This is a genomic window from Paenibacillus plantiphilus (assembly GCF_927798095.1).
Lineage (GTDB): Bacteria > Bacillota > Bacilli > Paenibacillales > Paenibacillaceae > Paenibacillus_Z > Paenibacillus_Z plantiphilus.
Genome location: NZ_CAKMMF010000034.1, coordinates 7,365 through 54,520, shown reverse-complemented (window position 1 = coordinate 54,520; position 47,156 = coordinate 7,365). Strand labels below are relative to the sequence as shown.

38 protein-coding genes are annotated in these 47,156 nt (G+C 51.8%); 34 read left to right on the top strand and 4 right to left on the bottom strand.

Annotated elements, in window-relative coordinates; all coding sequences use genetic code 11:
* The 5 genes from L6H65_RS22930 to L6H65_RS22910 form a co-directional block, all read left to right on the top strand.
* The coding region (locus L6H65_RS22930) for a ComEA family DNA-binding protein (RefSeq protein WP_236345238.1) at positions 1–384 on the top strand (384 nt) is incomplete at its 5' end.
* Between the two features lie 69 nt (positions 385–453).
* A complete protein-coding gene (locus L6H65_RS22925; RefSeq protein ID WP_236345237.1) occupies positions 454–1,746 on the top strand; it encodes a homocysteine synthase in 1,293 nt (430 codons plus the stop codon).
* A 33-nt stretch (positions 1,747–1,779) separates the two neighbouring features.
* The gene (locus tag L6H65_RS22920; protein ID WP_236345235.1) at positions 1,780–2,310 is read left to right on the top strand and encodes a deoxycytidylate deaminase; all 531 of its coding nucleotides are present in this window, start codon (positions 1,780–1,782) and stop codon (positions 2,308–2,310) included.
* A 224-nt stretch (positions 2,311–2,534) separates the two neighbouring features.
* Complete coding sequence (locus L6H65_RS22915) at positions 2,535–5,234, top strand: ComEC/Rec2 family competence protein (protein ID WP_236345233.1); 2,700 nt, start codon at positions 2,535–2,537, stop codon at positions 5,232–5,234.
* Between the two features lie 916 nt (positions 5,235–6,150).
* Entirely contained in the window at positions 6,151–6,363 is a 213-nt protein-coding gene (locus L6H65_RS22910; RefSeq protein WP_236345230.1) for a hypothetical protein, read from the top strand.
* Positions 6,364–6,725: 362 nt separating this feature from the next.
* Here L6H65_RS22910 and L6H65_RS22905 read toward each other — a convergent pair whose 3' ends face one another.
* Positions 6,726–7,061, bottom strand: a complete 336-nt coding sequence (locus L6H65_RS22905; protein ID WP_236345228.1) for a hypothetical protein — start codon at positions 7,059–7,061, stop codon at positions 6,726–6,728.
* A 289-nt stretch (positions 7,062–7,350) separates the two neighbouring features.
* Between L6H65_RS22905 and L6H65_RS22900 the strand changes: the two genes are divergently transcribed.
* From L6H65_RS22900 to holA, 4 genes are all read left to right on the top strand, one after another.
* Positions 7,351–8,304 carry a D-2-hydroxyacid dehydrogenase gene (locus tag L6H65_RS22900; RefSeq protein ID WP_236345227.1) on the top strand — a complete coding sequence of 318 codons (954 nt, stop codon included), beginning with the start codon at positions 7,351–7,353 and terminating at the stop codon, positions 8,302–8,304.
* A gap of 308 nt (positions 8,305–8,612) precedes the next feature.
* Positions 8,613–9,161 carry an RNA polymerase sigma factor gene (locus tag L6H65_RS22895; RefSeq protein ID WP_236345226.1) on the top strand — a complete coding sequence of 183 codons (549 nt, stop codon included), beginning with the start codon at positions 8,613–8,615 and terminating at the stop codon, positions 9,159–9,161.
* Positions 9,158–10,321 (top strand): anti-sigma factor family protein, encoded by a 1,164-nt coding sequence (locus tag L6H65_RS22890; protein ID WP_236345222.1) that lies wholly within the window; start codon positions 9,158–9,160, stop codon positions 10,319–10,321. Before L6H65_RS22895 ends, L6H65_RS22890 begins: the two co-directional genes overlap by 4 nt.
* 258 nt (positions 10,322–10,579) lie before the next feature.
* Positions 10,580–11,605 (top strand): DNA polymerase III subunit delta, encoded by a 1,026-nt coding sequence (gene holA, locus L6H65_RS22885; protein WP_236345220.1) that lies wholly within the window; start codon positions 10,580–10,582, stop codon positions 11,603–11,605.
* A 97-nt stretch (positions 11,606–11,702) separates the two neighbouring features.
* Here holA and rpsT read toward each other — a convergent pair whose 3' ends face one another.
* Positions 11,703–11,975 (bottom strand): 30S ribosomal protein S20, encoded by a 273-nt coding sequence (gene rpsT, locus L6H65_RS22880; protein ID WP_236345243.1) that lies wholly within the window; start codon positions 11,973–11,975, stop codon positions 11,703–11,705.
* Between the two features lie 200 nt (positions 11,976–12,175).
* Between rpsT and gpr the strand changes: the two genes are divergently transcribed.
* The 5 genes from gpr (at position 12,176) to hemW (ending at position 18,301) form a co-directional block, all read left to right on the top strand.
* The gene (gene gpr, locus L6H65_RS22875) at positions 12,176–13,180 is read left to right on the top strand and encodes a GPR endopeptidase (RefSeq protein ID WP_236345217.1); all 1,005 of its coding nucleotides are present in this window, start codon (positions 12,176–12,178) and stop codon (positions 13,178–13,180) included.
* A 204-nt stretch (positions 13,181–13,384) separates the two neighbouring features.
* The gene (spoIIP, locus tag L6H65_RS22870; RefSeq protein WP_236345215.1) at positions 13,385–14,701 is read left to right on the top strand and encodes a stage II sporulation protein P; all 1,317 of its coding nucleotides are present in this window, start codon (positions 13,385–13,387) and stop codon (positions 14,699–14,701) included.
* A 21-nt stretch (positions 14,702–14,722) separates the two neighbouring features.
* A complete protein-coding gene (locus tag L6H65_RS22865; RefSeq protein WP_236345213.1) occupies positions 14,723–15,130 on the top strand; it encodes a hypothetical protein in 408 nt (135 codons plus the stop codon).
* A 75-nt stretch (positions 15,131–15,205) separates the two neighbouring features.
* Entirely contained in the window at positions 15,206–17,023 is a 1,818-nt protein-coding gene (lepA, locus tag L6H65_RS22860) for a translation elongation factor 4 (protein WP_236345212.1), read from the top strand.
* Positions 17,024–17,137: 114 nt separating this feature from the next.
* Positions 17,138–18,301, top strand: coding sequence for a radical SAM family heme chaperone HemW (gene hemW / locus L6H65_RS22855; RefSeq protein WP_236345208.1), 1,164 nt, complete (start codon positions 17,138–17,140; stop codon positions 18,299–18,301).
* 165 nt (positions 18,302–18,466) lie between these two features.
* Here the strand turns inward: hemW and L6H65_RS22850 are convergent, their stop codons facing one another.
* A complete protein-coding gene (locus L6H65_RS22850; protein WP_236345207.1) occupies positions 18,467–19,036 on the bottom strand; it encodes a DUF1572 family protein in 570 nt (189 codons plus the stop codon).
* 240 nt (positions 19,037–19,276) lie between these two features.
* On the opposite strand from L6H65_RS22850, the gene L6H65_RS22845 reads away from it, so the two are divergent.
* The 13 genes from L6H65_RS22845 to deoC all read left to right on the top strand — a co-directional run bounded on the left by L6H65_RS22845 (position 19,277) and on the right by deoC (position 30,850).
* On the top strand, positions 19,277–19,738 hold the full coding sequence (locus tag L6H65_RS22845) for an N-acetyltransferase (RefSeq protein ID WP_236345206.1): 462 nt from the start codon (positions 19,277–19,279) through the stop codon (positions 19,736–19,738).
* Positions 19,739–19,867: 129 nt separating this feature from the next.
* Positions 19,868–20,890 carry a heat-inducible transcriptional repressor HrcA gene (hrcA, locus tag L6H65_RS22840; RefSeq protein ID WP_236345205.1) on the top strand — a complete coding sequence of 341 codons (1,023 nt, stop codon included), beginning with the start codon at positions 19,868–19,870 and terminating at the stop codon, positions 20,888–20,890.
* Between the two features lie 36 nt (positions 20,891–20,926).
* Complete coding sequence (grpE, locus tag L6H65_RS22835; protein ID WP_236345241.1) at positions 20,927–21,508, top strand: nucleotide exchange factor GrpE; 582 nt, start codon at positions 20,927–20,929, stop codon at positions 21,506–21,508.
* A gap of 54 nt (positions 21,509–21,562) precedes the next feature.
* On the top strand, positions 21,563–23,401 hold the full coding sequence (gene dnaK / locus L6H65_RS22830; RefSeq protein ID WP_236345201.1) for a molecular chaperone DnaK: 1,839 nt from the start codon (positions 21,563–21,565) through the stop codon (positions 23,399–23,401).
* Positions 23,402–23,502: 101 nt separating this feature from the next.
* Positions 23,503–24,630 carry a molecular chaperone DnaJ gene (gene dnaJ, locus L6H65_RS22825; protein WP_236345240.1) on the top strand — a complete coding sequence of 376 codons (1,128 nt, stop codon included), beginning with the start codon at positions 23,503–23,505 and terminating at the stop codon, positions 24,628–24,630.
* 285 nt (positions 24,631–24,915) lie between these two features.
* Positions 24,916–25,080 (top strand): YfhD family protein, encoded by a 165-nt coding sequence (locus L6H65_RS22820; protein WP_236345199.1) that lies wholly within the window; start codon positions 24,916–24,918, stop codon positions 25,078–25,080.
* A gap of 15 nt (positions 25,081–25,095) precedes the next feature.
* Positions 25,096–25,290: a hypothetical protein gene (locus L6H65_RS22815; RefSeq protein WP_236345195.1), complete on the top strand. Its 195-nt coding sequence runs from the start codon at positions 25,096–25,098 to the stop codon at positions 25,288–25,290.
* Between the two features lie 199 nt (positions 25,291–25,489).
* Complete coding sequence (gene prmA, locus L6H65_RS22810; protein WP_236345194.1) at positions 25,490–26,473, top strand: 50S ribosomal protein L11 methyltransferase; 984 nt, start codon at positions 25,490–25,492, stop codon at positions 26,471–26,473.
* A 108-nt stretch (positions 26,474–26,581) separates the two neighbouring features.
* The gene (locus tag L6H65_RS22805; RefSeq protein WP_236345193.1) at positions 26,582–27,280 is read left to right on the top strand and encodes a site-2 protease family protein; all 699 of its coding nucleotides are present in this window, start codon (positions 26,582–26,584) and stop codon (positions 27,278–27,280) included.
* Positions 27,281–27,427: 147 nt separating this feature from the next.
* Entirely contained in the window at positions 27,428–28,204 is a 777-nt protein-coding gene (locus tag L6H65_RS22800; RefSeq protein ID WP_236345192.1) for an RsmE family RNA methyltransferase, read from the top strand.
* A gap of 5 nt (positions 28,205–28,209) precedes the next feature.
* The gene (gene mtaB, locus L6H65_RS22795; protein WP_236345189.1) at positions 28,210–29,580 is read left to right on the top strand and encodes a tRNA (N(6)-L-threonylcarbamoyladenosine(37)-C(2))-methylthiotransferase MtaB; all 1,371 of its coding nucleotides are present in this window, start codon (positions 28,210–28,212) and stop codon (positions 29,578–29,580) included.
* A 108-nt stretch (positions 29,581–29,688) separates the two neighbouring features.
* Positions 29,689–30,126, top strand: coding sequence for an NUDIX hydrolase (locus tag L6H65_RS22790; RefSeq protein WP_236345184.1), 438 nt, complete (start codon positions 29,689–29,691; stop codon positions 30,124–30,126).
* Complete coding sequence (gene deoC, locus L6H65_RS22785; RefSeq protein ID WP_236345183.1) at positions 30,119–30,850, top strand: deoxyribose-phosphate aldolase; 732 nt, start codon at positions 30,119–30,121, stop codon at positions 30,848–30,850. The genes L6H65_RS22790 and deoC overlap by 8 nt, the downstream gene beginning before the upstream one ends.
* On the opposite strand, the gene L6H65_RS22780 is transcribed toward deoC, so the two are convergent.
* Entirely contained in the window at positions 30,777–31,775 is a 999-nt protein-coding gene (locus tag L6H65_RS22780; protein WP_236345182.1) for a Na/Pi cotransporter family protein, read from the bottom strand. The genes deoC and L6H65_RS22780 overlap by 74 nt on opposite strands.
* 221 nt (positions 31,776–31,996) lie before the next feature.
* Here L6H65_RS22780 and asnA point away from each other — a divergent pair, with 221 nt between their 5' ends.
* From asnA to L6H65_RS22745, 7 genes are all read left to right on the top strand, one after another.
* Entirely contained in the window at positions 31,997–32,998 is a 1,002-nt protein-coding gene (gene asnA, locus L6H65_RS22775) for an aspartate--ammonia ligase (protein WP_236345177.1), read from the top strand.
* A 207-nt stretch (positions 32,999–33,205) separates the two neighbouring features.
* The gene (locus L6H65_RS22770) at positions 33,206–34,657 is read left to right on the top strand and encodes a class I SAM-dependent rRNA methyltransferase (protein ID WP_236345173.1); all 1,452 of its coding nucleotides are present in this window, start codon (positions 33,206–33,208) and stop codon (positions 34,655–34,657) included.
* 195 nt (positions 34,658–34,852) lie between these two features.
* Complete coding sequence (locus L6H65_RS22765) at positions 34,853–36,982, top strand: RCC1 domain-containing protein (RefSeq protein WP_236345171.1); 2,130 nt, start codon at positions 34,853–34,855, stop codon at positions 36,980–36,982.
* A gap of 180 nt (positions 36,983–37,162) precedes the next feature.
* A complete protein-coding gene (gene addB, locus L6H65_RS22760) occupies positions 37,163–40,744 on the top strand; it encodes a helicase-exonuclease AddAB subunit AddB (RefSeq protein WP_236345169.1) in 3,582 nt (1,193 codons plus the stop codon).
* Positions 40,731–44,933, top strand: coding sequence for a helicase-exonuclease AddAB subunit AddA (addA, locus tag L6H65_RS22755; RefSeq protein WP_236345167.1), 4,203 nt, complete (start codon positions 40,731–40,733; stop codon positions 44,931–44,933). Before addB ends, addA begins: the two co-directional genes overlap by 14 nt.
* Before the next feature lie 36 nt (positions 44,934–44,969).
* Complete coding sequence (locus tag L6H65_RS22750; RefSeq protein ID WP_236345239.1) at positions 44,970–46,190, top strand: exonuclease SbcCD subunit D; 1,221 nt, start codon at positions 44,970–44,972, stop codon at positions 46,188–46,190.
* Positions 46,187–47,156, top strand: a 970-nt coding sequence (locus L6H65_RS22745) for an AAA family ATPase (protein WP_236345160.1), incomplete at its 3' end; no start/stop codon positions are given. The genes L6H65_RS22750 and L6H65_RS22745, both read left to right, overlap by 4 nt.

The following is a 47,156-nucleotide window of genomic DNA, read 5'->3' as shown; positions in this document are numbered from 1 at the left end:
GGACAAGGACAAGGACAAGGACAAGGGCAAGGACAAGAACAAGGGCAAGAACAAGGACAAGCGTTAGGGTCGGGGCAGTTGCCTGTGCTTGGGCAGGATGCAGGAGGCTCAGAAGGAGGCGGTTCACTCGCTTCGGATAGTAAATCTGAGGGGGATGGAAGTGCTCGCGAATCAGCCGTTTCAGATGGGTTAATTGACATTAATGCTGCGACCGCTGAGGAGTTGGATGCATTACCAGGAATAGGAGCGGCCAAGGCACTGGCGATAGTAAAAGAAAGGGAGAAGAACGGGCGTTTCCATTCAGTAGAGGATCTGCTCCGAGTGAAAGGAATTGGACCTAAATTGCTTGAAAAAATGAAGTCCTCCATTGTCGCGAAGCTGTGATTATGCGACAATGAGAAGGACGCAGGAAATATTTGCTTGTGTCCAATTCTGGCGAGGAGGAATATCTAAATGTCTAATGAAAGAAAGCCTTCCCTTGAAACGCTATCCATCCATGGAGGCCAGGAAATTGATCCAACTACATTATCCCGTGCGGTGCCGATTTATCAGACGACATCCTACGGTTTCCGCGATACCGATCACGCGGCGAATTTGTTCGCACTTAAAGAATTCGGCAATATTTATACACGTATTATGAACCCGACAAGCGATGTATTTGAGAAGCGGATAGCCGCACTCGAAGGCGGCCCTGCTGCGCTTGCAGTTGCTTCCGGTCAAGCGGCGATTACTTATGCTATATTGAATATTGCCGGAGCAGGCGATGAAATCGTATCGGCAACGAGCTTGTATGGAGGAACGTATAATCTTTTCTCGACGACGCTTCCCAAGCTTGGCATCAATGTGAAGTTTGTTGATCCATCTGACCCTGCGAACTTTGAGGCAGCGATTACTGACAAGACCAAAGCAGTGTTCGCTGAAACGATCGGCAATCCGCGCGGCGATATTATCGATCTTGCAGCTGTTGCTGCAGTTGCCCATAAGCATGGCGTTCCTTTTATTGTTGATAACACGTTCCCAAGTCCGTATCTATGCCGTCCGCTTGAGCATGGCGCTGACATTGTTGTTCATTCAGCAACGAAGTTTATTGGAGGCCATGGTACGTCTATCGGTGGTGTTGTCGTTGATGGCGGTACGTTCGACTGGAAAGCTAGCGGCAGATTCCCAGGTTTGACTGAGCCTGACCCTAGCTATCACGGTGTTGTCTACACAGATGCTGTCGGTCCAGTTGCTTATATTATCAAAATGCGCGTGCAGCTTCTGCGCGACATGGGCGCTGCGATATCGCCATTCAATTCTTTCTTGCTGCTGCAGGGACTTGAGACTCTTCACCTTCGGATGGAACGCCACAGCTCAAACGCACTGGCTGTCGCTCAATTCCTGGAAGGGCATGATGCGGTTGAGTGGGTTAGCTATGCTGGACTTGCAAGCCATCCTTCCCATGCGCTGGCGCAGAAATATTTGCCGAAGGGGCAGGGTGCGATTCTGACGTTTGGCATTAAGGGCGGCAGCGAAGCGGGCAAGAAGGTTATCAATGCTGTGAAGCTGTTCTCGCATCTGGCTAATGTCGGTGATTCGAAGTCGCTTATTATTCATCCGTCAAGCACGACACATCAGCAATTGGATGAAGCGGAACAGATTGGCGCTGGCGTACTGCCTGGCATGATCCGTTTATCTGTTGGAACTGAAGGCATTGATGATATTTTACATGACTTGTCACAGGCATTGGAAGCAAGCCAGCAATAATGAGGCAAGGCTGAAAGGAAGAATGAAGAAACGATGGTAACGGCATTACAAGATAATGAGCGCAAGGATTGGGACACTTATTTTATGGATATCGCCTATATGGTCTCAACGCGCTCCCGCTGTCCAAGAAGGCATGTAGGAGCAGTGCTGGTGCAGGGCAAGAAGCTGCTTGGCACTGCGTACAACGGCGCTCCTATGGGCGTGGCTGATTGCTCCGAGGCCGGCTGCATGATCGTTGAGGAGCTGGAGGTTAATGTTGTCGGTGAAGAGGAGCAGATGATCAAAAAGCAGCGCTGCATTCGCACCATTCATGCCGAGCAGAATTTGCTGCTTTTCACAGACCGTATTGACCGTGAAGGCTCCACGGTATATGTGACAGACCAGCCCTGCTGGACATGTGCGAATATGCTTGCCAACAGCGGTGTCAAGGAAATCGTTTATCATCGGGGTTACCCAAAAGATAGCGAGAAGGTTGTTGCGCTGATGCGGCAGAGAGGGATCGTATTTCGCTGCCTGGATCGTTACGAGCCGCCTGCTCAAGCAGGAATGAGTGTCATTTCGTAATTCGTAATTGTATAGGATGCAGACTAAGACTTGCGATGCGTCCGCCAGCGGCGGCGCATGGCTGAGAGTCGATTCCTATCGCACAACTAACGAGCATTAACTGCAATTTGTGAGGAAGAACCTCCGTTTGCGCCCGTATTCGGGCGCTGCGGAGGTTTTTTTGTTATTTGCTTGTTTGGGGAGGAAGCTTTAATTCGGAGGCTTATTGAAAAGGGGGAAAAGAGATGAGAAGGCCGCTTGTGCTGTTCACGGTTTGCTGGGTGCTTGGCAGCGCTGCCGCTGCAGGTCTTGCTGTCAGCGGCATTGTGCTTGCAGGCGGGGCGCTGGTCGTCGCCCTGCTTGCACTGCTTTTGCGGCGGCGGGCGTCTTGGCCGCTGGCCGCCGCATGTTTGACCGCGTTCGGCGTCGCTGCGGGGGAGCGCATGTGGGCGGATGCCCACAATGCCACTGCGCTCCCGGAGCTGTACGCCGCCGCAGCGGCTGCTGTTGTCCCTGATGCTTCCACCATGTATGAGGTGGAAGCGTCAGGGACGATTGTGTCCGCGGTCGAGGTCGATGGCGACCGCGTGCAGTTCGTGATGACGGCGGAGGACGTCGCCGTCATGGGCGAGCAGTCGCCGCGAGTACTCGGCGGCGAACGCTTGCTCGTGCAGGTCCGGCTTGCTGCGCAGCCGGACCAGACCGTCGCCGCCGCCTGGCCGCGCGGCGACCGGGTTCGCCTGGCCGGATCGCTCGGGCTTCCGGCCGAGGCAACGAACTTCGGCGGCTTCGATTACCGCCGATATCTGCACAGCCAGCGCATCCACTGGCTGCTCAAAGTAAAGGGCATCGCCGCCGTGGAGACAGGCGCCGGCTCCCGCTGGAGCACGGAATCGCTGCTGGGCCGCATCGATTCCATCCGCGCCTGGCTGGGCTCGCGGATGGACGAGCTGTACCCGGCTGAGCAATCCGGGTACATGAAGGGTCTGGTCCTCGGCATAAGCGAGGACCTCGACCCTGAGCGATTCCGCCAGTTTTCCCAGCTGGGGCTGACGCATATACTGGCGATTTCGGGACTGCATGTCGCCGTCTTCCTCTACGTGCTCGGCGGCATGCTGAGACTGCTTCGCATGACGCGCGAGCGTATGCTGCTTATAATGATCACGGCTGTGCCGCTGTACGTGCTGCTCGCTGGCGGCTCGCCATCCGTCATCCGCGCCGGCATGATGGCGATGCTTGGCCTGGCGGCGGCGCGAATGAACAAGCTCAAGGACGGCCTGCACTTGCTTGCTGCGGCAGCGCTTATCATGCTTGCATGGGATCCCTACATGCTCGGCAATGTCAGCTTCCAGCTTTCCTTTATCGTGACAGCCGGGCTCATTATTGGCGTGCCGCCAGTGCGCCGCTGGCTGCCGCAATCAACCCGCTGGAAGACGCTTTTTGATCTCGTTGCTGTGACAATCGTGGCACAGGCGGTCTCGTTTCCTTTGACTGTCTTCTACTTTAACGGATTCCATCCGCTGTCGCTGCCGGCAAATTTCATTCTCGTGCCGTTCATCAGCTTCATCGTCATGCCGCTAGGCGGGGCATCGCTCATATTGGACAGCATTTGGTCTCCGGCTGCCAAGCTGCTTGCAGTCGCGACCTCAATCGCCAATGAGCTGACATTCGGATTTGTACTGAAGCTTAGTGAAATACAGTCTCTTCAATTGATATGGGCAACTCCGCCAGTGTTATGGGTCGTCTATATGTACATGGCTCTATGGCTTCTATTCTTCCTGCTGGGCAGAAGCCATAGAAACGGTGAGGAATCACGACGAATGAACCAAGGGGATAAGGAAGAAGCCAATGACCTCTCATCCATCTCCTCGCCATTGCTTCATTTATCCAGCCAATCGGGGGAGATGACGGCACCGTTGGGACAAGGAGCGGCTTCTCCGAATCCGTTATCCATGCAGAGAACGTGGAAAGCTGGCAATCATCCTTCGAGCCGGGTTATCCCTGCTATCATCGCTGCAGCTTTAATAATTCCATTGCTGTGGGCTTACAAGCCGGATTGGCAGAATACCGATGCTGTTATTAGTATTCTTGATGTCGGGCAGGGCGATGCGATTCTGATTCGCTCGGTCACGGGCAAGCATGTGCTTATCGACGGCGGAGGAACTGTTATGTTCCGCAAACCGGGGGAGGAATGGCGGAATCGCCGCGATCCCTTCGAGATTGGCCGCCATGTCGTCGTTCCGCTGCTGCGGAAGCGGGGCGTTCATGCCATTGATCTCCTCGTTATCTCTCATCTTGACAGCGATCATATTAAAGGGCTGATGGCTGTTCTCCGAGACATTCCTGTGAAGCGCATCCTTTGGAACGGTACGATGAAGACTTCCGACGATGCCATCGGATTATTTCGTGAAGCCATTGATCGCCGAATTCCATTGTTTGAATCCTCTGAGGAAGGGAGCTGGATGATTGACGAGCACAGCCGTATCGAGATAGCGGACTCTGCTGAAGCTGCGAAGGACTTGTCCGTCGGGATTCCGATCGTTGAGGAACAGAATGGCCACAGTGTTATCATGCTGCTGCATATTTACAATCGGAGCTTTCTGTTTACTGGGGATGCGGACGCCAGGCAGGAAAGGGCGCTCGTAGAGAGGCTGGCATTGAAGCAGACTGAACGCGGTCTCAAGCCAAATATTGATGTTCTGAAGATCGCGCACCACGGCAGCAAAACATCAACGACACAGGAATGGTTGGATTATTGGCGTCCTGCAATGGCAGTTATTTCGGTTGGACGCGGCAATATATACGGTCATCCGTATCCTGAGGTGCTTCGCAGACTCGAACAGGAGTACATTCAAATTTTGCGTACAGATCGCGGGGGAGAAGTGCAATTTCGTGTGGATTCGAATAACAAGCTATATGTAAGGACCAGGCTTGCTGGAGGATAGCGTGAATTGGTAGAATGCTTGGACTCTCCTCAAAACGCGCAAAGGGAACGGTGTGTGATGCGGGTACAGTACGGTGCGAGTGGCGTAATGAATGCTCAGTAAGTTTACGGAGATCACAACCTATCAATTAGGATCTGACAAATCAAGGCTGTCCCATCCCATAAGTAGCTGCTGTTTGCTGCTGTGGGACAGCCTGATTGCCGCTTAAAGAGAGCCAAGACGGTAGACTGTTGCTCACTTCATGCGAAAGGAGTGATGCAATTTCTATTTTGATCCAATTGGCAGTTTTTCCAGCGCTGGAGCGTTGAAAAAAACTCTTACAGAAGCCAAGGCATCGCAGAAAGCTCCTCGGCTATCTCCATAAGGCGGAAAAACCCCGTTACAGCTCGAAAAAATGGATCGAAGCACGCTGTAACGCTGAAAAACCCTCTTACAGAAGCCAAAGCATCGCAGAAAGCTCCTCGGCTATCTCCATAAGACGGAAAAACCCCGTTACAGCTCGAAAAAATGGATCGAGGCACGTTGTAACGCTGAAAAACCCTCTTACAGAAGCCAAGGCATCGCAGAAAGCTCTTCGGCAATCTCCATAAAGCGAAAAAACCGCGCATACAGCACGGAATCGAGGAGCGAGGAAGTAGAGTCCATACTCTTTATAAAAGAAGGTGTTTCGCTGCATGACGGCGGTAGGTCGACCACATTGCCACATTGGAACTTCCAGCCCATTGGACGTTCTCAAAAGTCTGGAAATTGCATGAATAGAATAGTTTTGCTATAAATCGCATGCATTTAGTATGAATTAAATATTTAATAATACCACGTATTATAATAAGAAATCAACAAAAAAGTGTTGTATTTGTCCCGAAATTATAGTATCTTGAAAAAGGAAGAAAATAGAAGGAGAGAGGAGAGGTTACAAATGGAGAAAATGTGTATGCAAATGATGATGAACATGTGTATGGAAGACATGATGTGCAAGATGAAATGTATGAAGATGATGATGGAAAACATGAAAGAAATGAACATGATGGACATGAATGTTGACATGATGATGTCCAATATGCAACAATGTGATGAAATGATGACTATGATGATGTCCATGATGAGTGAGATGAAGCAAACAGCAATGTAGTAGCCGATGAATCCCTACAATTCATTGAGCCAGATAATCGTTTGATTAGGCGTACCAGTCATCTGATGCCTTTATCAATATACCACGGCAGAGCGGTCAACCGTATGCCAACACTTTTTAATCGGTATCGCTTCACACATTGATCTCCGCACAACACTTATTTACCTCCGCAATACACACATTTCCCACCAAATGTCCGCATCAAACTCCCGAAGTTCACGCACTTACCACTGAATGTCCGCATCAAACTCCCGAAGTTCACGCACTTACCACCAAATGTCCGCATCAAACTCCCGAAGTGTTCACACATTTCCCACCGCATGTACGCAACAATCACCACAACACACGCATTTATTAATGAATTACACGCAATACGCCTTGATTTTTCTGGCCAAATCAATTCTCTGCAGCTTTAACTTCCAAATTAATTCCCTTATTGAAGACTCTTCTTCTGAACTGGTGCTTTCCTTCATTTGTGAGAACAAGTCCAGCATTTTATTATTAATGGAATCGAACCGCCGCCATAGTTGTTGTGCGATAGCATATTGAATCTCTTTGTCTACACTTTTGTTCAGGCCATGTAAGGTTTCAATGATTTGCTGCTGCCACTCCTGATCTCCAATTTGCACGGCAAAGTTGTAGAGATCCAAATGATCGTCAATCCAACGCTGTGAAATTACTTTCGTATCTGGGATCATGGTCTGTTCTCCTCTCTCTGTCTCTATTTACCGAGTATTATACTCGGAATTATAAGGATTGCAAGTGGCTCGTGCTATTTTTTTTGTAATTATTTTGAGACTAGTGTGAAATTGAGCTGTTATTCGCTGTTTGTTTGACTGGGTGAAGCGCTGGTGATATGATTTCAATACGATTCATACATACAGTTTGAAGTTTAAGGACGGGCATACAGCGCGAGCTGACACCAGGTTCTTTTTTTGTTTGGACTTTCTCTTACATTCCGTTTCTACTATGAGGAGAGCGATTATTATGAGGACAATCGTAGCGGTACATAAGCTGGAGGAACGGCATCTAAGGAGGATTAGAGAGGCAGCTCCAGGTTGGACTGTCATTGATGGGAGCGATAAGGCTGCTTTAGAGGAGCATTTGCCAGATGCGGAAATTGTGTTTGGCTGGAATCGATCAGTCAGAGACTTGGTCGGGAATGGCTCTTCCAAGCTGCGCTGGGTGCAATATTGGGGGGCGGGCGTTGATCGCCTGCCGCTGCAGAAGCTGCAGCAGCTCGGAGTTGTATTAACGAATGCTAGCGGCGTTCATCCTTATCCGATTGCCGAAACGATTTTTGCGATGCTGCTCTCCTTCACCCGCCATCTTAATCTGTCGCTGCGAAATCAGGCTGAACGAAAGTGGGAAACGACAGGAACGCTGGGAGAGGCTCATGGGCGTACAATTGGCATATTAGGCGTTGGTGCAGTCGGACTGGAGACTGCAAGGCTGGCCAAAGCCTTCAATATGAACGTTCTTGGCATTCGCAGGTCAGGCGAACCGGCTCAATGGGTCGATCAAATGTACACGCTTGAAGGAATTCATGAAGTGCTGGGCAGCAGCGACTATATAATCAACTGCTTGCCCCATACCCGTGAGACGGAGCATATTATGGGCAGGGAGCAGTTCGAGGCGATGAAGCCGTCGGCCTACTATATTAATATTGGCAGAGGCAAGACGACGGATACGGATGCGCTTGTGGACGCCTTGCAAAATGGCCAGATTAGCGGAGCGGGACTGGATGTGTTTGAGAGTGAGCCGCTTGCGCCGGAGCATCCTCTCTGGGCGATGGAGAATGTGATCCTTACACCGCATATTGCTGGCGATACTACTGTATACGAGGAACGTATTGCTGGTATTTTCTTGGAAAACCTGAGTCTTTATCTGCAGAGCGGACAGCCTTCCCTCAATGTTGTGGACCTGCAGAAGGAATATTGATTTTCTGATTAACTCATAAAGAGCAGCAATCCGTGAGGCGTTTCTCGCTGAACTCGGATTGCTGCTCTGTTTATGCTTGTTTATTGTTATTTATTAGCATGAAAAGTGTGGGCTTAACCGGCCCGGAGAGGGCTAACTATAAGGCTATACGGTTCATTATTTTTCTGCTATTCTTAAACTTGGTGTATTTGTATCTACTTTTATCTGCTTTTATTTTTTCTAAAATTTTTCTAAAGAATTTGAATGATGGGGTGCAACATAATTACAGCGTATTGCGTCTGTAAGGTTGCAAGAGAGGGGGATCCTCCGTGGTAGAGCCCGGCCTTATCAAATCCGCTCAAGCGGGTGATGGCGATGCTCTGATTTCTCTATTGCGCGAGATTGAAAATCATGTTTATCGGACAGCTTATTATATACTAAACAACGAGCAGGATGCGATGGATGCAGCCCAGGAGGCATTGATTCGGATCTATACAAAGATAGGTTCCTATGAAGAAAAAGCACAGTTCAAAACATGGGTTCAACGCATTGTTACGAATATTTGCATCGATAAGTTCAGACGGAATAAACCAACGATTTCGATTGACGAGCATGAGATGGATTTTCGAGATTCGCAATCTGTTGAGGAGGAAGTGTTGTCCTCTTACGCAGCGCAGGATATTCGGAAGGCGATAGACAAGCTGCCCGAGCATCACCGAGCAGTTGTTGTACTGAGGTATTTGCAGGATTTTTCGTACAATGAAATTGCGGACTCTCTTGATCTGCCTCTGAACACGGTCAAATCTTATTTATTCCGGGCAAGGCAACAGCTTCAAACATACCTCCACGATTATCAGAAAGGTGGTGTCCGAGGATGAATTGTCAAGAGGTGATGGAATATATGCAAAGGCAGCTAGACGGCGATCTTGATGAACGGGAAGCCGAAACCTTGATGACTCATACGCGGCATTGCCAGGACTGCGCCACCATGCTTGATCGCTTGCAGCTGCTTTCTGTCGGATTGGAGAATCTGCCTAAGGTAACGCCGAGCTACAGTCTGGTTGATGCGATTATGCCGCGTCTGATGGACCTTCAGCTAGAAGCTGCACAACCAGCAATAACGGAGCAGCCGCTTCCGACTGTCACACGAACGGAGGTAGTCGGCAGATTCAGCGGCTGGAAGAATCGCTTCTCTATGCGGGCGCTTAGCGGTGTCATTGCAGCAGGGGTAGTAGTAGGTCTGTTTCTTGTCACCTATAATCCGAGTGCGTTGGATAATAATTTGGGAGAGACAGCTTCTCAGTCTATGACTGCGGATGAGGCTGTCCAGTCGAATGATTCATTGAACATGTCTGATGCTGATTTTACATCCCGCATAAGCGCGGGTGCGGCAGTAGACAAGAAAGTGGAAGCGGAGTCTGCGCCGCCACTGGCAGTGTTGGAATCTGATGTTAGCTTGCAGAAGGACACTTCCAAGAGCGTGATCAATCAGGAAGATGTGATGGTGAGCAACCAGCTAGGCGGCGAAGCGGCCGATGATACGGCGGCTGACGAACCGAAGGACAAGATGCAGTCTCCGAATTATGAGACGATAATTGCGGGTGGGGCGGCCGATGGGAATTATTCTATTGCGGATAGAAGCGGCAACGCCTATGGCGCAAATCAGATCCCCGAGAATCCGGTAACCGGAAACGCCATTGTCGGCAATGCTAACGATGGTGCAGCTAGCGGCAGCAAGAATACAACACAGGACAACAATAAGGCAATGGGGATAGCAGTGGCTCCCCAATATTCCGTGGAACAGACGGTATCGCCGGATGGCGCCTACAAAGTTGTCATCGTCAATAATCAGCTGCAAATTTATTTGATCACCGACAGTACGCTGCTCTTCGAGAGTGTTAAGCGGACAGCAGGGTTCGGACAGCTTCATTGGTCGGAGGACAGCAAGGCGCTGACCTACGAAACAACCGCAGATGACGGCAAGCTGGTGAAGTTCGTTATTGATCCGAAGAACGGCACGGAACAGAAGCAGCCATAGTAGAAGCAGCGGGTTTCTGCACATATTAGCGTGATCTGCATATACTATGTAGTGAATGGAAACGTCATAGGACGGTACCTTGACGTCGTATGACCATTCGCAGACGGTACCATGGCCCGTCATCATGCGGATGTTTATATAGATGTTCAGGGACAAAGGGATGAAGTCACAGAGGGCTTCATCCCTTTGTTGCGGTTACATCGATCATTGTGAATGAACGGCGCGAAGGGCTGCTGTTCGAGTGAAGGAGCATACAAAATGGACCTTAGGGATGCAATAAAGGAATGGAAGTCAGGCAAGTTTCGCCCTGTTTATGTATTGTTCGGCAAGGACCGCTATCGGATGCGAGAATGCTCGAACACCTTGATCGATTTGCTCCTGCCCCAGGAGGAACGGGAGCTTGGCGTAGTGAAGTTCGACACGTCGGAGTCGGCAATTGAAGAGGCGGTATTGGAGGCGGAGACGCTGCCTTTCTTTGCATCACGAAAGATAGTCATTATTCGTGATCAGTCTGTTTTGACGGCTGCGACAGGCAAGGAAGGCGGCAAAATCGAGCATGCGACAGACCGGCTGCTCGCCTATCTGTCCAATCCATGCGAGAGCAGTGTCATTGTCTTTCATGTGCTTGCAGAGAAGCTGGATGAGCGGCGCAAGGTCGTCAAGCTGCTAAAGGAGCAGAATGTGCTTCTAGCCTTTCAGGAGCTTCAGGAAGGCGAACTGGTGCAATGGACGATCAAGCGGGTGGAGAAGCAGCGGAGAAGGATGGATAGTGAAGCGGCCCAATTGCTGCTGGCCAGGACGGGAACTAACATGCAGCAGCTCGCTCATGAGGTAGACAAGCTCTGCCTCCACGCTGGAGAGGGCGGCTCAATAGGTGCAGCAGATGTTGCCATGCTGATTGCCTCCACTGTTGAAGAGGATGTGTTCGCATTAATTGACGCGATGGCTTCGCTGCAGGTGGACAAGGCGCTGAAGCTTTACGGAGAGCTGCTGCTGCGTCGCGAGGAGCCGATCAAGATTGCTGCCCTGATCGCCAGACAGTTCCGAATTATGCTGCAGGTGAAGGAGCTGGAAGGGCAGCGCTACTCCCCTCAGCAAATGGCTGGCCATATCGGGCTGCATCCTTATGCAGTGAAGCTGGCTGCGGAGAAAGCGAAGAAGTTCTCGGCCACAGCATTAGGCAATCACTTGAACCGGCTTGCCGATCTTGATTATAAGATGAAGACCGGCAAGGTGGACAAGACACTCGGCCTTGAGCTGTTTCTCTTGTCGCTTGCGGCTTGAAGCAAGCGGCTTGAAGCGAAGCGGCTTGAAGCGAAGCGGCAAATAAAAAAGTCCTGCCAGCCGTTCATGACGGCGAGCAGGACTTTATTCGTTGGAATTAGGCTTTAGCCGAAAGAGCGTTAAGCTTTTTGGCAAGGCGAGATTTTTTGCGGGAAGCCGCATTTTTATGAATCAGGCCTTTCGTAACCGCTTTATCCAGCTTTTTCGTAGCGAAGATCAGAGCCGCTTTAGCAGCATCGACATCCGTAGCGACAACAGCTTGATCAGCAGTTCTTACAGCCGTGCGGAGCGCTGATTTCTGCGAAGCGTTCAAAGCGCGGCGCTTCTCGTTTGTTTTAACACGTTTAACAGCGGATTTAATGTTTGGCATTGCATTCACCTCCTGTAAAAGGAAAAACCCCATTGTAACAAACACAACTTGAAACATTCTATCATGCGCATGCTTAAAAAGCAATAGTATTGCTATACTCGTTCTTCACTTGCTGTCCGCGTCCATCCAGCATCCCGCATAATTCGCAGAGCAAATTCGCAAACTAACGCAAACCGTATGGAAGGAGCGCCCCGACTCGCATGGACGATCTAGATTTGCAGCAGTATGCCGTAGGTATTGATTTGGCGCTTGAAGCGAAGGAATTTGCCGAATCCGGGGGCCAAGGCCCCATTCAAGGCGTTGTATCGGACATCTCCAAGGATGATGGCATCACAATTACACGTCTGCAGGTGACGAATGAGGAAGGCTCCAAGGCGCTTGGCAAAATGATCGGGCACTACGTAACGTTCGAGGTGCCGGATCTGCGAAAGCAGGATACAGGGCTTCAGGACCGCGTTGCGACGAAGCTGGCCCAGGAATTTGAATCTTTCCTGCAGCGTGTCGGAATTAACAAGCAATGCAATGTGCTGATCGTTGGACTTGGCAACTGGAATGTGACACCCGATTCGCTTGGACCGCTTGTGGTGGAGAATGTTCTGGTGACGCGTCATTTCTTTCAACTGATGCCCGATGAGGTCGCGCCCGGTTATCGCTGCATAAGCGCGGTGGCTCCAGGCGTGCTTGGCGTTACAGGAATAGAGTCCAGTGAGATTGTACAGGGCATTGTGGAGCGGACGAAGCCGGATCTTATTATTGCCATCGACGCTCTTGCATCCAAAGCGCTGGAACGGGTGAACACGACGATACAGATTGCGGATACAGGCATTCATCCCGGCTCGGGCATCGGCAATAAGCGTCGTGGTCTGACGAAAGAGATTCTGGGCATTCCTGTTATTGCGATTGGTGTTCCCACCGTGCTATATGCATCCACAATTGTGAGCAACAGCATCGATCTGGTCAGGGAGCATCTGAAGCGGCACAGCGCAAGCTCGGAAGGGTTTCTGGGCCTGCTGGATTCCATCAATGAGGAGGAAAGGCTTCAGCTCGTTCGTGAAGCGCTCGGTCCTCTCGGTCATGACCTGCTCGTCACACCCAAGGAAATCGATCAATTCATCGAGGATATTGCGAACATCGTCGCCAGCGGACTTAATGCAGCGCTGCACGATGCTGTCGATGCCTCTAATGTCGCGGCCTATACACACTAATTGCGCAAGCGGTTAAACGAAAGGCAGCGCTTGTCGCTGCTCAAACCGCTTGTCCCCACTCAAACTCTCGGAGCTTCGCTGCGCTCCGAGAGTTTTTTTGTGCCAGAACAAATGCATCTCGCCTGGAAACTAGTAAACTTGCAGTTCTATTAATTATTGCCCTCTCATAAGTTGATAGTAGTCTATCGCTAGGGGGACGAAATAATGAAACAGGTTGCTTTTACGTGGAATCTTGGAAGAGAAAGCTTGAAGCTGCGCCAACTGCTCGTGACGGGCCGAACATTCGCCCTTCTGTCGCTTGGATCCATGGTCATTGTTATTGTCATCGGAATTGGCGCCATCCTTCATCAGAACGCTTCCACATCGCCAGTATCCTCTATGAAGGGCTTTGCGGCCGCTGTCTCGAACGGCTTGTTCACAGATATGCTGGCAATGGAAATGCCGGGCGCTGGCGGAGAAGGCGAGACTGCTGCTTCTTTGTCAGGGAAGGAGATCAGCGCCTTTCTTGTCCGCTTGATGACAGACATTAACCCGCTGGACCCCAGAAGTCTGCTCGCTCGCGAATATCCCGGCATGGGGGGCAATGAAGCTTATCTGCTGCGTGCAGGAACGAGTGCGGACATGTCCATTGAGCCAGAGGATCATGATCCTCTGCCGGGCGCAGGAGAATCAGGAGGATCGGAGGAAGGCGGTCCCGGAGACGATTCCGGTCGTCCGGATCCGGGCCCTGATGAAGTCCGTTCATCGGACAAGGAGCAAGCCGAAGGCAGTGATCATCCACCGGATGGGGCTGACAATGAATCGAACAACAATGCCGACAACCCGGTAAAGCCTGTTCCGTCAAAACCTGTTCCGTCAAAGCCAACAACGGCAGGGCGCAATGTGGTGTTTATCTACCATTCGCACAGTAGAGAATCATGGTTTCCGTTGCTAGGGGACAGCAAGTATGCTGAATCGCCCAAAACCAATGTAACCTTGCTCGGCAAGCGTCTGCAGCAGAAGCTGGAGAAGGAAGGAATCGGAGCGATACAATCTGCAACGGATTACGTAACTGCGATTAAAAAATACAATTGGGCGCTATCCTATAAATATTCGAAAAAAACGGTGAAGGATGCAATGGCCTCGAACAAGGACCTGACCTTCTTCTTCGATATTCATCGGAATTCGCTTCGCAAGAAGCAAACTACGATTACGATAGACGGCAAGGCATATGCGCAGGTCATGTTTATTATTGGTCAAGAGAACCCCAACTGGCGGAAGAATGAAGCGTTCGCCAACAAGATACAGGACAAGCTGGAGGAGCAATATCCGGGCATTTCCCATGGCATATGGGGCAAGACGACTGCTAACGGCAATGGAGAATATAATCAGTCGCTGTCGCCGGGCAGCGTGCTGATCGAGATCGGCGGCGTCGACAATACGCTGGAGGAATCGTACCGTACCGTGGATGCGCTGTCCAAGGTGATTGCCGAGCTGTATTGGGATGCCAAAAAGGTGGATCTTCCGCAGGAAGCCAGTTGAGTTTACAAAGGAGGAATAACGATGCGTCGTCAATCAGTCAAAATGGCCGTTGTTGGCGGAGCGATTGCTATTGTGGTCCTGTTCGGGATCGATATGGCGACGAGCGGGGTGGAACGGATCAACGGACCTATTGACCAACAGCAGGCCCTGCCTGTGGACCCTCTGCCGAGCGAGGATGGACTAGGGCTTGATCCCGAGAGGGAGGGATTGATTCGCGAAGCGGAGCAGATGATTGAACGGCTTAAAGCGGAGCAGGCTCAGGCTTCAGCAGAAGAACAGAGTGAGAATGAGCGTCTTCCCGGAATGCCTGATTTGAGCGAGCAGTCGACGGTTAACAAGCTGGCCGACGGGACCGCCGGATTCCTGCAATCGCTGTCGAGCCGAAGCATTCGTTTCGTTGTTTCGATCTTTGATTCAGTAACAGATTGATGGGCTTCCCCCGAACTGATATAATAAGTGGAATGGTTAGCGATAACGTAATTTGTGATTCAGTGGGGGTTAGGCATGGCGGACGTACGTGACCGACAAAAGAAAATAAGAAATTTTTCAATTATTGCTCATATTGATCATGGCAAATCGACTTTGGCGGATCGAATTCTGGAGTTTACCGGAGCGCTCTCCTCGCGTGAAATGCAGGAGCAGGTGCTGGACCAGATGGATCTTGAGCGTGAACGCGGCATTACGATCAAGCTGCAGGCTGTTCGTCTCGGCTATAAGGCTGACGATGGCGAGGAATATATTCTGAACCTGATCGATACGCCTGGACACGTAGATTTTACGTATGAGGTATCGCGCAGTCTTGCAGCTTGTGAAGGCGCTCTGCTCGTTGTCGATGCTGCACAGGGAATCGAAGCGCAGACGCTTGCCAACGTCTATCTGGCGCTGGACAACAATCTGGAGATCGTGCCGGTCATCAATAAGATCGACCTTCCGAGCGCTGAGCCGGAGCGGGTCAAGCAGGAGATTGAGGATGTTATCGGACTGGATGCCAGTGATGCGGTGCTTGCTTCGGCGAAAGCGGGTATCGGCATTAAGGAGATTCTGGAGCAGGTTGTGGCTAAAGTGCCTGCGCCTACCGGTGATCCGGACAGCCCGCTTAAAGCGCTTATTTTTGACTCGCATTACGATCCCTACAAAGGCGTAATCGTCTATGTCCGTGTCGTTGACGGCAGCATTAAAGCAGGCAAGAAGATCAGATTTATGGCGACAGGCGCAGAATTCGAAGTCATCGAAGTCGGCGCGTTTATGCCGCGCATGGGAATCGTTGGCGAGCTGGCGATTGGCGATGTAGGCTTTATTGTAGCCGGAATCAAGAATGTGAAGGATACACGCGTCGGCGATACGGTGACGGAAGCGAAGAATCAGGCTGCTGAGCCGTTGCCTGGCTATCGCAGAATCAATCCCATGGTATTCTGCGGATTATATCCGATCGAGACGCAGGATTACAATGATCTGCGGGAGGCGCTGGAGAAGCTGGAGCTGAATGACGCTTCGCTTCGTTATGAGCCTGAGTCGTCTTCGGCGCTTGGATTCGGCTTCCGCTGCGGCTTCCTTGGACTGCTGCATATGGAGATCATTCAGGAGCGTATTGAGCGAGAGTTCAACATTCCGCTCATTACAACCGCGCCGAGTGTTATTTATCAAGTTACACAGACCAATGGCGAAGTGCTGTCCATTGACAATCCTTCTAACTATCCGGAGGCCGGCAAGATAGATTTCGTTGAAGAGCCTTATGTGAAGGCCGGAATTATCGTTCCTAACGATTATGTCGGTGCGATCATGGAGCTGTGTCAGAACAAACGCGGCGAGTTCGTCAATATGGAGTATCTCGATACGAATCGCGTAACGATTACGTATGAGGTTCCGCTGTCTGAGATCGTATACGATTTCTTTGATCAGCTGAAATCCAGCACGAAGGGCTATGCTTCCTTTGACTACGAGGTTTCGGGCTATCGCAAGTCGAACCTGGTGAAGATGGATATTATGTTGAACAACGAGCAGGTTGATGCCCTGTCTGTCATCGTTCACCGCGAGCGCGCTTACAATCGCGGTCGGGGTATTTGCGAGAAGCTCAAGGAGCTCATCCCGCGTCAAATGTTCGAGGTGCCTGTACAGGCTTCCATCGGTACGAAGGTTATCGCCCGTGAGACGGTTAAGGCGATGCGGAAGAACGTATTGGCCAAGTGCTACGGTGGCGACATCAGCCGGAAGCGGAAGCTGCTCGACAAGCAGAAGGAAGGCAAGAAGCGGATGAAGCAGGTCGGAAGCGTTGAAGTGCCGCAAGAGGCATTTATGGCCGTGCTCAAAATAAACGAAGATTAAACGGCGGATCGGCGGTGTCTCACCGAATAAGTATCCGTCTGGAACGAAGGGAGCCGCGAGCTCCCTTTCTTCAATTGGTTAGGTTTTTCAGTCTGTTAAGGAGCTGATTAGCACATGCTTCAACACGCGCCTCGCGCGCTTTATATTCATATCCCGTTCTGCACGAACAAATGTCATTATTGCGATTTTACATCATACGTGCTCAAGGGGCAGCCCGTTGATGAGTATCTGGATGCTCTAGAACGCGAGATGGAGCGGACGGTTGAGCTGCTGCCGCCAGAGGAAATTCACACTGTATTCGTTGGCGGAGGAACGCCGACAGTACTGACACCGCCTCAGATGGAGCGGTTTCTGGCCTCGGTGAAGCGATATTTTCCGATTCATCCCAAGGCTGAGTTTACGATGGAGGCGAACCCGGGTACAACGGATCCGGACAAGCTTGCTGCTATGCGGGCGGGCGGGGTGAATCGGATCAGCTTCGGCGTTCAATCATTTGATAATGTCCTGCTGGAGCGAATTGGACGAATTCATAATGTGGATGATGTGTATCGCAGCATCGAGAATGCCAGAGAGGCCGGATTCGATAATTTGTCGATCGACTTGATGTTTGGCCTGCCAGGTCAGACAGTCGAGCTGCTTGCAGATAGCGTCAATCGTGCCCTGACACTTGGTCTGACACATTACTCTCTCTATGGATTGAAGGTTGAAGAGAACACGCTGTTCCATGTGCTCTATGAGCGCAACGAGCTTCCATTGCCTCCTGAGGATGACGAGCTCGCAATGTACATGCTGCTGATTGACCAGTTGAAGGCAGCGGGCTATGAGCATTATGAAATAAGCAATTTCGCCAAGCCGGGCTATGAGAGCCGTCATAATAGCACCTACTGGCGGAATGAGCCCTATTATGGATTGGGAGCGGGAGCGCACGGCTATGCAAGCGGCGAGCGGCATGTCAATGTGAAGGGCATTCAGCCGTTCATTGACGCTTCGCTCTCCCGCCTGCCGCGGCTGGAAACCAATGCGGTATCGGAGCAGGAGGCAATGGAGGATTTCATGATGGTAGGTCTTCGTCTGCTGCAAGGTGTATGTGAAGCTGATTTCGGGAAACAATTCAATGGGCGCACGATAAAGGAAGTATTCGGCCAGCCGCTAGATCGGCTGCTGAAGGAAGGGCTGCTTGAAGAGACGGACACATTGCCGGGAGGCGGATATCGCCTGTCGGCGAAAGGTATCCCGCTGGGCAACGAAGTGTTCGGCGCTTTTATCGGAAGCGAGTAGTGATGCTATATAAGTTGAACGATTGAAAGGAACAAAGGAGTCGCTGCGCTGGGGAATGTTCTTACGATCGCTGTTGTTCCCGGAATTCTTGAATTGAGGTTGTTTATGGTGGAATTCCGGGAACAAAGGCGAGCGCTGACGGCTGGAGGTAATCAGCCTGGTTAGTTATTGCTCTTGCTGTCGCAGCTTTGCGTTGAATGCAGCGGACTCCCCCTTCTTAATGCTAAGACTTTGCCATTGCTCGGCGCAGCATGCTTTGGCGATATAGACGATTTGACCGACATGGTAACCGTAATGGGCGATCTGGCGATGAATCGCTTGGACAACCGTATGGGCTTCTCCGCGAATGCGCACAGTTGCCAGCAGATCATCGGGCTGCAAGCTGAGGAGGGTGGCCAGGAGCACCTTCCAGCCATGCTCCCAGCGCTGAAGCAGCTCAGCTTGAGTGGCCCCATCGATCTCGAATTCCTGGTCCCGATTCCGGTAGTCCTTCTCCCCGTCAGTAGTCAGAAAATCAGTCCATCTGGAGATCATATTGCCGGATAGATGATTCACGATAACTGCGATACTGTTGGAGTTCGCCTGCGGAGACCAGTGAAGCTGGTCTGCAGACAGCTGGGCGATAGCCTTGTCGCCAAGCGATTTCAGGCTTTGGAAATCACGGATGGAGAGGGAAAGCGTAAGCTCGGCCAACTGGTTGTCTTTGCCCTTGGACGGTCCGGCAGGTTCTTTCATATCTTTATCACGCTCCTGATAGGGGATATATTGCAATAGCAATCGGCTCATTCGCGCAATGGCGACGGGCCGATTGTTTTCCTATTTCCATTATAAAGTGAAAGCGGGAGATCGACAGACCAACATTTTTATAGATGCGATAGAGAAGTATGTTCAAATTTCTCTTGTACATTCATGCATGCTGTTGTATATTTATTCGTATCGATTTATATTCGGAGGCAGTTGAGCGGGGGGATGGGCATGCAAGCGGTATGCAGAAAGGCTACGGCGGATGACGTAGAGATATTAGTAGAGTTGATTGCGGATTATGCTGCGAAAGGGATTATGCTGCCGCGCTCTCGCGAGGTGCTGCTGCGTCAGATTGATACCTTTGTCGTTGCTGAGGTTGAGGGGACAGTGGTTGGCTGCGGCTCGTTATGCAGATTGGGAACGGATCTTGTTGAGGTTCGCTCGCTAGGCATTTCAGAGGGGTACAAGGGATTTGGCATCGGCAGCAAGCTAATCGACTTCCTGCTCGGAGAAGCCAGGGAGCAGCGTATTCCCAAAGTTATGGCGCTAACCTATGAGGCTCGTTTCTTTCAGAAGAATGGCTTCACGGTCGTAGACAAAGAGATTTTCCCTGAGAAAGTATGGACCGATTGCGTGAATTGTCCCAAGCAGCACGCTTGCGATGAAATAGCTGTACTTAAAACGCTGAACTGACTTGACAATTGGCAAGTCAGTTTGGTATTTTTGTAGTAATGATTAGCACTCGACGACAATGAGTGCTAACGAACAGGGTAGAACACGATAACGGGAATGCCCAAGGATGAATGAACAGGGGGAGCAGCGATGTTAACAGAACGACAGCGCATGATCTTGAATGCTATCATCGATGACTACATCCGCTCCGCAGAGCCTGTCGGCTCGCGAAGCATATCCAAGCGCGGCGATGTCGGCTACAGTCCGGCGACGATCCGCAATGAAATGGCCGATCTTGAAGATCTCGGCTTTCTGGAACAGCCTCACACCTCGGCAGGACGTATTCCATCCATTAAAGGGTATCGTTATTATGTGGATCATCTGGTGAAGCATGGCGAAGTGAATGAACAGGATTTATCTACAATCCGTTCTTATTTCGCAGATAAAATGAATCAAAGCGAACAAATCATCCAGCATGCTGCGATGATCCTTTCCAATCTGACCAACTACACTTCTATTGTACTCGGCCCGGAGACATTCTCGAATTCTCTGAAGCACTTTCAGCTTATTCCGATCAGCTCGGATTCGGCTGTTGCTATTGTAGTAACAAATACCGGACATGTAGAGAATAGAACCATATCGATTCCGACTGACATGTCAATGGGGGATATCGAGAGAGCGGTCAACATTCTGAACACGAAGCTGATCGGTGTTCCGCTAGTGCGCTTGAAGTCGAGAATGCACACAGAAGTTGGCGAAGAGCTCGGTCGATATGTCGACAAATGTGAAATGCTGCTCGGCGTGCTGGACGAAGCGCTTACGAGCGAGGACGAGAATCGGATGTTCCTGAGCGGGACGACGAACATGCTGACACAGCCGGAGTTCAAGGATGTAGATAAGGTCAAGACACTGCTGGATTTGTTCGACGAAACACCGACGCTAATGCGGATGTTTACTTCGCTCCCAAGCGGCATTCAAGTTCGCATAGGGACGGAGAACACGCATGTCGCCATTAACAACTGCAGTTTAATAACCGCTTCTTATTCGGTTGAAGGTCAATCGCTAGGCACCATAGGAATACTCGGTCCGACAAGGATGGATTACGGCAAGGTAATCGGCTTGCTTGAGGTTCTGTCCTCTGACATGGCAAAGCTGCTTGGCCGGCCCAAATAATGAGACTATGATTAGGAGGTGAAGCGTTCCGTGAGCGTGAATGAACAACAATCAACCGAGGAAAATAAAGATATAGCAGCAGACGCTTCGAACGAGCTTGGGCAGGATACAGAAGCTCAGACGGAAGTAATGGATGGCGATACTGTTCTTGAAGGCTCCCAGGATGATCCGCGTTATGCGCAGCTGGCTCTTCTAGCGGAAGAGAATCAGCAGCGGTATTTGCGGGCTCAGGCGGACTTCGACAACTTCCGCCGACGCACTTTGAAGGAAAAGGAAGAGCTTGGCCAGTATGCTTCTATGAAGCTGATTGGCGAGCTGCTGCCTGTCGTGGACAACTTTGACCGCGCGATTGAAGCGGCGAAGAGCGGAGGCGGGGAAGCTGATTCCTTCTCCAAGGGCATCGATATGATTTTCCGGCAATTGGTGGGGGTATTAGAGCAGGAAGGCCTGAAGCAGATGGAAACGGTAGGGCAGCCTTTCAATCCTGATTATCATCAAGCCATTATGCAGGTGGAGTCGGAAGAGCATGAGGAAGGCATCGTCGTTGAGGAAGTTCAGAAGGGCTATATGCTGAAGGATAAAGTACTGCGTCCCGCAATGGTCAAGGTAAGCGGGTAATCTCTCGACTAATGGATGAAATGAATTGACAAATAATGAGGAGGATTTCTAGTTATGAGTAAAGTAATCGGAATTGACCTTGGAACAACAAATTCATGCGTGGCTGTTATGGAGGGCGGCGAAGCGGTCGTTATCCCGAATCCGGAAGGCAATCGCACAACGCCATCTGTGGTCGGCTTCAAGAAAGACGGCGAGCGTATCGTCGGTGAAGCGGCTAAACGTCAAGCGATCACGAATCCAGACCGCACGATCAGCTCGATTAAGCGTCATATGGGTACGAATCATAAAGAAACGATTGACGGCAAGGAATATTCGCCACAGGAAATTTCCGCTATTATTCTTCAGAAGCTGAAGTCTGATGCAGAAGCATATCTTGGACAAACGGTTACACAAGCGGTTATTACCGTTCCTGCTTACTTCAATGACAGCCAGCGTCAAGCGACGAAGGATGCAGGCAAAATCGCAGGTCTTGAGGTTTTGCGTATCGTCAATGAGCCGACTGCGGCTGCTTTGGCATACGGGCTTGAGAAATCCGAAGACCAAACGATTCTTGTCTATGACCTTGGCGGCGGTACATTCGACGTGTCTATCCTGGAGCTTGGCGATGGATTCTTCGAGGTTAAAGCGACTAGCGGCGACAACAGCCTTGGCGGCGATGACTTCGACCAAGTTATTATTGATCACCTGGTTTCCGAGTTTAAGAAGGAGCAGAGCGTTGACCTGTCCAAGGACAAAGCAGCCGTACAACGCTTGAAGGATGCGGCGGAGAAAGCGAAGAAAGAGCTTTCCGGCGTTCTGACGACTACGATTTCATTGCCGTTTATTACGATGGCAGACGGTGTTCCTCAGCATCTGGAGATGAGCCTGACACGCGCAAAATTCGAAGAGCTGTCTGCAGAGCTCGTTGAGCGCACACTTAAGCCAACCCGTCAAGCGCTGCAAGATTCAGGCTTGGGAACAGGCGAGATCGATAAAGTTGTTCTTGTCGGCGGTTCCACTCGTATTCCTGCGGTACAGGAAGCGATCAAGAAGCTGATCGGCAAGGAATCGCATAAGGGCGTTAACCCGGATGAGGTTGTTGCCCTTGGCGCAGCCGTACAAGCGGGCGTTCTTACCGGCGACGTAAAGGATGTTGTTCTGCTCGACGTAACGCCATTGTCTCTTGGTATCGAAACAGCAGGCGGCGTATTCACGAAGATGATCGATCGCAATACAACGATTCCTACGAGCAAATCGCAGGTATATTCCACATATGCGGATAACCAGCCAGGCGTTGAGATTCATGTGCTTCAAGGCGAACGTCAGATGGCTGCCGGCAACAAAACGCTGGGCCGCTTCAATCTGAACGATATTCCGCCAGCACCGCGCGGTGTACCACAAATCGAAGTCACCTTCGATATCGATGCCAATGGTATCGTTAACGTATCTGCTCTTGATAAAGGAACTGGCAAGAGCCAGAAAATTACGATCACTTCTTCGAGCGGATTGTCCGATGAGGAAATCGAGCGCATGATGAAGGATGCGGAATTGAATGCGGAGGAAGATCGCAAGCGCCGCGAACTGGTGGAAGCGAAGAACAATGCGGATCAGCTTGTATACTCTGTTGACAAGACGATCAAGGATCTTGGCGAGAAGGTAGATGCCGGCGAGATCGACAAAGCCAACGAAGCGAAAGAGAAAGTGAAAAAGGCGCTTGAAGGCGACAATCTTGAAGAGATTACTGCAGCAACAGAAGAGCTGACGCAAATCGTTCAACAGCTGTCTGTGAAGCTGTATGAGCAAGCTGCTCAGGATGCGCAAGGCGCGGAGGGAGCAGGCCCTGAAGCAGGGGAAGCGAAAGGGAAAGACAATGTTGTTGATGCGGACTACGAGGTTGTAGACGAGAAGAAATAAGTTTGAGACGCCAAACGGTGCGCCGTCCGAGTGCTGGACGGCGCAGCCGTTTTTCGTGTGTCTGGATACTGGTTCGGCAATAAGGAGACGGGGTGACGGAGTTGGCAAACAAGCGGGATTATTATGAGGTGCTTGGCGTCGGGAAAGAAGCTTCCGATGACGAGATTAAGAAGGCTTATCGCAAGCTGGCGCGAGAATACCATCCGGATGTGAACAAATCGGCGGATGCTGAGGATAAGTTCAAAGAGATGAAGGAAGCGTACGATGTTCTGAGCGATGACGGCAAACGGGCTACGTATGATCGGCATGGGCATGTGGACCCCAATCAGGGCTTTGGCGGTGGTGGCGCTGATTTTGGCGGCGGCGGCTTCGGCGATATTTTCGACATGTTCTTCGGTGGCGGCGGTGGCGGTCGCCGTGATCCCAATGCGCCGCAGCGCGGCAATGATCTGCAGTATACGATGACTGTTGAGTTCAAGGAAGCGGTCTTCGGCAAGGAAACCGAAATTACGATTCCGCGCACCGAGACGTGCGACACCTGTGTAGGCTCCGGAGCAAAGGCGGGAACGAAGCCGGAGGCTTGCTCCGTCTGTCGCGGTACAGGCCAGCAGGAGGTTGTGCAGAACACGCCATTTGGCCGTATGGTGAACAGACGGGCGTGTACGAATTGCGGCGGCAATGGCCGGATTATTAAGGAAAAATGCGGTACCTGTCATGGCGCCGGCAAGGTGAAGCGTCAGCGTAAGCTGAATGTCAAAATTCCTGCAGGCGTGGATGAGGGCGCGCAAATCCGTTTGACCGGTGAAGGTGAAGGCGGACTCCGCGGCGGTCCGGCAGGAGATTTGTATATCGTGATTCGTGTCAAGGCGCATGATTTCTTCGAGCGTGAGGGCGATGATATTTATTGTGAGGTTCCGCTTACTTTCGCCCAAGCGGCGCTTGGCGATGAGATTGAGATTCCGACGCTGTCTGAGAAGGTGAAGCTCAAAATTCCTGGCGGGACGCAAACGGGCACTTATTTCCGCTTGAAGGGCAAGGGTGTTCCGCGTCTTCGCGGCTATGGTCAAGGTGACCAGCACGTCAAAGTGACGGTCGTAACACCGACGAAGCTGACGGATGAGCAGAAGGAGCTTCTGAGCCAGTTTGCAGGTCATGGGTCCGCTCCGGCGCAGGAAGAGCATCATGAATCCATTTTTGACCGGATGAAAAAGGCTTTTCGCGGAGATTAATCAGATCAATTTGGCTTTCGAAGAACAAGGCGCTACGGGTTCGGAGGGTTCTTCCGATCGCTGTTAAAGCCCGATTTCTTATCTGAAGGGTGATTATAGGTTGAGATCGGGCTTTAAAGGCGAACACTGTCGTTTCTCCAGAAACCCTCCGACCCTCCGCTCTGTTCGCATGTAGAGCCAAAAATTTAACAGGAAATCTTTGCTTCATGTATAGTTATGGGAATGTTGGTTTATCCTATCCTTTGTGACACAAGAACCTACTGTCCAAGGGAAGGAGGAATAGACATGACCGAACAAAACCAGAACAATCAAAATTACTCTAACTTGCCAGCAGGCCAAAACGAGGATGTCGAGTTCTCCGAAGCATTGGCTGATACGAACGATCAGCAAGCCCAGAAGCGTGCTGCCCGTGCCGATCAGAATCAACAAAACCAGCAAGAGCAAGAGTAGAAGGAACGCCACTGTATGACATCTCGTATTCATGCAAGCTTTCCGAATGGCAGCGGTGCCCGCGAAGCAGGGCTCAAGCTTCAAGCGTTAAGAATCTTGGAGCTGGAGGAGAACGGCGATGGCGCTTCATTCACCGCAACGGTGGAGGATGAGCTAATTGATCGCGCTCTTCATCTCATTCGGGATACTGGTGGAACGGCGCAGCTGTGAACAGGCCTTGTGCATCGGCCATTCTTGGACCGGTTGTACATGACGGCTCAGGTAAGCAGTAGCTGCGGTTATGAGTGGAGAACTTCGAGGAGAGCTTGGGCGGTCATTATGGCTGCTCAAGCTCTCTTTTTGTGTGAAGGGCTTATCTGGTGTAAAATAGGAAAGATAACGCAGAAATACTTTGGGAGGCTGTACGATAGTGAAATGGCATGAGCTTACAATCTCGACAACAGAAGAGTCGATCGAGATGATATCTAATTTTTTACATGAATTGGGCGCCGGGGGCGTATCCATTGAAGAATCCGGCACGTTGAACAAGCAGCGGGACACATCCCTTGGCCAATGGTACGAGGTGCCGCTAAATGACATTCCGGAAGGCAGGGCGGTTATAAAAGGCTATTTCGCAGAGGAGTCGGATATTGCTTCTATCGAGCAGGAGCTGCGTCCGCGGATTGATGAGCTTAGCGAATTTGATATTGATACCGGCGATTATGCGATCTCTTGTGTGATTGTCGATGAAGAAGACTGGGCTAACGCTTGGAAGCAGTATTTTAAGCCAATTCGGGTTTCTGAGAGACTGACGATAAAGCCGACATGGGAGGAGTATACAGCTTCTCCTGGTGAGCAGATCATTGAGCTTGATCCCGGCATGGCCTTTGGAACAGGCACGCATCCTACTACGGCGCTTTGTCTTCGCACACTGGAATCGGTTATTCGCGGTGATGAGGAAGTTATCGATGTAGGGACAGGCTCCGGCATCCTTGCTATCGGCGCTATTCGTCTTGGAGCAAGACGGGTTCTGGCGCTCGACCTGGACCCTGTTGCTGTATCCTCCGCGACGGAGAATGTGCGGCTTAACGGTCTGGATGCTGACATTCAGGTTGGACTGAGCGATCTGCTGGGCGTACTTCAGAACAGTGAAGTTCAAGGGGCTGCGGAGCTGCCGATTCAAGTAACGGTTCCAGTTGATCTGATCGTTGCGAATATACTGGCAGAAATTATTTTGCTGTTCGTGGATGATGTATACGCTGCTTTGAAGCCGGGTGGAACTTATATTGCATCAGGCATTTACAAGAATAAGGAAGCGGATGTCGATGCAGGGCTGCAGGCAGCGGGATTCACAATTGTCGACCGCCAGCGGGATCAGGACTGGATCGCATTCGTTGCAGTTAAGCCGGCGTAATTGATTCAATAGGAGCACTTGCACACCAGGCAGCAAATAACGAAATAAACTTTATAACTGCTCTTATCTTGTTTCTAATGGGCTATGGGCAGATTGGGAGGCCGGTCAGTGAATTTTCTTTGGTATCCATTCGAGGATTTGCCATTTATCTTTCTAACACTTGTGATCGCATTTACCGTTCATGAGTTTGCACATGCTTACAGCGCTTATAAATTCGGTGACCGGACTGCGTATGATGCAGGCCGTGTTACACTTAATCCTCGCGTGCATCTTGATGTGCTCGGTACGATTCTTATTCTGGTCGCAGGCTTCGGATGGGCGAAGCCCGTGCCGGTCAACAGGGGCAGATTCAAGCATCCGCGACTGATGGGCATCGTTGTATCCGCTGTTGGACCGTTGAGCAATTTGCTGATTGCCGGGATTGGTATATTGGCTGTTTATATGCTGAATCAATTTGGCGTGCTGGAATCGGCTTCGCCAGGTGTGTATCAGGCAATCGGGCATTTCTCGTACTATTTGATCACGCTTAATATTCTATTGTTCTTGTTCAATTTACTTCCAATACCTCCGCTTGACGGTTACCGAATTATACAAGATCTCGTTCCGCTGGATGTCCGGCACAAGATGGATCAGAATGCGCATTGGGGTGTCTTTGTATTCCTGCTCATCGTGTTTATTCCGCAGCTGCGCGAAGTGACATTAACGCCATTATTCAAAGTATGGCTCGAAATCTTCGGTTTCTTCGCAGGAACGTATGAAATTGTCTTTGATCCTGTGTACTGGGGCGACCTATGGAGCGGTGTCTAGGTTGAAGTGGGCAGCAGAATTCGAGTCCACTTGGAAAATGTTTAAATCTGTAGCGCATCGGGCATAAAACGTGTAAGATGAAAATTGGGGCTTCTCGGAGCTCTTTCTTTGCTTTATTACTATTAATTGTCGAAGGGTTAAATAGCGATGCAACGATATTTTGTAACGCCAGCACAGCTTGGCGATAATGAGGTTATTCTGTCGGGCGATGACGCGCATCATGCAGTGAGGGTCATGCGGATGGAGCCAGGCGATGAAATCATCGTCAGCGATGGCGAGGCGAGGGCAGCTAAAGCTGTCATTCGAGCTGCTGCGCCTGATCGGGTGGAAGCGGACATAGCAGCCTGGCTGCCGATGGACGGTGAGCCGCTATGGGCTGTGACGATAGCGCAGAGCTTGCCTAAAGGCGATAAGATGGAACTGGTCATTCAGAAGGGGACAGAGATTGGAGCGGCGGCATTCCTTCCTTTCCAGTCCGAACGGATGATTGTCCAGTATGATAATAAGAAGGAAGCGAAGCGTCTGGAGCGCTGGAGCAAGATCGCCAAGGAAGCGGCGGAGCAAGCGCACCGCAGCCGTATTCCGACGGTGGAGCCGGTAAAGACATGGCGCCAGCTGATTGCTGCAGCGGCAGCTTATGATTTGGTATTGTTTTGCTACGAGAAGGAAGGCGGATCAGGTGGCGCTGGCTTGCGCGACGCCGTTCGCGATTACCGTTCCCGCGAGGGCTCCCATGTAGAGCAGCTGAGACTGCTGCTTATTGTTGGTCCGGAAGGCGGATTCACGGAGCGCGAGGCGGCGGAGGCGGAGAATGCCGGCGCGGTTGTCGTCGGGCTTGGCAAGCGCATTCTGCGCACGGAGACGGCGGCGATGGTTGGACTTGCCTGTCTCATGTATGAATCCGGAGAAATGGGAGGCGTTTAACGACTATGCCGTCGGTTGCATTTTACACTTTAGGTTGCAAGGTTAACTTCTACGATACGGAAGCGGTTTGGCAGCTGTTCAAGAAGGATGGCTATGAGCAGGTTGATTTTGAGACGACCACCGCTGATGTGTACCTCATCAATACATGTACGGTTACAAATACTGGCGACAAGAAGAGCCGTCAAATTATACGTCGGGCTATTCGCCGCAATCCTGATGCGGTTATTGCCGTGACAGGCTGCTATGCCCAGACCTCGCCTGCGGAAATTCTCGCTATTGAAGGCGTTGATCTGGTTATCGGAACACAGGATCGGGACAAGCTGATGGATTATATCGGGCAAATTCAGCAGGATCGCAAGCCGGTTAACGCTGTTCGCAATATTATGAAGACGCGTGAATTCGAGGAGCTGGATGTGCCGGACTTCGCTGATCGGACAAGGGCCTTCCTTAAAATTCAAGAGGGCTGCAACAATTTCTGCACCTTCTGCATTATCCCTTGGTCGCGCGGTCTTTCCCGCAGCCGTGATCGGGAGAGCATCCTGAATCAGGCGCGTCAGCTTGTCGCTTCCGGCTACAAGGAGATCGTTCTTACTGGCATTCATACAGGCGGTTACGGCGATGATCTGGATAATTACCGTCTTACCGATCTGCTGTGGGATCTGGACGGCGTGGACGGGCTGGAGCGTATTCGAATCAGCTCAATTGAAGCGAGCCAGATTGACGATGCGATGATTGATGTGTTGAACCGATCCTCCAAAATGTGCCGTCATCTGCATATCCCGCTGCAAGCCGGAGACAATACCGTATTGTCGAGGATGCGCCGCAAATATACGATTGAGCAATTCGCAGAGAAGATTCGGCTGCTTCATCTTGCAATGCCGGGTGTCGCGATCACGACCGATGTCATTGTCGGATTTCCGGGCGAGACAGAGGAAATGTTCGAGACCGGCTATCGTTATATGGAGGAGCTGCAATTCGCTGAAATGCATGTGTTTCCTTACTCCAAGCGGACAGGAACGCCTGCAGCGCGAATGGAAGATCAGGTTGATGATGAAGTGAAGAACGAGCGCGTTCATAAGCTTATCGATTTGTCGGAGCGGATGCAGTTGGAATACGCCAAGAAATTTGTGGGCGAGGTCGTGGACGTTATCCCTGAACGCGAATATAAGGGAGCGCCAGGAACCGGTCTCATCATGGGCTACTCCGGCAATTATTTGCAGGTCGTATTCGAGGGGTCCGAGTCTCTGATCGGAGAGCTGTGCCGTGTCAAGATTACTGAGGCGGGCGTCAATGAATGCAAGGGTCAACTGGTTCGTGTTCTGGAAGCAGGTTCATCAGCATCGGAAGCTGCTGTTCAGCAAGCGATGCAGGCTTAATCTCAATAGGTTCATAAGCGAGGATTCTTATCTGCCCCCATCGGGTTGAGTCTAAGAATCCTTGCTCTACATAGGCACATATGCAAGGTTAGAGGGGGAACTATGGCGATGAAGGAAATATCGGCAGGCGGCGTTGTATTCCGTCGGATTGACGGACAGATGCAAATTCAACTGATTCAAGACCGTTACGGCAAAATTTCATTGCCTAAAGGCAAGATGGAGCCAGGAGAAACGATAGAGCAGACTGCGCTTCGGGAGATAGTCGAGGAAACGGGTATGGAAGGCGTTATTATTGCGCCGATTGATCAGATTAAATACAAGTATAACCACGAATCCAAGGGCAGTGTAGATAAAGAGGTCCATTATTATCTGGTAGAAGCTGTCGGCGGCAAGCTGCAGGCCCAGGTTGAGGAGATTCGCGGCGTTGAATGGTTCGAGCCTTCGGAGGCATGGCGCCGTCAGCGCCAGTCCGGCTACAATAACAACGATAGAATTTTGGCGGGAGCGCTAAAGCTGTTAGGTCTGGAGGTGCAGGGGAATGGTTGAAATTTGGGAGCCTGGCAAGCCGATTGCCCGTTTCATCGATCATACGCTGTTGAAGCCTGCCGCTGCGGAGCGGGATATTATTAAGCTTTGCGAGGAAGCGATGGAGCATGGCTTCTACAGTGTGTGCGTTAACGGCTCATGGGTTCCACTTTGTCGGGAGCAGCTGGCTGGCTCTGGCGTCCATATCAGTGTCGTTTGCGGATTTCCGCTAGGAGCCATGACAACGAAAGCGAAGGTGTTCGAGGCTGTGAATGCGGTGGAGGACGGGGCAAGGGAAATCGATATGGTGCTTCCGGTTGGCGCAGTTATGGAGGATCGTTTCGGGACGGTATCCCATGATATATCGGCGATTGTTCGCGCGGTTGAAGGCCAGGCTATCGTCAAGGTCATTCTCGAAACAGGTCTGCTGGACGATGGACACAAAGCCGAGGCTTGCCGCGTAGCAGAAGCTGCCGGTGCCCATTATGTGAAGACGTCTACCGGATTCGGCCCAGGAGGCGCGAGCGAGGCAGATATTAGATTGATGCGCGCCTCCGTATCGCCAGGCATTGGAGTCAAAGCATCTGGCGGTATTCGCGATGCGGCTACAGCCCTGCAAATGCTGAAGGCGGGAGCGAACCGGCTCGGAACGAGCTCTGGCGTCCTTATTGTCAGTTCGGCGACAAACGCTGAATCCGTGGAAGGTAACAAAGGGGCAGGGCCAGCAGAGAGCTCATCATATTAAAAATGGTTTGCGCATGCGCGATTTGAGCGGCCGGAGATGAAGATATCCAGCCAGCGATAGTGTGCAGCTCAGAGACAAAGGGCGCGAATAGCGCCGCGCCGCCTACGTTGAGCAGGATATGCGACCATGCGACGAACCGGCCGGACTTGGAGCCGCCAATTGAAGCGAGTATTGCTGTGACGCATGTTCCGATGTTCGAGCCGAGGACGACAGCGATGCCGACCTCGATCGGCATTGCACCGACAGAGGCGAGTCCCATGATGATGCCGATGACAGCAGCGCTGCTGTGTACTGCAGCAGTCAATACGATTCCAGCAGTGAGCCCCCACCAGACACTGTCCTCCGCGCGCTGCAGAAAAGCGTTGAAGAAGCTGCTCGCTTGCACGTCTGAGGCTACCGATTGCATGAGCCCGATGCCGATTAGCAGCAGGGCGAAACCTCCGGCAATAACGGAGCTGTTGCGGAGAGGCTGAAGCCAGCCTTTGCTGCTGGCTACACCTTTCGGCTGCGATTTGCTGAAGACCCCTTGCAGTATGCCGATCTCATCGAACAGTACGGTTATGAGCCAGAGCGCCAGCGAGATTTGAAGCAGCGGCCATGCCAGCCCGCTGAGGTTGAGGCCAATCAGCTCAGTCGTCAAGCAAGTGCCGATATTGGTGCCGAGAATGATGCCGAGCGTACGCGGGAAGGTCAGCAAGCCGGCATTGACGAGCCCGATTGTCATTACCGTTATGGCCGTACTACTCTGCAAAACGGCTGTTGCTGCTGTTCCAACGACGAGTCCGTGAATTGGCGTTGCAGTCGTCTTGTGCAGGATGCCCTGCAGATGTTGGCCGACAGAACGATGCAGCGCCAGCTCCATTATTTTCATACCGACTAGAAAGACGGCGAATCCTGCCAGAATGGGAAGTACGATCGCATGCATCCTGCTTCGCTCCTTTGCGGGGTCTTTAATGTGCGCGGTTCGCAATAAATCCCTACATCAATCTATATGAGCGCGGATAGACATGCATGACAAGCAGTCCTGTGTTTGACTTTACATAACATGTTTGATTTTCGGCAGCGACAGCACAAAAGTGAAGGGGGGAATGTTCAAACTTAATGGCGGAATTCAGAAAATTACAAAAAAGAAGAGGTGTTATTTATATGACAACTGTTAGTGTAATGTCTCTGAAAGAGAACGAAAAGGCAATTAGCTATGTGAAGCAAATGTTCGAGCAAAAGCTGAGCAGCAAGTTGAACCTGATTAAAGTGTCAGCCCCCTTATTCGTTACTGCGCATGAAGGATTGAACGATAACTTAAATGGCTGGGAACGATGTGTATCCTTTGATGCTATCGCACTTGAGAACACCCGTCTTGAAGTGGTGCAATCGCTGGCGAAATGGAAACGGCTGGCTGTCCGCTATTATGACATGCAGCCTGGTGAAGGGCTGTATACGGACATGAAGGCGATTCGCCGTGATGAAACGGTCGGTCCGCTTCATTCGATCCTTGTGGATCAGTGGGATTGGGAGAAGGCCATCTCGAAGGAAGCGCGGGGCATCGACACGTTGAAAGCTACTGTGCAGCTTATTTATGGAGCATTGAAGGAGACTGAAGCGGAGCTTGCCGCTATTTACCCTCATAATGGACCCTTGCTTCCGGATGAAATCAGCTTTGTGACAACGCAAGAGCTTGAGGATGCTTATGGGGACCTGTCGCCAAAAGAGCGGGAAAACCGGATAGCCAAGGAAAAGGGCGCAGTATTCCTGATGGGGATCGGCGGCAAGCTGGCTTCTGGCGAAGTGCATGATGGGCGTGCTCCCGATTACGACGATTGGCAGCTCAACGGTGATATTATCGTATGGAATTCGGTGCTGGAAATGGCTTACGAAATTTCCTCGATGGGCATCCGCGTTGATGAAGCGGCTTTGGACTACCAGCTGCGTGAGAGCGGCTGTGAGGACAGGTTTTCACTTCCGTTCCATACGATGCTGATGAATAAGGAGCTTCCTTATACGATAGGCGGGGGAATCGGGCAGTCGCGTGCGGTGATGTTTCTGCTGCGCAAATCCCATATTGGGGAAGTTCAGATGTCGGTATGGCCAACCGAAATGATTGAGAGCTGCCGGAAGAATGGGATAAATCTGCTGAGCGCGTTGATCTGATCGATTGGGGAAGCGGGCGGCGCATGATCAGCCGTGCATGAGAACCGAATATTCAGTCGGATATGCGGGGAAACCGTGTTATAGTAGAGGTTGTAATGGGGCTCTGGTGCATGCGTTGAGCAGAAAAAGCCGGCTTCTCAGAGATGCAGGGGGCGTAATATGATTACGCCTGCTGCATGTTAGAAATCGAAGGGATGGAACGTTAGAATGGAACGGGCTAAAGCAGTTTTGCTGAAGGAACGCAAAAAAAGGCTGGAGCTGGGGCATCCGTGGGTGTATGCCAGTGAGATAGCGAGGATAGATGGGGATGCATCGCCAGGAGAGCTGGTTGATGTAGTGAACCATCAAGGAAGATATTTGGCAACCGGATATTGGAACCCGAAATCGCAAATTACAGTGCGGATCGTTTCATATAAGGCTATTGAAGCGATGGATGAGGCGTTCTTTCGTGAGCGGTTCCTGCAATGCAAGCAGCATCGGGAACGTTTCGTGGATGGCAATGATTGCCGGCTTGTTTATGGAGAGGCTGATTTTCTTCCCGGACTGACCGTTGACCGCTTCAACGATGTGCTCGTTGTACAGCTGCTGACGCTTGGGATGGATGTTCGTCGTCAAGAAATTGTGAGCGCATTGCTGCATACTTTTAATCCGACCGGTATTTATGAGCGAAGCGATGTCTCTGTGCGTCTATTGGAAGGGCTGGAGGAGCGGACAGGTGCGCTTTATGGCGAATGTCCGCCGATCGTGGATATCCGTGAGAACGGACTGCTGCTGGAGGTCGATATTGCAGAGGGCCAGAAGACGGGATATTTCTTCGATCAGCGCGAGAATCGCGCTTCTATTGCGCCGCTCATGAAGGGCTGGGGAGCCCGAAGCGGTATCCGGCTTGAAGAGAGGCCAGCGGATGAAGCGGTGTTAGACGGGAGTTCTGCTCCTGGAAGCAAGGACTCAGATTCTTTAGTTGATGCTGCTGGGGTATATGTGGCTTCGAAAAGCATCGTGCAGGTGCCAGTCAATGCAAATGGCAAAGTCGTCACGTTCCCGTACTGGGATGGCGCGAATGTGCTGGAATGCTTTGCGCATACGGGCAGCTTCACGCTTCATGCTTGCCAGTATGGCGCGAAGAAGGTGACATGTCTGGATGTTTCGGAGCATGCCATCGAGACAGCTCGTCGCAATGTGGCCCGCAATGGTTTTGATGACCGGGTAGAGTTTGTTGTGGCGGATGCTTTCGATTATTTGCGCACCCAAGCGAAGGGACTGGAAGAGCGGACGGAGCGGAGCAAGGTGGAGGGCGGCAAGGTCGATACGTCCAAGCCGCTCAGCGGAGCTGGCCGTACCTGGGATGTGGTCATTCTTGATCCGCCAGCATTCGCGAAGACGAAGGGTGCAGTGCCGAGCGCTATAAGAGGCTACAAGGACATCAATCTTCATGGGATGAAGCTTGTTAATGAAGGCGGATATCTCGTGACCGCGAGCTGCTCCTACCATATGAGACCCGACTTGTTTCTGGAGACGATTCAGGCTGCTGCAGTCGACGCCGGCAAAACGCTGCGCCTTATCGAATGGCGTGCTGCAGGCAAGGATCATCCGCAAATTCTCGGGGTCAATGAAGGACATTATTTGAAGTTCGGGATTTTCGAGGTTCGCAGCCGTTAACGTTTTAACGATTACCAGAGGACGCAAGCTCACTGTTGAAGTGGCTGGCGTCCTTTTTTTCGTGGGTTCCCAATATGCACCAACCAATGAAATGATAATAAATAGAAAAATAGTGAATTAATTTATAAAATCATATATTATTAGTTAAATATATAAAGATAAACATTATGAAAATAAGAGGGGCGATTCCAAAAGATGTATGTTACAAAAGTTAGTATGGCTATGAGGATGGGGTGGCTGTGTGTATGTTTCTTGATTGCTTGTTCTACTTTGGGGAATACAGCAATTGTTCATGCAGACAATACGAGTGAAATATCAACGACTCAATTGAAAGCTATGTTTGAAAAGGCAACCGCTCTAAATAAACGAATTACCATTACCGATTCCGCATCCTATCTATTAGATACAAAGGGTAATCTATGGGGCTGGGGTGAAGTTGATACTTGTGGGTGCTCCTTGCTAAAACCTAAACAGTTAGCAGGTATGAATAATCTGGCTCAATATACAAATAACGCTGCTTTGTATAAGGATGGTTCGCTCGTTATTTCGTTTTATGGCAAGTCTGCTCAGATTTTAAAAAGCAAAAACATTGATAAAATAGCTGGAAATTACTTTTTGAAGAAGGATGGAAGTGTATGGAAATGGGAATACAGTTATGTTTCTTGGAATACATATGAGAAAAAGATTGAACAAGTTAAGGGGCTTAAAAATATTGTAAATATTGCAAATGGTGATAATCTTGCTCTCGCCTTAGATTCCTCAGGTCGAGTATGGGCATGGGGCGATACGACCATCGTCAACAGCAGTCAGCATAAAAGTAATATTTTTACCTATGATTGGTTTCCAGTTGAAGATCATACACCTATTCCAACTATTATTAAAAATATACCAAAGATGATCGATATAAAAGTAGGGGAGAACTATCCTGTCTTGTTATCCTCTTCCTATGATGTCTATGCGTATCAGATAAGAAAAGGTACGAAATTTGTCTATGATCCCGTAAAGGTAGTTGAAAAGGCAATAGGGATTAGCACATATAGCAGCAACAGTTGGGGTCGAACGGAACAGTATGCATTAAGAGCAGATGGAACGGTTTGGACGTGGGGAAGGGAAGCTACTGAAGCAGCGGCAAGGATCAACGAAATATCGGATGCCACCTATTTCTCAGCGGGTCAAAGTCATCAATTAATGATTAAAAAGGATGGGAACTTATATGGTATTGGTTATAACTCAAATGGCCAATTAGGAACGGGTGCACCCGTGCCAGTTTCTAACTATAGCAATCCTTATCAAGTAAAGGGGATCAACAATGTTGTCTCACTCTTTGAAAGTGACAGACATGTGCTGGCATCAACGAAAGAAGGGAAATTGTATGGTTGGGGCAACAATGAGAACAAGGAAATACTGCCTGGGGAAAAAACAGAAATATTGACTCCAGCGCTTATATCATCACTCAGCAATGTGAAAAAGGTTGGGGCTGGCGAAGGCTTTTCTATAGCACTTACAAGGGCTGGAGGGCTCTTTGCTTGGGGACTTACAGAATATTTTGGTTTGCAAGGCAATGTAGGCGAGCCGAGATTGATTGAGGGGGTTCCTGTAAATATAAAGAACTTTTCTGTTCACGGGAAAAAGATAACTGCGCTTACAATGGATGGATACATCTACCAAATTGGAGGTGAGCAAGGGAAAGAAATCACTCAGATTGATATTGATCAAGTTGAAGCTGTTGCAGCCAATTGGATTCATAGCTATGGTATTAAACGTGATGGATCAGTCTGGAGATGGAGCACATCTGAGGCTGGTATTGGTGTTAAAAAGGCGGTTAAAATCGATGGTTTGAAAGATATTAAGCAAATAACGACAGGCTATAGCAATGGTGAATATTTATATGCAAGAGACAATAAAGGAAATATATGGATGTGGGGTGACAACACGTCCCGTCGGTTAGATTTCCTTCCTGCTTCTGTAATAACGAAACCTGTTAATATTACTGGGAATCTACGGTCATTTACAAACCAAGGGAAAAATAAAAAGAAAGCTCCATACATCATTCATATGGTATCGGGTCCAAGGTTAACAATTGCAGCTGATAAGAGTGGTTCTCTTTATGGACTTGGCGGAATGTTTGGCGTTCTTAGCAACAGTAAGTTTAAGCTAAATATTAACGGTATTTTTCATAATAATAGCAATTACTATATCTTACAAAATAATGAGCTCTGGGTTATTGGAGGAAGCAATGCCTATGGGCAATTAGGTATTGGATTAAAAAGCTACTATGCAACGCCACAGAAGACTTTGATTGATCGGAAATTAATAACGAATTAGTTTAGCATAGTAGATGAGGCGATTCTGAACTTGGTTCGAGTTCAGGGTCGTTATTTTTTTTAGATGAGCATGCACATAAATTCCCTGTCTCCAAACAGAACAAATGTTTGTGTATTCGGATGAAAAGAAGTACGCTGATATGATAAAATGATAGAATCGCAAACGAGAAGAGGTGGGCGCATGGCGCTCCGTTTTATTATTGGCCGTTCGGGGACGGGGAAAACCCATCAATGCCTTCATCATATTCGCCATGAGGTGCTTCGTCAGCCTGATGGCCCTCCGCTAATTATGCTCGTGCCGGAGCAGGCGACCTTTCAGACGGAATACACCTTGTTGAATGACCCCGAGCTGGGAGGGACGATTAGAGCCCAAGCGCTCAGCTTTAGAAGGCTTGCCTTTCGCGTGATGCAGGAGACGGGTGGAACGGCGCTTGTGCCTATTAATGAGGACGGCAAAAACATGCTGCTCTATAAGATCGTTCATCGGCTGAATGAGAGTCTGCAGCTGTATCAAGGCAGTGAGACGCAGCATGGCTTTATTGAGCGGCTCGGAGAGCTGTTGACGGAATGGAAGCGGTACGGCATCTCGGCAGAGGACGTTCAGCAGCTTGCCGAGAGCAATCAGCTAGGCAATGGAAATTCGCTGCTGCATCGCAAGCTTCATGATTTGCATCTTATTCATGCGGAGCTGGATAGCGAGCTGGCAGGTTTATATATAGATTCTGAGGATTACTTGAGCTGGATGACTAAGGGCTTCGGCTTGGCATCAACGATGCGTGGCGCACATATATGGGTAGATGGATTTCACGGCTTCACGCCAAAAGAATATGAAGCGCTTGGCGCGCTTCTTCAATATGCAGAGCAAGTGACCGTAACATTATGTCTGGATCGGCCCTATGCTGCAGGTGAAATGCCGCATGAGCTGGATTTGTTCCGGTCGACCGCAGAAACGTTTATTGCGCTGCGTGATCTGGCGCTGCAAAGCGGCGTGCCGATTGAGGAGCCCTTGCTGTTAGATGAGGGAACTCCGCATCGATTCCGTGACCGTCCAATGCTGGCGCATATCGAGCGTCATTACAGGGATCGGGCTGCGATGGACCTTGCAGCCGAGCATCTGGAGCACGGAAGCGTATCGTTGCATGCGGCTGCGAGCCGGAGAGCGGAGGTTGAAGCCGTTGCCCGCGATATCGTTCGACGAGTGAAGGACGAGGGACTGCGTTATCGTGATCTGGTCGTTATGGTGCGGAACTCGCCAGATTACAACGATTACATAACTGCGGTGTTTAACGATTATGATATTCCTTGTTTTCTGGACCAGAAGAATGCGGCGCTTCATCATCCGCTTGTTGAATTCATTCGTTCGGCGCTTGAAATTGCTGAGCATGGCTGGCGCTATGAAACCGTATTCCGCTGTATCAAGTCTGAGCTGCTGATGCCGGATGACGGGAGTATGACAAGAGAGCATTTTGACCTGTTGGAGAATTATGCTCTTGCTGCGGGTATTGATGGCAATCGCTGGCTTACGATTAGCCAGTGGAAGCCGTTCACACGCGACTCGTTGGAAGGGGAACGGGCAGAAGCGGACGATAGGGAGAAGCGCTTGTTCGAGATTGTAATGAAAGCAAGGGAAGCCGTTGTTTCACCGCTGCACAGACTTAATCAAGAGCTGAAGCGGGCTGCCAATGTGCGTGAAATGTGCGAGGCGCTCTATCGGCTGTTGATCAGTATCGATGCCCCGGACAGACTGGAGCGATGGAGCAGGACTGCGCTGGCTGCGGGCCAGACTCAGCGTGCAAGAGAGCATAAGCAGCTATGGGACGGTGTTCTGAATCTGCTGGATCAATTAGTCGAGATGACGGGCGAGGAGCCGTTGTCTCTTGCACTCTTCGCGGGGATGATCGAAACCGGTCTGGAGAGCTTGAAGCTGGCGGCTGTTCCGCCTTCGATTGATGAGGTGCTTATCGGGAGCATTGACCGTACAAGACCTGGTCATGTGTCGGTTTGTTATGTGCTTGGCGCGAATGACGGCGTTATGCCGCAGCGGTTTCAGGAGGACGGCGTGCTGACAGAGCAGGAGCGTGAGATGCTGGGAAACGGCGGGCTTGTGATGGCTCCCGGTGTACGCAGACGTTTGCTGGACGAACGCTTCTTAATCTATAACGCGTTGACGATGCCAAGCCATTCGTTATGGATTAGTTGGGTGATGGCCGACGAGGAAGGGAAGAGTCTGCATGCTTCGGAGGTTATTCGCCAGATGAAGGGGATGTTCCCTGGCATTGAGGAACGGATGATTGCAGGCGAGCCTTCCATGGCGATGACGGAGGAGGAGCAGCTAGGCTATATCGCGCACCCGGAACGTACGCTGTCGTATTTGATTAATGGGCTTCGCGTTTGGCGGCAAGGGGGAGCCATCTCGCCTCTCTGGTGGGAGGCCTACAACTGGTTTGCCGTTCGGCCGCAGTGGCAGGACAGGCTGAGCCGTCTCGTCCAATCGCTCCATTATACGAATGAAGCGGCGATGTTATCTGCCGCTACGGCTGATCTGCTGTACGGCACAATGCTCAGAGGCAGTGTATCGCGAATGGAGCGTTTCGTTTCTTGTCCGTTCCAGCATTTCGCTATTCATGGCCTGCGGCTGCGTGAACGGGCGCAATTCAAGCTGGCAGCGCCGGATATCGGACAGCTGTTTCATGCGGCGCTCAGTCGTTTGGCTGTAACGCTCGGTGATCGGTGGGGGGAGATGGATGCCGCCGGCATTCGCAAGGAAGCGGCAATAGTAGTAGAGGAGTTGGCCGAACGGCTGCAATCGCAAATATTATTCAGCAGCAGCCGCAATCGTTATGTGGCTCGCAAGCTGCAGGATATTGTCGGTCAAGCAGCGGTTATTCTTGGCGAGCATGCAAGGCGGGCAGACTTCCAGCCTGTCGGCGTTGAGATCGGCTTCGGTCCGGAAGGACCGCTGCCGCCTGTCCGTATTCCGCTGTCCAACGGACGCGCGATGGAAATGTCGGGACGAATCGATCGTGTGGATGCGGCGGAGACGGAGGATGGTCTGCTGCTGCGCGTGATCGATTTCAAATCCAGCGCGACGCAGCTCAGACTGGAGGAAGTGGCATACGGGCTTGCGCTGCAAATGCTCACCTACCTGGATGTTCTGCTGCAAGCGGCTCCGGAATGGCTCGGTCAAGAGGCGCGTCCTGCGGGCGTCCTATATTTTCATGTGCACAATCCGCTGCTGTCGGCATCCAATGCGCTTACAGGGGAGAAAGCAAGATCGGAAATGCTGAAGCGCTTCAAGCTGAAGGGGCTGGTGCTGGCGGATGAGCAAACGGCCCGAATGATGGATCATTCATTGGATACGGGGTATTCCGAGCTTCTGCCGCTTGCGCTTAAGAGAGACGGAGGTTTCTACAGCAGCTCCTCTGTAGCGTCGAGCGAGCAGTGGGATGCGCTGCGTCAATCGGTAAGAACGACGCTGCGGCGAATAGGCGACCGGATCGCGGGAGGCGACGTGTCGATTACGCCTTATCGGCTCGGAACCAAGCTGCCCTGCCAGTTCTGCGCTTATAAGCCGGTATGCCAATTCGATCCTTTAATTGAAGGCAACGCCTTCGCAAAGCTTGGCAAACCGGGCAAGGAAGAAGTATGGGAGCTGCTTGCCGCTGGCAAGGAGCTGGATCGCGGACGTATTCTCGTTCCCGATGCCGAGCAGTTCAGCAGATTTCATATGACGAAGAGGGGTGAGGACGATGGCGGAAGCTAATCATGCGACAAAGCCTCAGGGCAGCATATGGACGGATGATCAATGGAATGCCATCGTCACAAGCGGCAGCAATATTCTGATTGCTGCCGCAGCGGGCTCGGGCAAGACAGCCGTCCTGGTTGAGCGGATCATTCGCAAAATTTCGGCTGATACCGATGTAGACAAGCTGCTCGTTGCCACATTCACCAAGGCGGCGGCAGCGGAGATGAAGGAACGGATTCGGATTGCGCTGGAGAAGGAGCTTGATCGCAATCCAGAGTCGGAGCATCTGCGCCGCCAGCTCGCTTTAATGGGTCGGGCCTCGATCACGACATTGCATTCCTTCTGTCTGGATGCGATTCGGCGCTATTACCCGCTCATCGGTCTAGACCCGGGCTTTCGTATCGCCAATGCAACGGAGACGGAGCTGCTGCGAATGGATGTGCTCGATGCTCTGTTCGAAGAACGTTACGCCGAGGCGGATGAGAACAGCGGCTTCATTGGGCTTATTGAGCGCTTTGGCGGTGAGCGGGGCGATGGTCCGCTGTATGCATTGGTGCTGCAACTGTATACGTTCTCGCAAAGTCATCCGTGGCCTGAGGTATGGCTTAAAGAAACAGCAGCAGCCTTCGAGGTGAGGGATGCTTCTGAGCTCGGCCAATCGGAATGGGTGGGCAGTCTTGTCGGAACGGTTGCATTGGCGCTTCAAGGGGCAAGGAATTTGCTGGAGCAAGCTATGGATGTGGCAAGACTGCCTGCAGGACCGGCTCATTATGCCGAGACGCTGGAGGATGATTTGCGAATTGTTTCCGCGCTTGCGGCCCGTGTGGAGAACGAGCCGTGGGAATCGTGGTCCGATGCTTTCGCAGAAGCGAGCTTCGGCAAGCTCAAGAGTCAGCGGGGCGGCGATGCCGACAAGACGTTGATGGAACAGGCCAAGGAGCTGCGGGACAAGGCGAAATCAATGATTGCGGATATGACGGATGAGCTGTTCAGTCGTTCAGCGGAGGAGTTTGCCCAGGAGCTGATGGAGCTGGCGCCGATTATGAGCATATTGGCGGAGCTTGTTATTGATTTCGGAGGTCGGTTCGAAGCGGGCAAACGTGAGAAGGGGCTGCTTGATTTTGGCGATATGGAGCATTATTGTCTGCGCATTCTGCGTGATCCTTCATCTACGCCGGAGCATTCAATTCCATCACCAGCGGCGCTTGAATACCAGCGTCAATTCGATGAGATTCTGCTGGATGAATATCAGGATACGAATATGGTGCAGGAGGCGATCGTAGCGCTGCTGGCGCGTCCTGGCGCGGGCAACCGGTTTATGGTGGGCGATGTGAAGCAGAGCATTTACCGGTTTCGTCTGGCAGAGCCGAATCTGTTTCTGCGCAAGTATAAAGCTTATTCCTCCGTCCATGATGTTCGGCAGCAAGCGGATATGTTAGAGAATCTTGCTCCTGAAGGTGATCGCGAGAGTGGTATTCGTATAGATTTGGCGAGAAATTTCCGCAGCAGGTCCGAGGTTGTTGATGGCGTCAATCATGTGTTTCGGGCGATAATGCGGGAGCGGGCTGCGGAGATGGATTACGACAAGCGCGCAGAGCTTGTGTGCGGAGCCTCGTATCCGTCCGCGAATGACGGCGGTTCTGCTGATCGGTATGCGATTGAATTTGCGCTTATCGACAAAGGGACCGGTCGGGATGACGAGAAGGATAGCGGCAGCTCTGGAGATGAGGAGAGCGATGACAATGTCTATGGAGCTGAGACGTCGGCCCTGGCACCATCGCCAACCGAGCCGATTGCCGATTTGCTGACCGTACAGTTGGAAGCCCGATATATCGCTTCACAGATCCGAAGATTGAAGGGCATGGATTCAGCGGAAGGAGGCAGCGCGGCTGTCTTCGAGGTGTACGATGGGAAGCGGGGCCGCAAACGTCCGTTAGCGTGGCGGGATATCGTTATTTTGCTGCGGGCGGACAAGCAGTGGGCGCCCGTTATTATTGAAGAGCTGCAGGCGCAGGGAATACCGGCTTATGCGGAGTTAAGCAACGGATATTTCGAAGCGACGGAAGTGGAGACGATTGTATCGCTGCTTCGCGTCATTGACAATCCATATCAGGATATACCGCTGGCAGGAGCGCTGCGCTCTCCGATCTTTGGTCTGAATGCGGAGGAGCTGGCATGGATTCGGATTCGGGGCGGCAAAACGGCTTATTATGATGCCGTTAGGCAAGCAGTTGGCGATGCATCGCTGCAGGAGGAAACGAGGGACAAGCTTACCCGGTTTCAAATTATGCTGGAGCAGTGGCGGGAGCAAGCAAGACGAGGCTCGCTCGCTGATTTGCTATGGGCTATTTATCGGGAGACCGGATATTACGATCTGGTTGGCGGCATGCCAGGCGGTATGCAGCGTCAGGCAAATCTTCGTGCTTTGCATGATCGCACCAGGCAATACGAGGCCACCTCGTTCCGCGGCTTGTTCCGTTTTCTGCGATTTATTGACCGGATGCGGGAGAGCGGCGGCGACCTTGGAACTGCGCGGGCGCTGGGCGAGCAGGAGGATGTGGTGCGAATCATGTCCATTCACAAAAGCAAAGGGCTTGAGTTTCCGGTCGTATTCGCGGCTGGACTCGGAAAGCTGTTTAATCGGCAGGACTTGAATGGAGCATTCCTTATGCATAAGCAGCTTGGCTTCGGTCCCCGTTTCGTCGACACAGCGCTTAGGGTCAGCTATCCAACCTTGCCCTATTTGGCTATTCGCCACAAGATGCGGATGGAGACGCTTGCTGAGGAGATGCGCATTCTTTATGTCGCGCTGACAAGGCCGAAGGAGAAGCTGTTTCTCGTGGGAACCGTCGGAGACGCGGTCAAGACGCTGCAGCAGTGGCAGGATTCTTTCGACGCCAAGGGCGAGATCCCTGATTTTCGATTGGGTCAGGCGAAACGATTTCTGGACTGGATCGGGCCGCTTGCGATGCGCGATGGCGTTCCGATCTCAATTGCAGCCAATGTAGAGAAGGATCGGATGGAAATGGAGACAGCAGTTGATGCGATGGCTGCTGACGGTTCAAGCGATGCGAACGATGTGAAGGACGCGAAGGATGCGAAGGATGCGAAGGACGCGAAGGACGCGAAGGATGCGAAGGGCTCGAAGGACGCGAACGATGCGAAGGACTCGAACGATGTGAACGATGTGAAAGACTCGAAGGGCTCGAAGGAGTCGAAGGAGTCGAACGATGGCCTAAGCTCCTATCAGGATTGGAAAGCTGGTGTTGTTCCTGCTTCAATATTCGGTCTTCAAGCGGCTGCTTCTGCTGAGGTGGATGAAGCGGCCGATGCTGCTTTCGCGGAGCGGCTTCAGGCGGTTCAAGCGCTTGTGCCGATCCCTGTATCGCCTGAGGCGGCAGAGGAGATTGAGGATCGTCTGACATGGACTTATCCATACCAGGCTGCGACGACAGTTGCGGCGAAAACATCTGTTACGGAGATGAAGCGGCTGCATGCCGAGCTGGCAGAAGATGAGGAGTCGGCTGTGCTTCCGTTTTTGGAGCTGGCATCGCATTCAGGTCCAGGTGAGGCGGCTGGAATCGGAGAAACGGGCAGCAAAGCTGGATCCGCTGCTCCATCTCAAGATAGCGGGGATTATACGTTCCGGCTGCGCCGTCCTAAATTTATGGAGGAACATACGCTTACCGCAGCTGAACGCGGTACAGTCAGCCATTTGGTCATGCAGCATATTCCACTTGATGGACCTGTTGATGAAGAGAGGGTGCGCGACACGATTAACGGACTTCGGGAGCGAAGTATGCTGACTGCCGGACAAGCAGAGGCGGTGGATATCGCTTCAGCCGCAGCCTTTTTTGCCACGCCGGTAGGAGCGAAGCTGCTTGCTGCGGATTGGGTGAGAAGGGAAACGCCGTTCAGCTGCACGTTCCCGGCATCGCGAGTGTATCCGAATGCGGGGCAGGAGGTCGGCGAGGAGCCGATTCTCATTCAAGGGGTTATCGATTGTCTGTTTGAGGACGGGGAGCAGCTTCTGCTGCTTGATTATAAAACGGACAGGATTCATGATGGGCAATGGGAAGCTGCGGCTGAACGGCATCGGTTTCAATTGACGCTTTATGGAGAAGCGATCAGGCGTATTCTGGGAAGGCCGGTTGACGCCTGTTATGTGTTCTTTTTTGACGGAGGGAAGACTGTGCAGTTGTACTAGAGGTTGTTCTAATTTATCGGAGCGGGGGTGTATATGGTGCGTATTTTGCATACGGCGGACTGGCATTTCGGGCGAACGCTTGAAGGGCGCAGCCGTTTGGAGGAGCAAGAGGCGTTTGTGGACGAACTGGTAGCGATCGTGCAGGAGGAGGCTATCGATCTCATTCTGCTTGCTGGAGATGTCTATGATTCGGTAAATCCGCCTGCGGCTGCAGAGCAGCTGTTCTATGAGGCTTTGTCGCGGCTTGCTGACAACGGCAAAGTATCAATCGCGGTTATTGCTGGAAACCATGATCATCCTGAACGTGTAGCTGCCTCGGCTCCGCTTGCTAGCAGAAGCGGCATTCATTTGCTCGGGATGCCGTCGGCGGGGCCACTGATCATCGATGCGCCGCGTACGGGGGAGCAGGCCATTATTGCGGCTTTGCCTTATCCATCGGAATCGAGACTTCGGGAGCTGCTTCGTGAAGAGACGGATGAAGCGCTGCTGAGAACGGCTTACTCCGAGCGTGTAGGACGCCTGATGCAAGGGCTTGGCTCGTCCTTTCGGCCGGACACGATTAATTTGGCGATGAGCCATATTTATGTATTGGGCGGCTTGGAGACGGATTCGGAGCGGCCAATTCAGATTGGCGGCGCATATACGGTTGATCCGTCCGCGCTTCGCATTGGGGCGCAGTATGTTGCGCTCGGTCATCTGCATCGGCCGCAGCGGGTGGACGGCGATGAGCGGATGAGGTACAGCGGTTCGCCGCTGGCGTACAGCTTCTCGGAAGCCGGACAGTCCAAGTCGGTTATCGTCTTCGACGCGGAGCCTGGGAAAGTGGTGGAGCCGCGAGAAATTTTCCTGAGCTGCGGTCGACCGCTCGTTCAGTGGAAGGCGAAGGGCGGCTTGGCAGAGGTGCAGGGATGGATAGACGAGGGACGAGATGCAGGAGCCTGGATCGATCTTGATGTATGGATGACGGAAGCGATGACGCTGCAGCATATTGGGCAGCTTCGCCGGCTGCATGACGGGCTTGTTCACATTCGGCCCGTGTATCCGGAATATGCAGCGACGATGGAGGAGGACGGGCGTTCACGCGAGCAATTGCCTGCGGAGGAATTATTCCGGCGGTTCTATATCCGGCAAACCGGAGGCGCGGAGCCTGATGCGGACACGGTGGGACTCTTTCTGGAGCTGATTGCGGAAGATGATCATCTGGATTCGGATCGGACAAGCGATGAAGGGCGTAGGGGAGAAGGTGAGGGAGCATGAAGCCGATATTGCTGCGATTAAGCGGGCTGCAAAGTTATCGCGAGGCGCAGGAGGTTGATTTTGAGCGCTTGTGCGAAGCGGGTGTGTTCGGCATCTTTGGCTCTACGGGGAGCGGCAAATCAAGCATTTTGGATGCGATGACGCTGGCGCTGTATGGCCGAGTGGAGCGCGCTCCGAATGGTACGCAGGGGATTATGAATCAGGCGGAGAAGCAGCTCGCGGTCTCCTTCACCTTTGACATGTCCGGCGGCGGCGAGAGTCGGCGCTATCGTGTCGAGCGCCAGTTCAAGCGCGGCGGTGATGTGTCCATTACGAGTGCGCTGAGCCGCTTCGTGGAGGTAACGGATGCAGGCGATATTGTTATCGCTGATCGAACCGGGGATGTGACCCGCTGCGTAGAAGAACGGATTGGGCTTAATATGCAGGACTTCACACGGGCGGTTGTGCTGCCTCAGGGCAAATTCGCGGAATTTCTGTCGCTGACAGGCAAGGATCGCCGCCAAATGCTGCAGCGGCTGTTCCGCTTGGAGCGGTTTGGCGATGGGCTGGCGCTGAAGCTTAGCCAGCGCTTGAAAGCGGCGGAAGCCGCGCTCAGCGAAGCGGCAGCCGAGCAGCAAGGGCTCGGCGACGCCTCGGCCGCCGCAGTGGATGCGGCGGCGGCCTTGCACCGCGAAGCGGGAGCCGCGGCAGCGGTCGCGCGGGCAGCGCTGGCCGAGGCGGAGCGGCTCCACGCGGAGCGGCTGCATGTGCGCGAGCGGCAGGAGGCGCTGCTCGCGAAGGAAGCGCAGCAGGCGCAGCTGCACGCGGATGCGCCGCGCGTGGATGCGCTGCAGCGCGAGCTGCAGCGCCTGGCGGCGGCGGAGCGGCTGGCGCCCGCGCTCGCCGCTGCCGAAGCGGCCGAAGCGGCGCTCGTCGCTGCCGCTTCGCGCCGCGAAGCAGCCGGGCTGGCGCATTCCGCCCGGCTGG

Coding starts and splice junctions, on each gene's coding strand:
- L6H65_RS22925 (WP_236345237.1), top strand. CDS start 454: ATGTCTAATGAAAGAAAGCCTTCCCTTGAAACGCTATCCATCCATGGA.
- L6H65_RS22920 (WP_236345235.1), top strand. CDS start 1,780: ATGGTAACGGCATTACAAGATAATGAGCGCAAGGATTGGGACACTTAT.
- L6H65_RS22915 (WP_236345233.1), top strand. CDS start 2,535: ATGAGAAGGCCGCTTGTGCTGTTCACGGTTTGCTGGGTGCTTGGCAGC.
- L6H65_RS22910 (WP_236345230.1), top strand. CDS start 6,151: ATGGAGAAAATGTGTATGCAAATGATGATGAACATGTGTATGGAAGAC.
- L6H65_RS22905 (WP_236345228.1), bottom strand. CDS start 7,061: ATGATCCCAGATACGAAAGTAATTTCACAGCGTTGGATTGACGATCAT.
- L6H65_RS22900 (WP_236345227.1), top strand. CDS start 7,351: ATGAGGACAATCGTAGCGGTACATAAGCTGGAGGAACGGCATCTAAGG.
- L6H65_RS22890 (WP_236345222.1), top strand. CDS start 9,158: ATGAATTGTCAAGAGGTGATGGAATATATGCAAAGGCAGCTAGACGGC.
- holA (WP_236345220.1), top strand. CDS start 10,580: ATGGACCTTAGGGATGCAATAAAGGAATGGAAGTCAGGCAAGTTTCGC.
- rpsT (WP_236345243.1), bottom strand. CDS start 11,975: ATGCCAAACATTAAATCCGCTGTTAAACGTGTTAAAACAAACGAGAAG.
- gpr (WP_236345217.1), top strand. CDS start 12,176: ATGGACGATCTAGATTTGCAGCAGTATGCCGTAGGTATTGATTTGGCG.
- spoIIP (WP_236345215.1), top strand. CDS start 13,385: ATGAAACAGGTTGCTTTTACGTGGAATCTTGGAAGAGAAAGCTTGAAG.
- L6H65_RS22865 (WP_236345213.1), top strand. CDS start 14,723: ATGCGTCGTCAATCAGTCAAAATGGCCGTTGTTGGCGGAGCGATTGCT.
- lepA (WP_236345212.1), top strand. CDS start 15,206: ATGGCGGACGTACGTGACCGACAAAAGAAAATAAGAAATTTTTCAATT.
- hemW (WP_236345208.1), top strand. CDS start 17,138: ATGCTTCAACACGCGCCTCGCGCGCTTTATATTCATATCCCGTTCTGC.
- L6H65_RS22850 (WP_236345207.1), bottom strand. CDS start 19,036: ATGAAAGAACCTGCCGGACCGTCCAAGGGCAAAGACAACCAGTTGGCC.
- L6H65_RS22845 (WP_236345206.1), top strand. CDS start 19,277: ATGCAAGCGGTATGCAGAAAGGCTACGGCGGATGACGTAGAGATATTA.
- hrcA (WP_236345205.1), top strand. CDS start 19,868: ATGTTAACAGAACGACAGCGCATGATCTTGAATGCTATCATCGATGAC.
- dnaK (WP_236345201.1), top strand. CDS start 21,563: ATGAGTAAAGTAATCGGAATTGACCTTGGAACAACAAATTCATGCGTG.
- L6H65_RS22820 (WP_236345199.1), top strand. CDS start 24,916: ATGACCGAACAAAACCAGAACAATCAAAATTACTCTAACTTGCCAGCA.
- L6H65_RS22815 (WP_236345195.1), top strand. CDS start 25,096: ATGACATCTCGTATTCATGCAAGCTTTCCGAATGGCAGCGGTGCCCGC.
- L6H65_RS22800 (WP_236345192.1), top strand. CDS start 27,428: ATGCAACGATATTTTGTAACGCCAGCACAGCTTGGCGATAATGAGGTT.
- mtaB (WP_236345189.1), top strand. CDS start 28,210: ATGCCGTCGGTTGCATTTTACACTTTAGGTTGCAAGGTTAACTTCTAC.
- L6H65_RS22790 (WP_236345184.1), top strand. CDS start 29,689: ATGAAGGAAATATCGGCAGGCGGCGTTGTATTCCGTCGGATTGACGGA.
- deoC (WP_236345183.1), top strand. CDS start 30,119: ATGGTTGAAATTTGGGAGCCTGGCAAGCCGATTGCCCGTTTCATCGAT.
- L6H65_RS22780 (WP_236345182.1), bottom strand. CDS start 31,775: ATGCATGCGATCGTACTTCCCATTCTGGCAGGATTCGCCGTCTTTCTA.
- asnA (WP_236345177.1), top strand. CDS start 31,997: ATGACAACTGTTAGTGTAATGTCTCTGAAAGAGAACGAAAAGGCAATT.
- L6H65_RS22770 (WP_236345173.1), top strand. CDS start 33,206: ATGGAACGGGCTAAAGCAGTTTTGCTGAAGGAACGCAAAAAAAGGCTG.
- L6H65_RS22765 (WP_236345171.1), top strand. CDS start 34,853: ATGTATGTTACAAAAGTTAGTATGGCTATGAGGATGGGGTGGCTGTGT.
- addB (WP_236345169.1), top strand. CDS start 37,163: ATGGCGCTCCGTTTTATTATTGGCCGTTCGGGGACGGGGAAAACCCAT.
- addA (WP_236345167.1), top strand. CDS start 40,731: ATGGCGGAAGCTAATCATGCGACAAAGCCTCAGGGCAGCATATGGACG.